We start from the raw sequence: 57671 nt of genomic DNA on the forward strand, positions 1-57671 counted from the left end.
AAGAATCTACTGTGCCTTCTAGTGAAAACAAGCAGGTACGATTAATCGATGTTCTGCCAGAAGAAAATAAAGAAAAAGCGTATCAGCTGGCGAAACAGATCGATCCGACGAATCACCAGACGATGATCACGTACGGGGCACCTGCACAGGCAAAGCTTCATTCCTTTTCGAACACGATGCTTGATCATGTGAAAAAGAAAGACACAGGACAGATTGGTGAGATCATTGGTGATTTGATGAGAAAGCTTCAAGATGTGAATCCTGAAGAATTAAAGTCAAACAAACCAACATTGATCGGCCGCATGTTCGGAAAGATCTCAGGCTCTGTTCAGGAGGTCCTATCAAAATATCAAAAAACAGGAGCTCAGATTGATCGTATTTCGGTAAAGCTAGACGGCAGCAAGAATGTTCTTATGTCCGATATCGTCATGCTTGAAAAATTGTATGAAAACAACAAAGAGTATTTTCAAGCGTTGAACGTATATATAGCGGCGGGAGAACTTAAGCTGGATGAGCTAAACCAGGTTACGATTCCTGAGATGAGAAGAGTAGCTGAACAGACGAACGATCAGATGAAGTTCCAAGAAGTAAATGATATGGTTCAGTTTGCCGATCGTTTAGATAAACGTGTACATGACTTAAAACTAAGTCGTGAGATTACGATTCAAAGTGCACCACAAATTCGCCTTATTCAAAACACGAACCAAGCGCTGGTAGAAAAAATTCAGTCGTCCATCATGACAGCTATTCCATTATGGAAGAACCAAGTCGCTATTGCATTAACGTTAATCAGACAGCGTAATGCGGTAGAAGCTCAAAAACAAGTTTCCAAAACGACGAACGAGCTTTTACTGAAAAATGCTGAGATGCTAAAAACGAATACGATCGAAACTGCAAAAGAAAACGAACGTGGCTTGATTGATATTGAAACGCTAAAGAAAACGCAGGAAAATCTTCTTTCAACATTAGAAGAGACACTCCGTATTCAAGAAGAGGGACGAGTAAAGCGACGTCTTGCAGAAGAAGAGCTGGCTACGATGGAAATCGGTTTAAGGCAGAAGCTGCTTGAGATTAAAGGTGAATAAACAAAAGAAGGTACCTGTTTAAATGCAGGTACCTTTTACTATAAAATCAACCCCATCATTACCGTGTTCTGATAGGTTCCATTAATAAAGTTATCTTGCTTCAGCAAACCTTCCTCGTCAAAACCGAACTTTTTATAAAGGTCGATTGCCTTCGTATTATGCTCGTTTGTTACGAGACTAATCTTTCTAGTGATTCCATTTTGTCTTGCCCACTCTATAAGTTCATTCATCAATTCTTTGCCTAAACCCAACCCCGCATAGTTTTTAGAAACAACAATCCCCAATGTTCCAACATGTTTGGTTCTTTCCTTCTGCGATGAGTTAATGGTTGCAATCGCAATAATCTCTGAACCGATTGTCGCAAGCAGCATGATAGAGTTCGATTCATTTGAGACAGAGACAATGTAATTACTATAATCCTCTATTTCTCGTTTGAATTCACCAGCTCCAAAGGATAAAAAATCACTTTCACCGCCAACCACATTATAAAAATCGATGATGTTCACTGCATCATCACTTACAGCTTCGCGAATTTCCACTCTATGAGTGTTTTTTAACATAACATTTCGCATCATTCCATCTTCTTTCTGTTCATATGTATAAGACAAATATAACCTACCAGTCTATTCATCGTACAAGCTTATTATTCATGTTTTTTTGATTAAATTTTTAACAAAAGTAGTAATGCATCTCCTATACCCTCGCATAGAATATGAGGATTTGTTATTTCAATAAAGAATAGGAGAGAAGGAATGAAAACGAAAAAGATACTAATTGCATTACTGATGTTTGGTTTCATGTTCTTACTCGTTCAACCAGCAAAGGCAGCAGCTTCATCATTTATCGTCATAAATAAATCAACAAACCAGCTAGCGTATTTTGAAAATAATAAATTATCGAAGGTTTTCAAAGTGGCTACAGGTAAACTGCCATCTTACACACCAGAAGGTAAGTTTAAAATTGTAAACAAGATCACGAATCGGCCTTATTATACAGGTAATATCCCAGGTGGAGATCCGCGCAATCCCTTAGGAAACAGATGGTTAGGCTTAAACGCAAACGGAACATGGGGCACAACGTATGCCATCCATGGAAACAATAATGCAAGTTCCATAGGTAAGTATGTAAGTGCAGGCTGTATCCGTATGTACAACAACGAGGTGCAGTGGTTATATGCTAGGATTTCGGTTAATACCCCTGTTGTGATCACAACTTCAGGTAAATCATTCCCTGCTCTAGCAGCAGCGAATGGATACAAGGTAACAAACAGTTCGACGGTGCCTGTCTTCTCAGTCGTTAATCTAAAAAAGGGTAGCCGTGGTGCCGAAGTCATGGAGCTTCAACGTAGGCTTACGAATCTAGGGTACAGCACAAAAGGAATCGACGGTATATTTGGCGCCAACACTGATGCTGCCGTTCGTAAATTTCAAAAAGCTAAGAAGCTCACAGTTGATGGTGTGGTAGGTCCAGCGACTAAAAAAGCGCTCGGAATGTTTTAATAATGGGAGATCAGCCTTGAAAGACAAAGGGCTGATTTTTTTATTAAAATGAAATTCCCGTTGACACACTCCTCGATATCCAATAAAATGAGAACGAGATTGATAATCATTTTCAATTAAGTTCGATGCTTTAAATATATTTCAAATTACTGTTATAGAGGAGGGCGAATAAAGTGTCTAGACTGTATGCTGAGCATTTGCAAATCTCATATGGTGAACGAGACATCGTAAAGAATCTTAACATTTCCATTCCAGACGGTAAGATCACGACAATCATTGGACCTAACGGGTGTGGGAAGTCAACGGTTTTGAAAACGTTATCGCGTATTCTTAGTCCTAAATCCGGTGTGGTTTATCTAGATGGTAAAGCCGTCAGCAAAGAATCTACGAAAAAGATTGCTCAAAAGATGGCGATTCTTCCTCAGTCACCAGATTCACCAGAAGGACTTACGGTCGGTGAACTTGTTTCTTACGGAAGATTTCCTTATCAAAAAGGCTTCGGAAAGCTTACGAAAAAAGATTTTGAAATAATAGATTGGGCATTAGACGTTACAGGTGTCCTTGAGTTCAAAAATCGTTCTGTAGACGCGCTTTCAGGTGGGCAACGCCAGCGGGTATGGATTGCGATGGCTCTAGCTCAAGAAACGGATATTATCTTGTTGGATGAACCGACTACATACTTGGATTTGTCTCATCAATTGGAAGTTCTAGAGTTGTTATACCAGTTGAACCGGGACGAGAAAAGAACGATCGTAATGGTCATTCATGATTTGAACCATGCCGCTCGCTTTGCTCATCATATGGTCGCGATGAAAGACGGATCTATTTTAAAAGAAGGTACGGCTGAAGAGGTAATGACACGTACGGTCCTACGCAATGTATTTCATATTGATGCAGAGATCGGTGTTGACCCGAGGACGAGAAAACCTGTTTGTCTTACGTATGATCTGATTAAGAATGTAAAGTTAGTTGAGAACTTGGCGTAAATTCGCCTTTCTTTTTTACAGTTAATTGAGAATGATTTTTATTGTCAAATATAGGGGGATAACAAAATGAAAAGAACATCAAAACAATTACTCGTTAGCTTTATGACATTACTTTTAGTGTTTGTACTAGCGGCATGCGGAAATAAATCAGAAGAAGGCGCAAGCACTGGTGAGAAGGAATCGTCGAAAAAAGAAACGAGAATCTATAAAGATGAAAAAGGTAAAGAGATTGAAGTGCCAGCTGAACCGAAACGTGTTGCGATGATGGCTGCAACGTATGCAGGTAACTTGCTAGACTTAGGGATCACACCAGTAGCAGTAAATGAATACCCAAAAGCAAACAAGTTTTATGGAAACAAATTAGACAAAGCTGAAGTGGTAACTGCTGATTCATATGAAAAACTACTAGAATTAGATCCAGATCTAATCATTACGTATTCTGATGACAAAAATATTAAGAAATATGAAGAGATTGCTCCAACGGTTACAATGACGTATGACAAGTATGACTATATGGAACAGCACGTAGAGATCGGAAAGATGGTTAACAAAGAAAAAGAAGCAAAATCATGGGTAGAAGAGTGGAAGAAGAAAGCCGCTGATGCTCGTGAAAAAGTAAAATCGGCAATCGGTGAAGACAAGACGTTTATGGTAATGGAAGCATACGGAAAAGACATGTATGTATACGGTGAGAACTGGGGCCGTGGTACAGAAGTTATCTATCAAGCGCTAGAACTTAAAGCTCCTAAGAAGTTAGAAGAAGATGTATTTGGCCCAGGCTGGAAAGCCATTTCAACCGAAGTGATCCCAACATATGCTGGAGATTATATCTTTGTAGGAACAGGAGCAGGAAATCCAGATAACTCATTCATGGAGTCAGATGTGTGGAAAGAATTGCCGGCTGTGAAGAACGGTAACGCAATTAAGTTTGATTCAGAGTCATTCTATTTCAATGACCCGATTTCACTAGAAAAAGAATTAGATATTATCGTTGAAGAGTTAACGAAAAAGAAATAATAAGCACTTTATAAAAAGGGACAAACGCTATGTTCAAAACAAAAACCAAGCTTATAAAAGAGAATAAAGTGTATTCTAGGCCAGCGGTAGGGACAGCGATTTTATTGCTAGGGTTCGCACTTCTTTTGTTGAGTATCGTTCTTGCGATATCTGTGGGAGCCGCTAAGATTCAGTTTCTGACAGTTTGGAACGCTGTGATCAACTATGATCCTACTAGGGAAGCTGACCGTATCATTATGAGTCTACGATTACCGAGAGAGCTTGGTGCAGCAATCGTCGGTGCGGCGTTTGCTGTAAGTGGAGCAATCATGCAAGGGATGACTAGAAACCCGTTAGCAGACCCTGGTCTACTTGGTTTGAACGCGGGAGCAAGCCTTGCTCTCGCTTGTGTGTTCGCTTTTAATACAGGAGCGAACTATCTTACCGTGATGATTCTATCTTTTATAGGTGCAGGAATAGGTGCGATGCTAGTATTCGGGCTTGGCTCTATGAGCCGAGGTGGATTGACTCCAATCCGGATTACGTTAGCAGGTGCAGCGGTTTCTGCACTGCTTTCTTCCTTAGGAGAAGGCAGTGCGTTATATTTTAAGCTTTCTCAGGACCTTGCGTTTTGGACGGCAGGTGGTGTATCAGGCACAAACTGGGCACAGCTGAAAATTATCGTACCTGTCGTATTGGTTGGAATCATTGTAGCTGTCATGTTCTCAAGGCAGTTAACTATATTAAGCTTTGGTGAAGAAGTAGCACGCGGCCTTGGTCAACGAACTCTATTTACGAAAATCGTTCTCATGACGGTGGTGTTGATCTTAGCGGGTGCTGCCGTTTCACTCGTTGGTGCTATTGCATTTGTAGGTCTTATGGTTCCGCATATCGTGCGGTTCTTAGTTGGAACGGACTATCGGTGGATCATTCCATGTTCCGCGATATTCGGGAGTGTGCTCATGGTGCTAGCAGATACGTTTGCCCGAACGGTAAACGCTCCTTATGAAACACCAGTTGGTGCAGTAGTCGCTATGATCGGGGTACCGTTCTTCCTCTACCTTGCAAGAAAGGGAGGGAGAAAACTATCATGATGAATGCACACCAGATGAAGAGAGTAAGAGTAACGACGATTGCGGCGATCTTGTTGCTGATAGCCGTTTTTATTATAAGTGTTGCAACTGGTTTTGCTTCATTAACACCTTCAGAATTATTTCGAACCATAATGGGGCAAGGAACACCGAGAGAGAATCTTATTCTTTTTGAGTTCCGTTTACCACGTATCATCGTTGCTATTCTTGCGGGGATGGGGCTCGCTGTATCTGGTGCCATCCTCCAAAGTATCACGAAGAACCCGCTTTCAGACCCTGGCATTTTAGGAATAAATGCTGGTGCTGGTCTGATGGTTGTGGTGTATATCATGTTTTTTACAGTGGAAACCACAAGCTTTTTATACGTACTGCCGTTATTTGCCCTATTTGGCGGTATGCTAACAGCGTTTGTGATCTACATCATGTCTTACATAAAAGGTGAAGGTGTTGAACCGACCCGGCTCGTCTTAGTCGGTGTAGGTTTAGCAGCCGCCTTATATGGAGCAACATTGACACTATCTACGAGATTAGATATGGAAGATTATTCGTTCATGGCGAACTGGATGGCAGGCAGGATTTGGGGCGATGATTGGACGTTTGTTTTATCATTGCTGCCATGGATCTTGTTGCTTATCCCTTATACGATGTTTAAATCCAATGTATTAAATACGTTGAATTTGCACGAGAACGTATCTGTCGGTGTAGGTGTGAATGTAAGTAGAGAACGAATTTCTTTGATCATGATCTCGGTAGCACTTGCGTCAGCCTCTGTTGCAGTCAGTGGTGGTATTGCTTTTGTAGGATTGATGGCTCCACATATCGCACGCTCACTAGTCGGCCCGAGACACCAAGTCTTCCTTCCCGTTGCAGCATTAATCGGAGGCATCTTACTCCTGGCAGCTGACACGATCGGAAGAGTAGTATTAGATCCAAGTGGGATACCAGCAGGAATCATTGTGACCATCATTGGTGCTCCGTACTTTATGTACCTGCTTGCAAAAAAATAGATCATGAAATCAGTCTTTGTTAAAAAGGCTGATTTTTTTATTTTTTATAAAACTTTTTTTACTTTCCACGGTCTAATATATAGGTAAGGGTCAGGAGGCTAGAAATTGGAGACAGAACAGCTAGTGAAGGAAGCGATAAAAGGAAACGACGAGGCGTTTTTGAAATTGATTCAAACGTATAAAGTCGATTTATATAAGACTGCTCTATCTTTTTTGCGTAATGAAGAAGAAGCACTCGAGGCGATTCAAGAAGTTACGTATCGTGCTTACAAAAACATAAAAAAGTTAAAGAACGAGTTCTATTTCAAAACGTGGCTGATTCGAATTATGATCAACTATTGTAATGATCAGTTGAAACTAAAAAAGCGAGTCGTCGTGAATGATGAAATGTTGAATTCGTTAGGTGTTTCAGAGAACCATACACAATTAGAGCTGAAGGACGCGATGTTAGATTTAGACGACAGGTCACGCGAAATCCTTACCTTGAAATATTTTAATGACGTAAAGATTAAAGATATAGCGATCATGATGCAGTGTCCAGAAGGTACAGTTAAAACGTGGCTGAATAAGGCATTACGAGCATTAAGAGAAAAGCTAGATGAGAAAGGAGGTAATCTACATGTTTGAAAGAGAGAAAGCACAACTAAACAATTTGAAGAAAGAATATGAAAATATACCGATTTCACTAGATTCTATTGATCAGGCGATATCAACTGGATTTCAGAAGGCAAAAACAGAAGAACGAAAATCTAGAATTAAGAAGAAGAGAAGTGCTTTTGGTTTTATAGCGGCAGCTCTTTTACTCATTGGATTATTTTCTTCTATTAAGATGTCACCGGCTTTAGCTAATTACATTTCTGAGTTACCAGGCATGGAAAAAATAGTGAGTATGATCCGTGATGATAAAGGAAGAATAGCAGCTGTTGAAAAAAAATATTATCAAAAACAAGGCGTATCAGATGAAAAAGATGGGTTAAAAGTTACCATTGATGGAACGATTGCTGATGAGATGGGCATGGTGCTTTTTTATTCGATTGAATCCAAAGAAAAATTAAAAGAGGTTATGTTTGATGATGTAAAGATCAGAGCAAAAGACGGAACCGCACTGGATGAAGCATATAATTCGTTCGGAGATGTCCATTCATCAGAAAAAGGCGAGACCAAGTTTAGCGGCGAAATTGAATATTTCTTTGAAGAGCCTATTGAAGCAAAAGAATATATTGTAGATCTTAAGCTAAAAAACAAAGATTACTCTATTCCGTTGGTGCTTAATAAATTTAAAGAAAAAAGGGAATATGCTGTAGGCAAATCGATGGAACTCCAAGGGCAAAAAATCGATATTGAAAAAGTAACCATCTATCCCTTAAGAGCAGCTGTAAAGCTAAGAATGAATGCTGAGAATGAAATGCAAATTCTTCAACTTGATGATCTTCGAATTGTAGATGAAAACAATGAAGTGTGGGGCAAAATTGCTGATGGAATTACTAGCACAGGTGATAAAAACTCTGTTCAAGAAATTTATCTTCAAAGCAATTACTTTAAAGAACCGAAAGAATTGTATCTAGCTTTAAATAGTGCTCAAGCTATCGATAAAGAAAATGCAGTCATTGTGGTGGATACAGAAAAAATGAAGATTCTAAAACAGCCTAATGGAAACAAGTTAAGAAATCTAAGGAAAGAAGATGGGCAGCTCGTCTTTGATCTGCATACAAAAAAACCTTTCCGTTCGGCGATTTTTAGTACAATAACTGATGCACAAGGTAAAGAAATTGAACTGAGCTCACAGTCCATGGGTACTGAAGAAGAAAAAGGCACAACTCGACTAGGAATAGAGCTGCCCCCAATAGATCGCTCTCAAAATCCTTTAACCATTGACTTAAGCTACTATCCTCAGTGGATTAAGGGTAACGAAAAAATTAGAATTAAATAATCTATGAAGGTGGTCCTTTCAATAAAGGGCTATCTTTTTGCTTAAATCCCTACTACCCTCTATAATGCTAGTTAAATGAGGTGAACGTGATGAGACTAGACCATACCGGAATTGCCGTGAGACGAATAGATGAAGCCATTGAATTTTATACGAATGTACTAGGCGGAAAGCTAACTGAACGATATACAAGTGAAAAGCCTGGAGTAGAGACTCACATTGCCGTGATTGAGCTTGAAAATCAGGTAATTGAACTTCTTGAACCTACGAGTAAGACATCTCCAATCGAGCGGTTCATCCGACAGAAGGGAAAGGGTGTGCATCACCTGGCTTATGAAGTGGACGATCTTCTTCAAACGATTGATGACTTTGAAGCTAGAGGGTATACCTTTTTAAAAGATACGTATCGGACAAATCCTTTTGGCAGAAGGTTAATTTATATGAACCCCGCACATTCACAAGGGCAGATTATTGAGCTGTGTGATTATCCGGACAAGAAGAAGGAGAGCTGACTTGTTAAAAGTCGGTTCTCTTTTTTGTCTTTCCAAAACAATAGATTTTCTTTACAATTAATTATAAGAATATTCTGTAAAGGGTGAAGGTATGAAATGGACAGGTGATCTTGCACATTTTCCTTATCCGTTTAAAGGTTCAACGTATCGTTATTCCAACAATTCAATCCCCATGAAACAGCCTTTTTGCATAGAAGTTACCCCGAGCTACAAAAAAGAGATGCTATTAAAGCGGAAATTATTAAGTGATCACCCCGAGCGTTGTTATCAATCGCTGCCACATTCTATTACAGGGCAGTGGGAGATTGTAGAGCTCTTGATCGATCACTTAGTTTCACAATACCCACAACATTTTTCAGTAGAGAAAGAGAATAATAGTTGGATTTTTTTCAATAAGATATTGGACGAAAAAGTAGAATTTATCTTTGGTGATGAAAACTCTCTTTCATGTGAACCGTTATTCTTTATTAGTCATCATGTGCAAGAAGATCTTATTTATATGAGACAGCGTGACGATGATCTGTATTTGGATGCAGGACAGCTTTGTTTTCCTGCTAACTGGTCTCTCGCTTTTAACATAGGAATGAAATTTAAAAACATTCATCATCCTATCCCTGGGTTTAAGGAAGAGGGGCTAGATCAACGAATTCTACAATTTCTAATGAGGCTTGAAGCCGGAACACCTTGGGAACGTTTGAATTGGTCGCTTATGGCAGGTGATCGACTTGATACATCTCTTGAAACCTTTGATCAGTGGGGTAAGCTGCGCAAACACGTAACGAGGGAGAACGCAGGTGAGCTTGTTCATATACGAGTAGAGGTGCAGAAGTTATTCAGACTGCCAAGAACGAATAGCATCCTCTTTTCCATTCACACACATTTGCTGTCCCTTGAACAACTATCAACAAACAGAGAATGGCTGCAGCAATTTAACAAAATCCTGTCCGAACTTCCCACACATATTGTTGAATACAAAGGAATCTCTCATTATAAAGCTTCACTGATGCATTACTTGGAGGAACAGCTGGAACGAGTGAAGGCCACATGAAAAAGGAAGCTGTCTTTATAAATGGGAAAAGAAAGTATATTTTTTGTGGAGATGAGCAAGGTTTAAAACTGTTAAGCAATGTGTTGAAAAAGGGAAAAGAAGAAGGGCTTACTTATGACCGGTATCTACTGTCAGATCTTAAAATGACCTTGTTGGAAGATTTCTTGAAGTCTCAAAAGATGGGCACCTTTGTTTATTTGGCTATCCCGTTCTTAGTACTTCAACAATTTCGTAAAGCTCTAGAGGATATCGGTTATTTAGAGGAAGACGTCCAATACATTGGATATGGAGAAAGAAAAATTCCTGTCTTTTGCTGTCGTTGTCATGAAATCAATATGTCCAATCAGGAGCAAAACAGACTGTTTTGTGATCGCTGTTCTTTAGAACTTGAAGTATCAGACCATTATTCTGCTATGCACAATGCATTCCTAGGTTATGTTGCAAAACTATAGGAGGTGGACTTAATTGTATAAAGAATCTACATTATCAGTTCAAATCTCCTCTATTGTTCAAGAGACGGAGCATGTTAAGAGATTTACCCTAGAGATAGCAAAGGGAAAACAACTTCCGCGGTTTAGTGGAGGTTCGCATATCTCAACTTACCTTGAAACGCCAAAAGGGTTACTCGTTAGGCAATACTCTTTAACCAGTCATCCTGACGACTGTTCACACTATGAGATTGCTGTACGGTTAAGTGAAGCTTCTAAAGGCGGTTCGCGAATCTGGCATCAATCAATGAAAGTAGGAGATCATCTACAGATTAGTTATCCGAAAAACCATTTCCCATTAAGCTTTAAAGCGCGGCATCACGTATTTTACGCTGCTGGAATCGGAATTACGCCCTTTATTTCCATGATGCAAGAGCTAAGGGATAAAGGGCAAACGTTTGAACTTCATTACGCTTCCAAATCAAAACAATATTGTTCTTTTTATGAGTTTATAACCCAGCATTATTCTGAGCAAAGTCATTTTTATTTTTCAGAAGATAACCACCGAATTCCTACTTTATTTTTAGAAAACCACCTCGTCGGTACGCATGTGTATTTTTGTGGCCCTGAAACTTTTATAGAGCATTTTGTAAAGGCGGCACAAGATTTAGGCTATCCTAAAAAGTCTGTACACCAAGAACGTTTTTCACCACCTCAACTAAAACGTGTAAAACCCTTTAAGGTCTCACTCAAAAGCGGGAATGAAATATGGGTAGATGAAAAGCAATCCATGTTAGATGCTTTACTGCAGCATGGCTTAAATGTTCCATATTCATGCAAAGTAGGACGATGCGGAACATGTGAGCTATCGGTCATAGCAGGTAATATTGATCATTTTGATTTCTTTCTTAGTGAGGATCAACAGAATGCACAAAATTGTATTTTGCCCTGTGTTTCACGAGCAAAGTCAGATAAACTAGTGATGGAGATAAAATAAGTTAGCGTTGGAGAGGTTGCTATGTACGGAAACAATGGTAAGTATACGGATAGACCAAAATGGTATTCATATTTGATTATGATTGCTTTCATTCTTTTTCTTTCTAGTGTTTTGTATTATTTAGTAAAAGCTTTTGTTGATTCAAATGACAGGGACTTTGGGCTGACTCTCCTAACCGCTTTTTCAATTTTACTAATCACACCTTTAGTGATATATCTAACATACCATTTATTCTTTGGATTTCGTAAAGTAACAGACTGGGAACTAACCGAAAAGGGCTATAAGACCACACAAACTGATCTAAAGACAAAGGAGACAACCAGTTCGGAGTTTCTATTTTCACAAGCCGTACAATGTCTGATCTCTCCTTTATCCGTCAGCGTTTACAGAGCAAACTCCACTGCGAAGACACGCTATAATAAATATATCTTGCTAAACATTGTTTATCGGAAAAATGATGGAGTACTTGATGTATTCCAATTTTCTCATTATGACGAAGCGGAACTTTATCCATGGTTAGTAAAGTTAAGGCAACACAATGTTCCACTAGAAATTACAGATTATGAATTGTCAAAGGTATCAGCAGTTGACCTTTTACCAGTTGTTCAACATGAGGTTGAGCGCATACCTTATACTTTAGGGGATACATTAAAAGATTTTGGGTTAATGACTGTAACAACAAATAAACCAAACGATTACACGCTGCATATGACCAAAAGATTGTTAGATGCTAATAAGTTCGTAAAAAATAAATTAGCAAACAAAAAGATTTTCACGGTGCAATTTTTAGCAATGATTGTTTTTCTAAGTCTCTTTTACAAAGAATATAACAGTGATGAAACATTAAAGTTACCAGCGCAAATCATATTTTACATTTCATTTTCTATTTTTTTCATACTTTATTTATACGGAGTACCAAAAATAAAATTTTTGGCTTTTCTAAAATTCGCAGGCATTTTTGTTCTTCAATGGATTATAGCTCTACTTTTAGTAGATTTAATCATACAAAGCTTAGTTGAACCATTTATCGCTAGTATATTTTTTGATATCTTTCGTTTTGTATTTTATTCTCCTATTATAAGTATAGTTGCTATCTTGGCTAGAGCGATAAGACCAGCACTCTACCACGAAAAATATCGCAATGATCTTGAAAAGTTAAATCGAGGGAAAGATACCGCTGCAAGCTAAATCTTATTAAAAGTGCTTCACAAGGTGTATAATTTAAAAAGTTAATGTAAGGGAAGTCTGACTGAATTTTTTCAGCAGACTTTTTTATTTTATAAATGTTAGGAGTTTTTATTTGTGAAGCACCGCAGATTGTTAGTCTACCTTGTTGCACTTGCTGCGTTTCTCGGTCCTTTTTCTCAAACGATCTACGTACCTCTTATTCCTGAGGTGACGAAAGAACTTCATACAACATCTTTCTTGGTTAATTTTTCGATCTCGATCTATACGATTTTCCTGGCTTTGATGCAGATGGTCTATGGACCACTTACGGATTCGATCGGACGGCGTAAAGTGATGCTAACAGGTATCCTGATTTACTTAGCGGCTACGATCGGATGTTATTTTTCTTCATCCATTGAATTTCTTTTAGTGTTTCGCTCTATGCAAGCCATCGGAATTGCTGCGGGTTCTGTTGTAGCAGTAACTGTTATTGGGGATCTGTTCGAAGGGAAAGATCGGATTCAGCCGATGGGAACATTTCAGATGATGGTTTCGCTTGGCCCTGTTTTAGGTCCTGTAGTTGGTGGCTTTTTAAGTGCTTCGTTCGATTTTCATATGATTTTTATTGCGTTAATGTGTGTTGGATTTATTATCTTTGCAGGAAATTTTATCTTTTTGCACGAAACAAAACCAAGTACGTCAAAGAAGCAGAACTTTAGGTTTTCAGATTTCCTTACTATTTTGCAAAACCGTATCGGTTACACTGTGATCGGCTTAGGATTCATTCAGTATTACGCTCTGTATAACTTCCTAGTGTTCCTACCTGCTATTATGAGTGAAAGGTACGAATTGTCTGTAGAACAAAAAGGTCTAGTATTTCTACCATTATCTCTCGGCATCGTAGTGGGCAGCTTTATTGGCGGCAAAATGAGAAAATACAATGAACGAAAAGTGATCGTATACTCTGCCTTTTTAAACGTCATTTCTTTATTGTTGTTTATCCTAGTCTCAAACGTCTCGCTCATCTTATTGATCATTTCGATCTCATTCTTTGGTCTATTCTTAGGTATGTCATTACCCGTACAGACAGCTCTCCTTACACAAGAGTTCCAAGCCAATCGTGCTACAGCAATTGGTGCTTATAACTTTTTCAGATACATGGGGATGTCGATCGGACCCCTGTTAGGCAGCTTTCTCTATCATCTTGGTAGTTACGGTTTGGTATATGGATTTGTAGATGTACTCCTACTCCTTTTTGTCATTTTAATGAGAAAACATTTAATACAAAATAAAAAATCCTTCAATTAGATTTTAGAAGCTATTATTTAGGGTATATTGAATCCATACCGTACTTGCTGTAAGCTAAGATTAAACAAAAGTTAGACAGGATGTATGAGTATGTATCTTACAATAAAAGAAACGGCTGAATATTTATCGATGCCTGAAGCGGCAGTTGAAAGCTTAGTTCAGCAGAATAAAATCCGTACCATTTTTGACGGTAACCAGCATCTTATTAACAAAGAACAGTTCAATACTCATTTTGAACAGTTAGAAAAATATAAGAAAATGGTTGAGGAGTACTTGAGTGAACCCATTCCAGAAGATTGGGATGCAAAAGACGAAGATTAGAGCAATGATAAATTAGGGTAGATGGGGAGAGTGGAAAAGAGATGCATAGAGATAAGGCACTGCATTCTTTTTTAATTGAAAAAACATGGCAGTTGACGGAAGATTGGTACCAATCAATTGATAAATCAAAGGCCACGGGGGTATACGCTTCCACAAATCCCAAGACGATCGAAACGCTTAAACAGCAAAATCATGAATTTCATGAACATTTTTGTGAGGTTTTTGTTACAGAAGAAAGTAAATTTCTAAAAGACTTTGAAAGATGGGTGCTTATGATTGCTCAAGATGATGAGCATTTAAACACACCTGTTACAGTGATCATGAAAGAATTCTTCAATGTACAAAAACAGTATTTAAATCTGGTTCAAGAATTTGTTAATATTCATCAAGGTGAATATCCTCAAACCATCATCGATGCTTGGAACGAGATTATTATTGAAACATTTAATAAAATTGTGACATGGTTTGTTGAAGAAAACCAAAAGTATAGTGAAGAGAAATTAATCGCGCAGCAAGAGATGATCAACGAGCTAAGTTCACCAGTCATCGCACTGAATAATCATATGGGCCTGTTGCCATTAATCGGTGTGATCGATACACAAAGAGCAAAGTACATTGTTGAAAATACGCTCGAGCAGTGTACCGAAAAAGAGATCACACATCTTTTTATCGATCTCTCTGGTGTACTAATTATTGATACGATGGTCGCTCAGCAGATTTTCTCTCTTATTGAAACGCTTGGTCTGATCGGAGTAAAGTCAACCTTGTCTGGCATCCGACCTGAAATTGCAATGACCGCTATTCAATTAGGTTTATCCTTTGAGAAAGTTTCCATTAAATCGAACCTCGCTCAAGCAATCGGTTCACAACAATAACGAATAAATGAGTGAATGAAGACCAGGGGAACCTGGTCTTTATTATTTTTGTATATCAGAATTGGGCCATGCCACCTTCTCATAAACTTTAAAATGTAATTCATTTTCTTAAAAGGGTGTTGAGGATGGATATCTTTCAAGGTTTAACGGGGGAAATAATTTTACCAAATGATCCGCAATATGACGCTGCACGTCAAGAATGGAACAGAGCCATTCAAAAATTCCCTAGTGTTATTGTCTATTGTTCTGAATATGGAGATGTAAGCCGAGCTATTTTGTGGGCGCAAAAGTATGGTAAGGATATACGAATTCGATCAGGGGGTCATCACTATGAAGGTTATTCGACGGGTAATGGTGTTTTGGTCATAGATATCAGTCGATTAAATGGTGCGGCTTTTAATGAAGAGGAAGGAATTGTTACCGTTCAAGGAGGGATTCAGAACAAAGATCTCTATCAAGCGGTAGGTTCTAGAGAATACCCTTTTCCAGGAGGAACGTGTCCGACTGTAGGCGTAAGTGGTTTTGTACTTGGTGCAGGATGGGGTTTTTCTAGTCGATTATTCGGTTTAGGTTGTGACAGCTTGGTGGAACTAGAGTTAATCAACTATAAAGGTATGTTATTAAAAGTGAATGAAACAGAAAATAGTGATCTGTTTTGGGCATGCAAAGGTGCAGGCGGAGGTAACTTTGGAGTTGTCGTTTCTATGACGTTCAAACTGCCACCTAAAATTGAACAAGTGACATTGTTTGAGCTATATAAGCCTGATGCCACAACAAAAGAGCTAGGTAAGTTTTTGCGAATTTGGCAGAAGTGGCTTGTAAATTTAGATGAACGAATGTGTTTGAATGCTAGCATGTATAACGCTGTGTCTGAGGGGCTTGCTATCTTTGGTAGAGGATTTTTTTATGGAACGAAGGAAGAAGCGTTGAAACTGTTAGATGTATATAGAAAAATAGATGGATTTCAAATCAATGCTAAATCTTTAACATTTTTAGAAGCTGTTACGGAAGTTCAATCTACCTATCCGCCATATGAAAAGTTTAAATCGACCGGACGCTTCGTATACAAAGAATACGACCGAGAAGAAGTGGAAGCAATCGTGAATCTTGTGAAAAAGCGTGCGGAAGGTTCCGTGTTTGCAGCACTCACCGTGTATGCGATGGGAGGTCAGATTCGAAATGTTGGTAAAACAGAGTCTGCTTTTTATTACCGAAAAGCACGTTATATCTTAGGCATTCAATCTGTATGGGAAGATCCGGCCGTCGCAGAAGAAAATAGAAGATGGGTGGAAAAAAGGTTCAGATATTTGAAGACCATCACGAAAGGGTCATTTGTTAATTTTCCATACAGCGAACTGAATGACTATGAAAAAGAGTATTTTGGCAGAAATGTGGAGAGACTTCAGCGAATCAATCAAAAATACGATCCTAAAAGAGTGTTTGCTTTTCCGCAATCCATCCGTTGATATAAAATGTAGGTAGAGTGCTGCATGACAAAAGGAGTTTGTTTCATTGAAAATATTCAAAAGTATACTGTTTCTCGCGATCCTTGCATCTATCTTTTATCTGATCACATTGGAATGGAAAAAGAGGAACACACCACTGCCTACTGAATTGCATCCGATCGTGGCAGAAAACCGTGATCTTTTAATACAAAAAGCGTCCGAAAAAGGAATTAATATTGTAATAACCGATGATTTTCGATCCGCAGCAGAACAGGATCGGCTGTATGAACAAGGCCGTTCAAGAGAAGGAACCATTGTGACTCATGTAGAAGGTGGCGAATCTTATCATAACTACGGTCTAGCGATTGATTTTGCTCTTAAACTGGATGATGATTCTGTCGTCTGGGATCTTGAACGAGATGACAATGGGAATGGGCAGTCGGATTGGATGGAAGTAGTTGCGATTGCCAAAGATTTAGGTTTCGAGTGGGGTGGAGATTGGGCTGGTTTTAAGGATTACCCACACCTTGAGATGGACTTTGGGTTGAGTATTCGGGAGTTGCGGTATGGGGAAAGACCTCCAACGAATATTAGGAATTAGGGGAAACCTTAGTTCCTTTTTTGTTGGAGATTAAAGAAGGTGAAAAAAGAACTATTTTTATTGGTTTATTTTAGGAGAAAAGGGGTATATTTTACGTGGAAAAAAATAACTGTTAATGATATTTTTATATAATGATAGGGAATTTGACCTGATGAATAAGTAACTGGACGTTATGGGAGGTAAAGGTGTGGGATTTTCAGATGATTTAAGTGCTATCTATAGTAGTCTTTCAAGTCGCACCGCGGCCATAGATGAAAAAATCTCTAGGCTGCAGCGAGCTAAAGGTGAGATTAATCAAGAACAAAACACGAGTATGCAAGAAATTCGAAAGATACTAGAACCAGAGCTTGGTAGTTTGTGGATGGGAAATCGAGCGAATGCCTTTGATCAATCGAGAGAAGAAGCATACAAGATTATGCAAGATATTGTAAACGATGACTATGAGGATTATCAACAAAAGATAGGTGTTGTAATCGGCTTATTAAAAATAGAAAGAGAATCTTTAAGTGTTATTGGAGGCTTAGCCAATGAAGCTAGTCAATTGCTAGACAAGGGTGAAGATGCTCTTGAGGAACTAGGAAGCAGAATTGATGATCTGAAAAGGAGGATCTTTTAATGCAGACCATAAAGCTACAATTTCATGATGTTACTCAACAACTGGGTGAAACACAGAAAGCGCTTGACGCTCTAACTCTTCCAAGCCCTTCAGCTGGAGCACTTGGAAAGAACGAACTTCAGTTTACGAAAGAATTTCTAGAGCGTGAAGAAAATCTTCATAAGATGATACTTGAGTACATGAATGTAGTAACAAAAAATATTGAGGATACAAAAGCGAATATTGAGATACTAAAGAATCAGGACGAAGCGATTTTTAGAAATAAATAGAAAGAGGGCATCTGGAAAATGAGAAGTCATGTACTTGAAGCTTCAACTTTAAATGCTGCAACTGAAGAAAGAGCCCATCAATATGAAAGATTAAGAGAGCAGGTTCAGAAAATAATATACTAAATCAGGTACAATGCTTAAAGGAGATGAAGATCAAGTTTTATTACTTTTAAATTATCCTCTAGATTGGATCAAGGAAATGATATTGGTTAAAGAACAAATTAAAAAAGTAATTGACATAGTAATTGAAAAAAACACAATAAGAGAGCATGAATTTCTTGATACATTATTGGAGAAATTAGAAAAGTTATTAGGTTTAATTGGTAAAGAGGGCATTGAAGATACAAGTGTGAATTCGGGGATAAATGGAGTGTTGCGTGCTTATTTTGATACGGATCTCGTTGAAAGTTACGATGAGCCACTTGTTATTGAGCTTGATAAATTAGAATTGATGTTACGAGATAAAAAATAGCAAGGGCATCATGTCGATATATTTCTGTTAACCTTGTTGTTTCAGATTCTGCTTTAAACGTTTAGGATTACATGACCAAAGCAGATCAACATGGTGAGTGGTTATGTAAACAAATTAGATATCATCAAGGACTGTTAGATGAAAACTATTTTAGTTTGGGAAAATATCATTCAATGGGAAGATTTCAGGTCTCGCCAGACACAAATTAATATACTCTATAATAATTAGGTTTAAGACTTTTTTGTTAGAGTTGCTTAGATAATTATAGTAAGTTTAAACGCACAAATGAAAATTGGTCAGCATTGCTATTAAAAGAAGAGTTTTACATGGATGCTAAAGCATATGGATATCATATTGGAAGATGGTAAGGTATGAATAAAAATGATCTAAAAGATAAACTTGAAAGTTTGGGAATTGAGAATAATGATTATAATCTAGCAGAAAAACCGTTTCGTGAATTAGAAATGGGTTTAATAAAAGATACTAACCAGTGGAAGGTATATCAATCCTTGGAAAAAGCGGAAATAAATATTATAGAAACTTTTGAAAATGAAAGTGATGCATGTGAATTATTACTAAAATACTTAGTGATGAGAAAAAACAGAAAAGAAAGAAATAGGTAATATTTTTACTTGAAAAGTTCCAAATATAGAAGATGTTAAATAAGACCACGGGAGTATCAATGAAAAAAGCGGAAGTAAACGATGTCAAAAAAATGATTCTGATTTTACAGAGTAATCTTGGACTAGAGTATACAGTTCTACAACAACAAGATGAGGATAATAGTATTCATGTTTATAAAAAAATAAAAGATGAACTTTCACAAGAAGTGTATCTAGAACTTAAAATGAACGATGTAAAAAATGAATATAGATTATTTCTTGTACAAAAAGGAAAAAAATTCGAAAAGGCTACTTTTGAAAATAAATTGGATAGTATATGCGGTTTAGGTATTTATGCTGAATCTGTATTAGGTGATTATACACGAGATCACAAAACACAAAATGAAATATTAAATTTGGAAAAAAATCAATTAGATTTGTTAAATCAGATATTGAAGTTAAAAGTTGGTGAAAAGTATTACTCCATTTCTATAGAAAAAAAAGGATTAATTAATTTAGAAAAGTTAAACAACGGGAGCTTTAACGTATACTATTTGTCCATCGATGAAAATAAAATCATTTTAGTTGAGAACAGAGAAGCACCAAGTGCTTTCTTAGTTATATATAATTTTTCATTAAAGTTAAAACGTTTTCATGATTTGTGTGCAAAGTGGAAAAATGATGTTAACTTAAATTTAATAACAGAAGAAAAAATTAAAAGGTTATATCTAGGAAAATAGGAGATGGTATTGAACAACAATTATGGTGAGACACGTGCTATTTAGCTAGATAAATTATGATTAATCTTACTGCAGAAAAAAATAACAAGAGCATCTATTGTATATTGAACAGAAATTTTACAGATAAAATTTGCAATTTGAAAGAATGATTAAGATGAATCAGTTTCAGTTTATTGCAGCTACAAATCTATTAGGTTTAAAGATTAACATTACAAATGGAAATATAGTAGAGGTTAAACAGCCTTATGAAAACTATCTTCAGGTATTGAAGGATGGTCTTTCTTGGGAGTATTCTGAAGTTAATTTTGAAAGAAAACCAGGTCCTCAAAAAGAAAATATCGCTAATTTCAATGATGAAGAGCAGGCTTTACAATATTTCTTTATACACTTATTAAAGAAATCCTATTTCAAAGAGATATTTCCTCCTAATAATCCAGCACATCAAATTAATGATTTAAATGCATTAACACAATACTTATATGGATTAGGCGTTACAGATGAATATTTTAGTTTTGACCATGTTAAACCAATTGAAATTTATGGTGATGTGGATAGCAATCATCACATAAAGATAAGTTTTATTAACAGTTTGAATCAAAAGAGTTTTACTACAATGCCATTGCCGACAAAAAGGGGTATTTTTGCAATGTATAGATTTACATATTCTCTATTTTTGCTTAAGCAAGTAGAGAAGAGGTTACTAGAGGAAAACATTATAAATAAATCATTTAGTGATTGGGAAATTGAATTATTTATTAAATAATTTTTTTTTAAAAAAAATTCCAGGTATTTTTAAAGGTTGAGATTTATGTTTCGTAAAGGAACTTACGCAAGTTATAAAGGGAAAGAATATAAGTTTACTGAAGCAGAAGAACAAGAGAAAATTGAATTAATTAGTTATGACCCTAATGAAACAGAAAAGGGCTTTGTGTTATATTCTCCGGGAGTATTTATTAAACAAGTGGAAGTAAACGATGTAGATGAAATGTATTATATTGATCCACTCATTAATTATCAAGGTGAGCAGTTTAAAGGTATGAAATTAGGTAATGGACAGTTAAAATTATCTACACCAGATGCCAAGATAGCAGAAAAATTTGGTTTTGAAAGATCAGATAAATATCTATATACAAAGAATGTTGAGTGGGACGAAGTAGATATTATTGAGGGTAAAACACCCTTTGAATTGAGCTAAATTAACCCAGAATGCTTTAATAAGGTGAATAACTTGACTACTAATAATTTTAATATAAATGTTCATGGAGAACTTCTTGATAACAAGATTTCAAAAGAGAAATTTTTCAATATATTTTCGAGTTTTTTATTGGTTAATAATGTTGAATCTAGCACATTCATGTTTAAGAAACCGATCCTTATGAATGAGATGAACTTTTGGATAATTGTACATTTTAAAAAAGACTTTGTTTCAAGGATTGAATTGGAAAATGCTGAAGAGTCGTTAATAAATAATTACAACGACTGGTCTAATTCTAATATAGAAAAAAAGAAAGACAGTCATGATCATTGGTTGAAAAGGAATCTTGGAGAACCTTCTTATATAAAAGAAATGTCTACAATTTATTCGTTTCCTTTTGGTCAAATTACTTCATACATCGATCAGAAGAGCGGAGAAGTGGGAATTGCAATTGAGTACAAATAATGTGTACTAAATAGTAAGATAATCGGTTGAGAATGACTAGGTCCTGTATATATGAATAATAATATGAAAATAGAGGAGTGTCTCATGAAGGGTAGTTTGAAAGATGGAATTATTATTATCGAAGGCTTCATGGTAACTCCTAATACAAAGATGATTGATTTTATTACATATTTTCCTAGTGAAAAAATTAAAATTATAAAAAATGAAGCAGTTAGGTTCAAACAAGCTGTTTTACTGGACAGTAAATATTTTATAGTTAGTTTGAGATTCAAAGAAGAAATATCGTCTGTTAACCTTGTTGTTTCAGATTTTACTTTAGACGATTGGGATTACGTGGCTAAAGCAGATCAACATGGTGAGTGGTTATGTAAACAGATTGGATATCCTCAAGGATTGTTAGATGAAAACTCTTTTAGTTGGGGAAAAATCATTCAATGGGAAGATTTCAGATCCCATCAATCACAAATTAATATACTATATAATAATCGAGTCTAAATATTTTTTGTACTACTAAACCAATTACAACAGACTAGATTGATTCTTTTTTTCGATATGCAATTATCTATATCCTAGGTCTTAATAAAGTGTATTTACTAACAGGGAGCTTATTAATGATTATTGATGATTTAAATTGGAATTCTTCATTAGTCGGATGGACTTTCAAAGGTGAAAGTAAAACTTTTTGCATCTCCAATATTATGCATGCAAATGTAGAGGAAAACTATATTAATGTGGTATGTGGAGAGAAAAACTCAGAGGATGAAGTGTTCAATATATCATTTGAAGGAATTGTTCAATTTTATTATAACAAAAACACTGGTAAAACATTTTGGTTACATAATGGTTTGAAAGTAGATCTTGTCCTTAATTCTATAAACAATGCGAAAATTTATAAAGGTGAAAACCTTGTGCTGTGTATTACAAGTAATACTAATGGTGTAACAAAGTTATTAGGGTATTCAACAGATGGAAAGCTAATTTTTGAAAAGGATGAACCGGTAGATCTGAAGTTTTTATATTTATCAGTAGCAAATAATCATCCGTCTATAGTATGTGAAGGTGATGCGAAACACACTGATAAATTTGGGAGAAGTACCCATCATGTTTTAGTAAATAAAAATAATGGATATTTAACCTGGGCTAATTTAGCATACTAGTATGTTTACGTTAAAAATCCTTATAAAATGAACACAAGAATACAAAACTTTTGTTTCGACTTTAATAGTAATTGCGCTTGTTTCTATCTAAGGGATTCTTTTTAGCTCGAAAAAGAGATAAAGTTAAAAAGAACTAATATACATACACAAAAAGAAGGATCCAGCCGGATCCTTCTTTTATTGTCTATAATTTAAACGAACTCTTCAGTGAAACGATCTCATTAAACACAATCTTTTCTTCTGTTGTATGCTTCGGATCAACATTGAAGTAGCCATGACGGAAGAACTGGAACTTATCTTGAGGTTTCGCGTCCTTCATGTTTGCTTCAATAAATCCTTGTTTTACGATAAGTGAATCTTTGTTCACGTAATCCAAGAATGTCTTGCCTTCGCTATCTTCTTCCTTTTCCATATCTTCATCAGAGATGAGTGGCTCATAAATACGGAATTCTGCAGGTACGGCTTGTGTCGCTTCAACCCAGTGAAGTGTACCTTTTACTTTACGGCCTGTAAAACCTGAGCCGGATTTCGTCTCCACATCATACGTACAATGTAGTTCAACGACATGACCGTTTTCATCTTTTATGAAATCTTCGCATTTAATGAAGTAAGCATGCTTTAAGCGTACTTCGTTACCAGGGAAGAGACGGAAATACTTTTTCGGAGGATCTTCCATAAAGTCTTCACGCTCGATATAGATTTCACGCGAGAACGGAATCTGACGTGATCCCATTTCAGGATTCTCTGGGTTGATCTCAGCATCTAACATTTCAACCTGTCCTTCAGGGTAGTTTGTGATGACCACTTTTAATGGATCAACAATACCCATCGTACGAGGTGCTTTTACCTTAAGATCTTCACGGATGAAGTGCTCAAGCATCGCTGTGTCGGTTACACCAGACCCTTTAGAAACACCAGCTGCTTTTACAAACTCAACAATTGACTCAGGCGTGTAGCCTTTACGGCGTAATCCAGAGATTGTCGGCATACGTGGATCATCCCATCCATCTACATAGCCTTCGTCTACTAGCTGCTTAAGCTTACGTTTACTCATTACCGTATTCGTCAATCCTAGGCGGCCGAATTCGATCTGCTGTGGCTGGCTATTCATCTCACACTCTTCCACAACCCAGTTGTAAAGAGGGCGTTGATCTTCAAATTCTGTTGTACAAAGCGAATGTGTAACGCCTTCGATCGCATCCTCAATCGGATGAGCAAATGCATACATTGGATAGATGCACCACGTATCACCTGTATTGTGATGAGTTGCGTGAGAGACACGATAAATGACTGGGTCACGTAAGTTAATATTAGGTGAACTCATGTCGATCTTCGCACGAAGTACTTTTTGACCGTTCTCGAACTCGCCTTTACGCATGCGATCGAATAGATCTAAGTTCTCTTCTACAGAACGGTTGCGATAAGGGCTTTCTTTACCTGGCTCTGTCAACGTTCCGCGGTACTCACGAATCTCATCAGCAGTAAGGTCATCAACATATGCTTTTCCTTTTTTAATTAAAAGCACAGCACGCGCATACATTTCTTCAAAGTAATCGGAAGCAAAACGAAGGTTCTCCCATTCAAACCCAAGCCACTCGACGTCGTTCTTAATCGCATCAACGTATTCTTGGTCTTCTTTTAATGGGTTCGTATCATCAAAGCGCAGATTTGTTTCTCCGCCAAACTCATCTGCAAGTCCGAAGTTGATTACGATTGATTTTGCATGTCCAATATGAAGATATCCGTTAGGTTCTGGAGGGAAACGAGTAACGATTTTCTTATGCTTTCCTGATTCCAGATCGTTTTGGATGATTGTTTTAATAAAATTAGAAGAACTATTCTCCATCCCGTATCAAGCCTTTCCTTATATGTAAACTAAGATATACTTTACATTATAACAAAAATAAATTTCAACTAAACGTATTCTTTTAGGGATATGGAGATTATTTATCAAAGAAATGGTGGGATCAACATGAATGTCATTGACTTGCATTGCGATGCATTATTAAAACTATGGGAAACGGACGGCAGGCTGAATTATGCAGATGCGCCACAGCTTGCTACAAATAAGAAACGACTGCAAAAAGGAAAGGTGAACGTACAGTTCTTTGCGATTTTTATTGAACCCTTTATTCCGAGTGATCAGAAATTCCAATCTGCTCTTCAACAAGTGGATTATTTTTATAAAGAGGTTCTTGGTAAAAATCCAGAGATGAAGCATTTGAAGAACTGGAATGACTTTCAAGCATTGAAGGATGGAGAAATTGGAGCAGTGCTTACGCTTGAAGGAGTGGACGCGATTGGGGACGATCTTACGAAGTTAAGCATCCTGCATCAACTCGGTGTTCTTTTGATCGGTCTAACATGGAATCACGCAAATCTTGCAGCTGATGGTGCACAAGAACCGCGTGGAGCTGGTTTGACGGTGTTTGGAAAAGAAATTGTAGCGTTCAATAATAAAAATAAAATTTTAACCGATGTATCTCATTTATGTGATCGCGCCTTTTGGGATGTGATGGAAATTGCCGATTATCCGCTTGCCAGCCATTCTAATTCACGCGTACTTTGTGACCATCCACGTAACCTGACGGATGAGATGGCAAAAGAGATGTTTGGTAAAGGTGGAGTGGTGCACGTTGTGTATAACCCGCCATTTACGAAGAATGAAGGATCAGCAAGTATTGGTGACTTAATTAAGCACATCGACCATTTTTGTGGACTTGGCGGGGTAAGACAAATTGGGTTCGGCTCTGATTTTGACGGCATCTCGCAACTTATTACAGGTTTAGAAGATGCATCTATGACTCAAAACTTAATCAATGAGCTATTAAAACATTATTCAGAAGAAGAAGTCCGTGGATTTGCGTCTCAAAACTTCATGAATTTTATATCTAAAATATAATTTCGATGTAAAGGCTGGCATTCTCCCGGGATGTCAGCTTTTTTCTATGGAGAAGGATAGGAGTGCTAGCTGCGAACGATCGTAATTGCCGCGAACGATCTATAAGCGAGCATAAATCTTCGGGAACGATCATAAAAGTCCGTCGCCGAGCATAAATCTCATAAAACCACACGACCGAGCATAAGTCATCTTTACCTAGCAAAACTTCCACAAAAGCCCACTTCATATGCTCTTCTTTTCTCCTATAAACTCTCATAGCTTATATAGAACAAGTAAACGAAAGGAGTCTGTATATGTATTACAACCATCCAGGTTTTCAAAATACAGGAATGAGGCACCAAGACGACCTCACAATGATGAATCGCCTAATTGTATCGGGTGAAGGCTCTGTTTCTGCTGTGCCAGATCGAGCTCTGCTTACAATAGGAGTCATTACAGAAAACCAAAATTTAAGTGTGGCTCAAAAGGATAACGCTGATAAAACGGCTTCTGTTATTCGAACACTGATATCACTAGGTATTTCTCAAAGTGATATTCAAACCTCTAGTTTTCGAATTGAACCTCAATATAACTATGAAAATGGACAGCAACAATTTAGAGGATATCGTGTAGAGCACCAGCTGCAGGTCACGGTAAAAGATATTCGGCAAACAGGTCAGGCAATCGATCAAGCGGTAGCGAACGGAGCTAACTCTGTATCGTCCATTCAATTCACCGTTTCAAACCCAGATGCCTTTTATAATCAAGCGTTGTCACTAGCAATTCAAAATGCTCAACAAAAAGCTATTTCGATGGCAAGGGCATTACAAGTTACACTTCGGCCGGTACCGCTCAACGTTCAAGAGGTATCTCAATCCTTACCTCCTAGACCTGTTCCGTTTCAAGCCGTAATGTATGCACAAAGTGCGGAAACCCCTATACAGCCAGGCGAGAATAAGATTACAGCCTCTGTAAAAATTCAGTATACGTTTAGTTAGAAAGGACAGGTGCAAATTGACAGTCTGATATGTTGCGCATTATACTTAACCAAATGGTTAAATATAATGCAGAACATTTAAATGATGTATTTTCAGTTCTATCTGATCCGACTAGGCGTACGATCATCGAGCAGCTATCAAAAGGAGAAAGGAGTGTGCAAGAGTTAGCCCAGCCTTTTGATATGTCGCTTCCTGCGATCTCGAAGCATTTGAAAGTTTTAGAGAATGCAGGTCTTGTCACACACCGAAAAGAGGGACGTTTTCGCTATTACGCAATAAAACCGGATTCAATGGATGAAGCATGTGAATGGATTTCTACGCTTAAAGAGCTTTGGACAAAATTTGAAGGTATGTTTTGCTGCAGCAAGCAAAAAAAGCAGTGAAGCATATGCTTGGAGAGTGAACAATGGAAACGCAGGATGAAATAATAAAGGTGCAAAAGATTGTGAAACGATATGGAGATTTCACTGCCGTGGATGGAAGTGAATTCTCTGTACATAATGGAGAGGTGTTTGGTTTGCTGGGACCAAACGGAGCGGGGAAGACGACTACACTTGAGATGTTGGTTGGTCTTCGCAAGCCGGATGAAGGAACTGCCATCGTTGGTGGATTCGATATTACAAAAGAGCTTGATAAAGTAAAAGAAGTAATTGGTGTACAGCTCCAATCTACTACTCTTTTTGAGCTATTGACCGTAGATGAGATCCTTCATCTTTACGGCAGTTTTTACCGCGAACATATTTCGATTCCTGAACTAATTGATGACATGCTTTTAACAGAGAAAAAGAATAGCAGAATAAAAGGTTTGTCTGGTGGTCAAAAGCAGAGACTTGCGATCGCGCTTGCACTCGTGCACGATCCGCAGATTATTTTCTTGGACGAACCTACGACTGGACTCGATCCACAAGCACGCCGTACGTTATGGGACATTATTTTACGATTGAAGGAACGTGGCAAAACCGTTGTACTGACGACTCATTACATGGATGAGGCACACGTGCTATGCGATCGTATCGCCATTATGGACCAAGGAAAGCTAATAGCTCTCGATACGCCTAGTGAACTTGTGAGAAATCTTCAGTCGGATAGCGCAGTTGAATTTAAATTTAACGATGAAGTAGATATAGCTTTATCAGAGATTGACGGAGTGAAACAAGTGGGCAGTCAGAAAGATGTACACGTTCTATATACGGATGATCTACAGAAGACTTTAACGAGTTTAATCGCTATTGCTTCTGAAAAACAGTTGAAGCTTGTAGATCTCCAAACGAGAACGGCAACACTTGAAGATGTGTTTATCCACATGACAGGAAGAAGGTTAAGAGAAGGATGAGATCTTACTACTTACTAACATTCGCGCAGCTTCGCATCTTCCTTAGAAACAGACAAGTACTGTTCTGGACCCTTGCCTTTCCGATCGTACTGATGGTTATGTTAGGTTCATTCTTAGGAAACGGTAATGGGGTTTCCATTACGGCAGCTGTTGTTGATCAGGATAAGAGTGAACAGTCGAAGAACTTAGTAAAAGAAATAGAAAAAAACGAAGCGGTATCTCTTGAAAAAAGCTCAAACGAAAAAGATGTGTTAAGTCAGCTAAAACAAGGTGACCTAACGCTCGTAGTTACTATTCCAAAAGGCTATGGTGAAAATCTTTCTGCTGGAAATAAAGCAGATCCGTTCAAGCTGCCTGTTTACTATAATGAAACGAACATGGCGATGTCCCAAGTTGGTCTTCAGCTTGTCAATAATGCGGTTGACACGATCAGTAAAAAATCTGTGAATTACGAGCCTGTTGTTGTAACAGAGTCAAAAGGTGTAGAAGCACTGAACCTTCGTTACATCGACTTCCTAGTACCGGGAATCGTGGCGATGATGATCATGAGCAACAATATGAATGGTGTGGCAGGCCAGATCTCGTCATGGCGTGAACGAGGAATCTTACGGCGTATGCAAGGAACAACACTAAAAGCATCTACATTTATTGCGGCACAAATTACCGCTCGTTTTATGCTGAACGGTTTGCAAGCGATGATCGTACTAGCTGTCGCTTGGGCGGCGTTCGGCATTGAAGTGAGAGGTTCGTGGTTCACCGTAATTGCGTTTGTAACCCTTGGGACGTTAGCCTTTATGGCAATCGGTTTTATCATCGCAGGTATTGCCAAGACTCCTGAGAGTGCGGGACCGATTGCTGGTTTTCTATCGTTTCCGATGCTGTTTTTAGGAGGAGTATTCTTTCCGATACGAGACATGCCCGAGTTTTTGCAGCCGTTTGTACAAATTCTTCCGATCGCTCACTTAAGCCATGCTCTTCGTGAGACGATGAACGTTGGAGCTTCGTTCTTAGATCTCGGTATGGAAGCGCTGATTCTAGGAGGCTGGTTAATTGGAGCGTTTATCGTAGCAAGTTTCACGTTTAAGTGGGAATAGATAAATAACAGAAAGAGGAGAACGAAATGAATACACAAAATTATAACAATCATGCACGTATGCATCCCATCTATCATTATGTACTTTCATTGCTTGTGCTCGGAGGACTAATTACAAGCATTGTTTATTTGGTTAAAGCAGAAGATAAGTTCCTAGGCGTAATATTAATCGTGATGTCTCTCAGCCTGTTAGTGACGTTTGCTTTACTTCGCATGTACCCATTAAAAGCTCAAGATCGAGCAATCCGTGCAGAAGAGAACTTGCGCTATTATGTTTTAACAGGAAAGTTGTTGGATGGAAGACTTACTGCAGGGCAGATCGTAGCCCTTCGATTCGCACCAGACGAGGAACTTCCACTTCTGGCTGAGAAAGCAGCAGCTGAGAACATGAAACCAAAGGAAATAAAAGAAGCGATTACGAACTGGAAAGCGGATCATTATAGAATCTAAACAAAAGGATGCAGGGGTTAAAGCCTCTGCGTCTTTTTATTTGCAATATGGGGATTTAATCTCATTTAATATTATTTGAGAATACAATTCAACGTTTTAAATTAAAGGTAATTTTGTAGTATAAAAGAGAGGGGGAAATACACGCGATAAAATATTTCGGGACTTTATTCATGGTTACAAGGATTCAAAATTCAACAAAAGATAAGATAGTTATTGAAATATCGTGTAAAAATATGGTAGTAATTGGTTTGGGTAGAAAATATTCCGTTGCTCTAACATCACTCATATCAAGGGTTTTGGTAGTGATAAGTAAATAGTATCAAAAATTTACAAATTTATGGTTTCATAATTTCCATAATAGGGCAAATATAGGTGTATTTATCCATTTCCACTTAGAAGCAACCGATCTTAAAGATCGTTGTTTATAAATTTTAAAAGATAAGGGAGAGAAGAAAATGTCAGGAATTATTCGCGTTACACCAGCAGAACTAGTAGATATGTCAGGTCGTTACTCCAATGAAAGTAGCCAAGTCGGGGAACAAGTTTCACGTCTAAATGCAATGATTAGCCAATTAGAAGGAATGTGGGAAGGGGAAGCTAGTAAAGCTTTCAGCCAACAATACGAGGCTCTAAAGCCATCTTTCCTTCAAATGCAACAGTTGCTTGAAGATATCTCTGCTCAACTTAACAATACATCTAGAGCTCTAGAAGACGCTGATAACCAAATTGCAAGCCAAATTAGAGGGTAAGCTTTTTAACTTTTGGTTTTTTGTTTCATGGGGGCGCCTTCTTTATTAAAGGCGCTCTTCATTTTTTGAGGTGATGATTATGTACATTGAAGTTACCGTAGATTTAAAAAATTATACAGGGGAAGCCTTTGACCTTCGACTTTCAAACTTCCATACTGTAAAAAAAGTGATAGATATCGTTTGGCAAACAAAAGAAATTGACTCTCCGCCTAGAGACGGTTACTGGGTACGTGTGCCAAATAAAAATATTGTACTCTCGGGAAACCAAAAATTAATAGAGAGTGGAATATTGACAGGTGATCGTTTTGAAATTCTTTGAGGGGGTCTAAGCAATGACCGAAAAAAACAAAACATATTTGGAACAAATCTTAGAATCCCAGATTAGTAGAGATGTGGATTCTATTACTTTTGCATTCCAAAAAGAAAAAATTAAGCTGGATGACGTTATTGAAGTAGAACTATTAAAGGAATTGGATACAGATATTCAACGATCCATTATCGTTGATGAAAACGAGCTTAAGATTACCATCCTCCCCCATTCTAATTACCGGTATTTTCCTGAGTTAACAAACCAAAATGATAGAAGTAAATGGATGTTTGCGTTTCAACTCACAAAGAGAGTAAAAGAACATACATTGAATCGTTTACATTTGGTGGTATGTCCTGAAAATATAGTATTTGATCAAAGTCTATCACCAGCTTTCCTACATTATGGAGTGAAAGAAAGTATTCCTCCTTACGAAGCAGATCATGAAAGAGTTTGGAAAGAGCTTAAAGCTACGATTGTTTTCTTAGTGGACGGTAAACATTCCTTTCATGATTACCTAAAGCTTCATGAAACCATTGAATTATCAACCACTGCTAAAGAGGTATTAGAAGTTGACGATTTGAATGGACTGTTACTTTTCATACAAAAAAAATTAAATGACATAGATGAAAAAGATAAATTGATGCTAAATATTCCACAAAAGAAATGGAAGATTACACAATATGCTTCCTTGGGATTATTGATATGTTTCATCCCGGCTATCATATATACGATTTATTCCCTGTTCTTTTTACAGCCTAGACAAGAAGCATTTGTTAGCAGTAACGAACATTTTCTAGGTAAGGAATATAGTGAAGTCGTTGAAGTGATGTCCGATTATGATGTCGAGGATATGCCAAATGTGGTTCAATACCAGTTAGCATCATCTTACATAATCAATGAATCACTTACTGAAGAACAAAAGGAAAATATTCAAAACACCGTTTCCCTACAATCAGAACCTCTCTATTTTCAATATTGGATACATATCGGAAGAGGTAATGCGAAGGAAGCGCTCGATATTGCACGTTCGTTAGAAGACAAGGATCTTATTATGTTCGCACTTATTAAATATCGTGAAGAATTAAAGTCTGATGATAAATTAAGCAGTGAGGAAAAACAGCAAAAAATTAAAGAAGTACAAGCAGAAATAGATGAGTATCTCGAAGAGCAAGAAGCAATTAAAGAAGAAGAAGAGCGACTTAAAGAAGAAGAGAGAAAAGCTGAAGAAGAAAAGCAAAAAGAACAAGAAGCAATGGAGCAAAAGGCTAAGGAAGAAGCAGCAGCTGCTGAAAAGCAAAAGCCAGCATCACCACCGAAACCGGCCAATGCGAATTAAAGGGGGTGAAGTATGAGCACACTATGGGTGTTTTTTAATAACAACTATCAGCAAATCAACCTGGATAACGAGTCTCTTAAATCTATAACGATAGGTCCGAACATTTCAGATTCCGTTACGGTTAGAAACTTTCCATTTAGCAAAGGTATTTTGACGATCAGTCGAGATAAGGAAAAGATAGAGGTTTACCAAGATGATAAAGTCATCGGTCATGTAATGGTAGATAACCTATTCCAGGTATCAGATGGAGATCAAACATTACGAATCTATCTTACAAATGATAGTGAGATTCAACAGTCTTATTATATTGGCTTTGAAAAAGAGTACACTTTTTCTGCAACAGGCTCAGAGGCTGATCTCACTTATCAATCTATAGAGAGCTTTGGTTCTGAAGAAGTTTCATTCGTTCTAATAAAAGCTAGAGAGAGATGGATGATCTCACCGAATAAAGGAGAGCTTTATCTGAACGGCCATAAGATAGCAGGTCCTACAAAATTTGAGGTAGGGGATCTTCTATTTTGGCCATTTATGTCGATTAAGTTATTAGATATAGACTTAATTCAGGTTATCAGTAGAAAAGACTTCATAACCAAACTCCCTGCATCAAAGAAGCCCGTTTCAGAAATGAGCAAGAAATATCCTAATTATCGAAGAACACCACGAATGGTTTTTGATCTACCCAAAGATAAAGTAACGCTGTCATTTCCATCACAAGAGGGTGAAAACCCCAATAGAGGTCTTTGGTTAATTATCATGCCTCCTCTATTAATGATGCTTGTTATGGGTATTGTTGCAATCATACAACCTAGAGGGATTTTTATTATCGTTTCAATGGTGATGTTTGCTACTACACTTGTTACTTCTTCGGTTCAGTATTTTAAAGAACGTGGAAACTTCAAGAAAAGAAAAATTAAACGCCAGAAAGTTTACAACTTGTATCTCGATAACAAGAGAAAAGAACTTGAAGAGTTAGCGGAAAAGCAGAGGAACGTGCTTCAGTATCATTATCCATCGTTTGAACAAATGAAATATTACACAGAAGAAATATCTGATCGAATCTGGGAAAGAACACTTGAAAGCCATGATCTTCTTCAAATAAGAATAGGGTTAGGGAACGTTCCTTCAAGCTATACATTATCTTTAAACAGTGGAGATATGGCGAATAGAGAAATTGATGATCTGCTAGAACAATCACAAAAGATGGAAAAAGTATACCAAGAAGTTAAAAATGTTCCGATAACAGTTAATTTATCAAATGGAGCAATGGGGCTTATTGGCAAAGAATCGGTGATGAAGAATGAACTTCATCAACTCATTGGCCAATTGGCATTTTTCCATAGCTATCATGACGTAAGGTTAATTTTTATTTTTAATGAAAAAGACTACAGCCAATGGGAATGGGTAAAATGGCTACCGCATTTTCAGCTGCCTAACTCTCATGCAAAAGGTCTGATCTATAATGAGCAGACGAGAGATCAGTTACTATCTTCTGTTTACGAGTTGATTCGAGAACGTGATTTAGATACTGGTAGTCAAAAAGAAAAAATGACGTTTTCCCCTCACTTGGTTTTTATCATACTCGATCAACAGTTGCTTTCAGAACATGTTTTGCTTGAATATTTAGAAGGAGAATACTCTCATTTAGGCATTTCGGTAGTATTTGCAGCAGAAACAAAAGAAAGTTTAACTGATAATATTCACACTCTTGTCCGCTATATTAATGAATCAGAAGGCGACATATTAATCGAGGATAAAAAAGCTGTACAAATACCCTTCAAACTCGATGCACATAAGCAAAACGGAAATGAAAGATATGCAAGAACCTTAAGGACCTTGAATCACCTTGTTGGAATGACGAATTCAATACCAAATAGTGTTTCATTCCTCGAGCTATTTGGCGCAAAAGAAGTTGTTGATCTGCCGATTCAGCACAATTGGACAACGAGAGAATCTTCTAAATCACTTGCAGTCCCAATAGGGTTAAAAGGTAAAGAAGATCTTGTTGAACTTAATTTGCACGAAAAAGCACATGGTCCACATGGTCTTTTAGCAGGAACGACAGGTTCTGGTAAAAGTGAATTCTTACAAACTTACATTTTATCTTTAGCTGTTAATTTCCATCCTCATGAAGTTGCCTTTTTATTAATTGATTATAAAGGTGGAGGAATGGCCCAGCCTTTTAAGAATATGCCCCATCTGTTGGGTACGATTACTAATATTGAGGGAAGTCGTAACTTTACTGCAAGGGCACTTGCTTCAATCAAAAGTGAGTTAAAAAGACGACAGAGATTATTTGATAAATACGAAGTTAACCACATTAATGAATATACAAATCTGTATAAACGTGGTGAAACCAACGAGCCTATGCCGCATTTGTTTTTGATTTCTGATGAATTTGCTGAGTTGAAAAGTGAAGAACCAGAATTCATTAAGGAATTAGTTAGTGCGGCGAGGATCGGAAGAAGTTTAGGTGTGCATCTCATACTTGCCACACAAAAACCAGGCGGAGTTATTGATGATCAGATTTGGAGTAACGCACGATTTAAAATAGCTTTAAAGGTTCAAGATGCCGCAGACAGTAGAGAAATTTTAAAAAATGCTGATGCTTCATCCATAACAGTAACGGGCAGAGGGTACCTTCAGGTCGGTAATAATGAAGTATACGAATTATTCCAATCGGCTTGGAGTGGCGCACCATACTTGGAAGAGAACGTTGTAAGTGAAGATGAAGTCGCGCTTGTAACAGATTTAGGTCTGGTACCTTTATCTGGACTATCATCAGATTCTAAAAAGAAAAAGGATGCAGAAGCAGAAATAGATGTCATTGTTGACCGAATTGAAGAGCTGCAGAAAGAAATGGGGATTAAAAAGCTCAACAGTCCTTGGCTGCCTCCATTAAACAATCGTTTAATTCATAAAATAGAGTTTGAGGAAAAAGACTCAGATATTTATTTAGGTTTAGTTGACGAGCCTGAGAAACAGTCACAAACTCCTTATGTATACAAATTAATGGATGATGGAAACATTGGGATTTTTGGTTCTTCGGGGTATGGTAAGTCGCACTCTGTCATGACAATTTTAATGTCTATGGCAACAAAGTTAAGTCCTGAAGAGTTACACTATTATCTGTTTGACTTTGGAAATGGGGCTCTTCTACCTTTAAAACAGCTTCCTCATACAGCAGATTACTTCCTGATGGACGAAGAAAGAAAGATAGAAAAGTTCATGAGATTTTTAAAAGATGAAATAGCAGAGCGTAAGCAGCAATTCCAAAAAAGTGAAGTAAGCAGCATTAAAATGTATAACAAACTTCACGAACAAAAGTTACCAATCATCTTTTTAACGATTGATAACTTTGATTTAGTTAAAGAAGAGATGCCAGACTTAGAAATGCAGATGACTCAGTTTGCACGTGATGGACAAGCACTAGGAATCTATATGATCTTTACTGCTACAAGAATCAATTCAATCAGACAGTCTCTCATGAACAACTTAAAAACAAAAATTGTTCATTATTTAATGGATCATTCAGAATCGTATACTGTTCTCGGCAAGGTGCCTTTTTCATTAGAACCTATCCCAGGAAGAGCGATTATCAAGCGAGAAGAAGCATATTTCTCACAAGTTTATCTGCCTACTCGTGGCGATGACGATTATGAACTATTAGAACATATGAAACAAGATATTATGGGAATTGTTGAAAAGTACAAAGATAGTGCGAGTCCAGAACCAATTCCAATGCTGCCATCTGAACTTACGATGGTGAATTTTACGCAATATACCGAAGGAAAACAAAGACCAGGTATCATACCGATTGGGCTTGATGAGGAATTTGTGCAGCCAGTCTATATGAACTTCCTTAAGAATAAGCATTGTTTAATTGTTGGACAAACACAAAAAGGAAAAACAAATGCGTTAAGGGTTATGCTAAATACCATTTTGCTTCAAGATACAGAAACGATAGGTATGTTCGATTCAGTGGATCGTGGACTTTCGAATTATGTTGGAGAGGAAAAAGTCGTGTATCTCGAAACGAAAGAAAATATTTCTGCGTGGCTAGATCAAACAGAAGAAGTACTTAAGCAAAGAGAGAGGGAATATGTAGAAGCTTTATCCAATGGTACAACATTGAATCAATCTTTCGCACCTTTATATTTTGTTGTTGATGGATATTCAAGATTCCTTCAATCTACTGACAGTCTACTTCAAGATCGGTTATCTAAGTACATGAAGAATTACAGTCATCTTGGGTTCAATGTTATTGTCTCAGGAAATAACAACGAAATCACAAAAGGCTTTGACTTGTTTACGAACGAGATCAAACAAATTCGACAAGCACTCGTTTTGATGAAAAAATCGGAACAAAGCCTGTTTACCTTACCGTATAACAGGAAAGAAGAAGATGTTCATGCAGGGTACGGTTATTACGTAGAAAATGGAAAAGAAACAAAAATTCAAATTCCTCTAAGTGTCATCGAAAGGAAGATATACACATGATGAACTCATGGAAATATAGGATAAAGATGCTTTTGGCTGTGGCTATTATTCTAGTATTCCCCCAACTGTTTATGAACTTTTTGGGAGAGAATCCTATGGAAGTAAAAGCTAACGGTACCCGTTCTATAGCAATTGTAAATGAAGATCTCGGTTCAGAAGAAAAGGAGAATCAATTACAGTTAGGCAGGGAAGTTCCAGCTATTCTAAAAGATGGATCCGACTATAAGTATACAGTTATCAGCAGAAGTGCAGCAGATAGCGGTCTTAAAAACAAGAAGTACGATGCTGTAGTTTATATTCCTTCAAACTTTACATCTAATGTTATGACATATGATGAAAAGCAGCCAACTAAAGCAGATTTTCAATATACGGTTCAATCGCAGTTAACGGCTGTGAATAAAGAAAAAATATTACGTGAATTGGATTATGCAGGTAATCGCTTAAATAAACAGATGACTTCACTTTATTGGAATTATGTTTCTCAGGATATGAAAAAGGTCAGAACAGAGTTTGACCGTATACTTGAGAAAGAGATTGAGTTCCAAACGACGATGATTAGTTTTTATAAGCCTAGTTCCGGTGAACTTGCCGGCGAACTGCAGAGGCAGAAAGATATGCTGGTTCAGCTTCAATCAAGTATGAAGCAAGCGGACGATTCGTCTGCGCAAGGAAGTAATAATTTAAAGCAATTCGAACAAAATTTAACATCCTTTGTTACTTATGTGGAACAATATAAAAACTATCAATCTGAGCAGCAGCTGCTATTAGGAGAAGCTCAGCAAACAAATCTACAATCTATTCAGGCAGGTAAGGAAAGTTTAGTAAATAAACAAGCTGAAACCAACCAGTACTTCCGTGAACAAGGTGATTATTTTGTATCGAGTATGAATTCTATGAACGATTTACTGGAAGGAAATAATCAGTCTATTGCTAGTCTGAACGACGAAAGAATGAAACAAGTTGAACGACAAATAACGGATATGAAGGTCCTCCACAACGATTTATTAGATGCCTTTATCCTTCAGCAGAAACAATCAACGCTAGCTACGTTAGAAGAGAAGATAAAAGCAACTCGTGGTCAAGTAGGTGGAGGTAATCCTGGTGGTGGTGGACAACCTGGAACACCTGGAACTCCTGGTCAGCCAAATCCAACAGATTTTACTGAAGAATTAGGCGAATTACAATCAATTAGCCAAAAAACTTCAGAAATCATTGAGATGTTAAAGCTTGTCCCTGATCCTAAACCAGAAAATGTTAATAAAGCCATAACTGAATTAACGAACTTAAATAACCGGGTTATTGCTGTCAAAGGAAAGATTGAGTCAAAATCCAATCAATCTGGTTGGAAGCAAGAGTATGATAAGTTAAAAGTTGCTTACGATCAACTTCTTTCTAACTATCAGAATGTAATCAACACAACCACTTTGAATGATGAGTTTTTCAATCTATATAATCAAATTCGTAAAAAAGAACAAGAAATATTAGATTTAAACGATAGTCTTACAGGTCTGTTTAGTACCCCTCTTACGATTAACTCTTTCGATGGTACCCTTGCGTATTATGCTTTACTTTCTGAGTATCACACGACCTTAGTGGGGGCTGAGAATGATAATAAGGAAACTGTACTAGCTAATGAAGAATTTAATAAGAGAGTAGAACAGACTCTTGGTGTAAATGGAGAAGAACAAGAGAAATGGGATGCTGTAAATGGTTCATTTCCAGCTACACAAGAGGAGATGAAAGGATTAGGGAATTCGTTTTCTCAGTTTAAAGAGAATTATCAATTTACCCTTGAAGGCCAGCAGGAAGCATTAATGACTGACATAGGTTCTATTGAGGAAAGCGCAAATACTGTTTTAGTAAAGTTACAAGAGATGCAAATGAGTGAACCTGAACAAGCTGGAGAAGGATCACTGTTAGTAACAAATCAGCAAAGTATTAGCCAAGAGGTCAGTATGATCGATACTTTAATGGACTCGTTAAGTGAAAGACAAAATTCAGTCGTGAATTATACGGGTGATATACAAACAAAAGTAAGCAGTGTTCAGAATGATGCAACTGTATTAAATGAAAAATGGACAACGAATGTAGAATCTACAAAGTTGGTAAGAGATGATGTATTTGATGTACTCGGCAATACTTACGTAGATGGGCAAAGTAATGGGTACGTATATGATTACTTAGCTAATCCATTAAAAGTTTCGGGAGATAATCCACAGGTAGATTCACAAGCTGTTAAAGCTGTACCGCCAGTGGCAATTCTTATCGTCATTTTAATTAGTAGTTTACTAATTGGCTATTTTAGTTACTACTTTAGCCCACTTCCGTTTTTAGTGAAAAATTCTGTTTTCGGATTGCTGAACTTGATCGTAGGTCTTGTTATTAGTTTATTTGGATTAGAGATCTATTCATTATCAAATACAAATTCGATTCAGTTTTCTGTATTCACCATATTATTGCTGACAGCTGCATCAACCTTAGTGCGCTCAGCGTTTAATGTTGGCCAATTCATTGGATGGATTGCTAGTGTAGGTTTAATCTTATTCTTTGTTAGTCCTTTACTTGCTCTAGCAGCACCTAACTTCCAATATGAAGATCCAATGTCTGCTGTATATCTGTCCATACAATACGGTGCAGATAATGATTATTTAATAGGCTGCTTTTTCTTAGTTGGATTGACAATTTTATTGTCTTTAATTCCATATGCCGTTCGATTATGGAAAAAACCATCTAAGAAAGCAAATACGGATCAGGCGCATGAAGCTTATTAAAAAGATTTTATCGGGCATGATACTATTTCTCATATGCATTGGACCAGAAACAGTATTTGCAGGTGCAACCATTAGAGATTTAGCGCCAAATCTATATGAAGAAAACCAGATTAAAGAGAGTACGGAATATCTTCAAGAGGAATCACTGTCTGATAAGAAAGAGCGGCTTCCAGAAGAGCAGAAAGATTTAACGTTCACGAAGACGGCGGATAACCAATTGGAAGATTTGCAGGGTGGTTTGTTTGACCAATCTGTTAAGATGGATAATAGTACTGCATCAAAAGCTAAAACGATGGGACTTTTCTCCGCAGGAAGTGAAGATACTCTCTCTAACTCTGTAGATGATGAAGAGCAGAATGTTAATAAATCGGGATTTTCTATTTCGGTGATTTATTCTGCATTAATTATTCTAGGTGTCGCTGTTTTACTAGCACTACTGATACCTGGTATGAGAAAAACCAGATCAGGAGCAAACAGTCATCCTTAACAAAAAAGCTAGTTCTTATGAGGTTATTTACCTTCTAAGAGCTAGCTTTCTTTATTTTTTATTTAAACCGTCTTCCTCTCGATCAATCGTACCTGGATCTCTTCATGCGAAACTTCCTGACCGTTCAATGCTTGCTGAAAAAGTTTTTTGCCGACTTCAACAAAAGGTATTTCAAGTGTTGTAATATGCATTACTTTTGAGATGGGTTGATTATCAAAGCTCATGATTGCGACGTCGTCAGGTACAAACAAACCGTTTTCTCTGCATGCTGTTAAGATTCCTGCAGCTACTTGATCACTCGTGACAAGTAAAGCGGTCGGACGATTTTTCATATCCAATAAATTCTCTACCACACTGACCCCATCTTCTACATCGAAACGGCTTGTGAAAATATAATTTGGTTCATAACGTAAGGAATACCTTGTTAGAAATTCTTTATAAGCAGCATCTCGTTGCTTGCTGTTAGTTCCAGTCTGTCTCCCAATCGTGTAGCCAATATGGTGATGCCCTTTTTTGTACAGATAATCTAGAGCCATTGTAAATGTTTTATAGTGATCAATAAATGTAGTAGAGATCTTATCGTTTCTTGAATCTTCACAAAGGACGATTGGTCCATACTTTCTGTAACTTTCAATGACGTCCCACTCACAGATCCTAGAGCAGATGATCAGTGCATCAATCTGCTTATCTTCAAGCATCCTTAAAGCTTCCATTTCTTTCGCTTCTTCATAATTGGTTTGAATAAGAGCAAGCTTATAGTTGTGGTTCAATGCTGCGTTCGCGATTCCCTCGATCAATAAACCAAAATAAGGGTGGTTAGAGAAAGGGACGACTACACCTATCAAGTGCGTCTTTCCTCTGCTCAGATGAACGGCGTTGATGTTACGGTGATAATTGAACTTTTTCATAGCAGCTTTAACGGCTGATACTTTTTCCTCACTTACATACGGATGATTATTGATCACGCGGGAGACTGTCGTAACAGAAACACCGGCCATCTTTGCTATATCTCTTATGTTGGTCATGCCTTCACCTTTTCTTTTAAAAAAGTTTTTCTTGCTCTGAAACGCGTTTCATACCATACCCTTTGTATATATCCAAAAGGAGGTATGCCGTATGGTGATTTTAACTGGCATTGTTAGTCTTAGTTTTATGTGCTTCTCAGTCCTGTCCCTGTCTTCATTTACAGTTTCACTTCAGGAAAAAAGCGGACTGCCCCAAAAGAAAAGGGATAAAAAGGATCAGTTCAGTTATTTGTTTGATGTGTATGGTGACTAACCTATTAAATTTATTGTAGTAACATCTGTAAACTTGTTCAACTCCATTGCCGAAATTAGTCACAATCAGTTAAACTGTAAAAATATTAACGCTCTACTTTTGGGTAGAATGAAGGTAAGTAATTAATTGGAGAGTATGCTAAATGGAAATGGAGAAACAAGAAACCTACGACATAATGGCAGTTTGTCTACTAGCAGGCAAAATTATGCTGCAAAGCGGAGCTGAAACGTACCGTGTGGAGGATACGATGATGCGTATCGCTTCTTCTTTTGGTGCTTATCAGTCGCACCCTTACGTAACACCAACAGGAATTCTTTTTTCTGTAGAAGGTGATGAGCCTACAAAGACGAAGCTGATTCGAATTGTCGAACGAACAACAGATCTAGAGAAGGTCGCACAAGTGAATGGTATATCGCGTAGAATCAGCGCTGGTGAATTTACGATCGAAGAAGCATATAAAGAGCTAAAAATGATTAGTGCATCAGGTTCTCCTTATTCTTTGTGGATTCACGTATTAGCAGCAGCTGTCTCTTCAGGCTGTTTTCTAATCATGTTTCAAGGGGAATGGAGAGACTTTTTGCCCGCTTTTATCACAGGTGGACTAGGGTTCTTGTCCCTGCTTTATTTTCACCAGCTAGTTCCTATAAAATTTTTCTCGGAGTTTTCTGCTTCCCTTTTAATTGGATTACAAGCTCTCTTCTTTGTTTCGACAGGAATTGGTGGTGAGTTGGACAAAATTATTATTGGGTCCGTTATGCCTTTGGTACCGGGTTTGCTGATTACGAATGCTGTTCGTGATTTAATGGCAGGACACCTTATCTCGGGCCTGGCTAAAGGCGCAGATGCTTTTTTAACAGCTTTTGCAATAGGTGCAGGAATCGCTGTTATCTTTTCATTTTTTTAAGAAGGAGCGTTCACGATGACAATTGTTGAACAGATCATTACAAGTTTTATAGCGTCAGCAGCGTTTGTTATCATTTTTAACGGTCCGAAGCGCTCCCTGTTTCACTGTGGATTAGTAGGAATGATCGGATGGATTTTCTATTTTTTATTAGAAACAAATGGTGTAGATATGGTATTAGCAACGGTTATCGCATCGTTTACGATCGCTATCGCTTCACAATACTTTGCCAAAAAGTACAAGACACCCGTTATCATATATAGCGTAGCTGGCATCATTCCTTTAGTACCAGGCGGTATTGCATACAATGCAATGAGAAGCTTCGTGGAGAATGATTATAATCTTGCAATTAATCTAGCTGCTAAAGCCTTTATGATTTCAGGTTCTATTGCGATCGGTCTTGTTTTCTCTGAAGTCATCAACCAGATTATTCGGAAATCAAAGCTTAAGACGATTGTAAACAAAACACACTAACCCTAATAATAGTTATGTAAAACCATCTGATGATCAGGTGGTTTTTTTTATTGCACATTTATTCATGCTTATATTCTACTATTTTTTTCTGAATATTTGAGATTCAACTAGGAACTGTACACGACAAAAGATACAAATGTCCATACTGGAAAGAATTTTATCTTGTTTTCTTACCATGACTAACTTCATAATAGGTAAAAAACCGTAAATAATTTTGGCGTTTCTGGTCACAATTTGTAATCATATATGATTTATCATATAATTACAAATAGAGAAAATTTTCAGTCAAATACAAGGGGGTAAAGTTTTTGAACAGCTTTGAAACGTTTGTAGGAGATGCAGTGGCGATTCTGTGGAGTCAGCCGATGATTTATTTTTGTTTAGGCGTAGGGCTATTATTCTCAATTTTAACGAGATTTTTGCAAGTTCGTCATTTTAAAGAAATGATCAAACTCATGTTAGAAGGAAAAAGTTCGAAAGCGGGAGTTTCCTCTTTCCAAGCTTTGGCGATTGCGTTATCAGGCCGAGTAGGAACGGGTAACATCGCAGGAACAGCAACTGCGATCGGATTTGGTGGCCCTGGTGCGGTTTTCTGGATGTGGATGATCGCATTTATCGGTGCTTCTAGTGCTTTTGTTGAATCAGCACTTGCTCAAGTGTATAAAGTGAAACAGGACGGGGAATATCGTGGTGGCCCTGCGTATTATATTGAAAAGGGTATAGGTTGGAAATGGTACGGGATTATTTTCGCCATATCAGCTTTAGCTGCTATGGCACTACTGATGCCGGGTATCCAGTCTAACTCGATTGCTGCTGGACTTGATAATGCTTTTAACATCAATCCGTCCGTAACGGGTATTTTCTTAATTGTTATTTTAGCCGCTATCATTTTTGGTGGTGTTAAAAGGATTGCCAATGTAGCGCAATATGTGGTTCCATTTATGGCAATTGGCTATGTGCTTGTTTCATTAATCATTGTTGCTTTCCATATCCCTCAGATTCCTGAAGTACTTTCTTTAATTTTTAGGAGTGCGTTCTCTTTTGATTCTGCATTTGGTGGAATTGTAGGTTCTGCGATCATGTGGGGCGTTAAGCGAGGAATCTATTCAAACGAAGCGGGGCAAGGTACAGGGCCTCATCCAGCTGCAGCAGCTGAAGTATCTCATCCTGCTAAACAAGGACTTGTACAAGCGTTCTCTGTATATATTGATACATGGCTTGTATGTACAGCAACAGCTTTCATGATTCTTTTTACAGGAATGTACAATGTTCAAAATGAAGCAGACAAGTCGTTTATTGTTGAGAACCTTCCTAACGTAGAAGCGGGAACTGCTTTTACTCAAGAGGCGATTGAATCTGTTCTTCCTGGGTTCGGTTCTGGATTTGTTGCTATATCATTATTCTTCTTTGCATTCACAACGATTATGGCGTACTACTATATTGCAGAAACGAATATCGCATACCTTATGAGAGGCCGTAACAACAAAATTCCTATGTTCTTGCTTAAGATTGTAATGTTAGGAACGACGTATTACGGAGCAGTGAAAACAGCAGACTTAGCTTGGGCACTAGGAGACCTCGGCCTAGGTATCATGGTTTGGCTGAACTTGATCGCTATCCTGATTTTAGCTAAGCCAGCACTTCGTGTATTAAAAGATTACGAGGAGCAAAAGAAAGCTGGGCTTGATCCAGTTTTTGATTCAACCAAACTGGGCATTAAGAATGCTGAGTATTGGGAAGGCGGATATAAAGAGTCACAAGGTAATAACGAAGAGAAAGTATCATAGTGAACAATTATGAACAGGCTGTTTGTAGCAGCCTGTTTTTTTATTGTGGTTTAAATAAGAAGCATTACAGGAATTCTTATTAAAAAGATGTTTTCATATCCTTTGTTGTTTTTGGAAGTATTGTTCCCGTATCCAGATACTTGCTTTCTAAGGAGAGGCAAAAGCTTCCTAACCCAATTAGCTATTGATGTGGACACGCAATACGTTTCGCTCACGTAGTCAATAAGGATAAATGAAATACCTGACTATTTTTTTATGTTAAAAACAAAACAAGAGTGGAGGCAGACCTTTGATTGAACTACTTAAAAAAGGAAATAAGTCGTCTGGCATTGCCGCATTAGGAAACACAGTACTTGCTATTGCAAAAGGGATTGCTGCCGCAGTCAGTGGAAGTGGTGCTATGTTCGCAACAACTCTGCACTCGGCTGCAGATGCATTAAACCAGGCGTTTGTATTTTTCGGAAGTGCTCTTTCTGAAAAAGAACCGACTAAACGCTTTCCGGCAGGTTTTGGCCGCGTGGTGAATCTGTTCGTTCTAGTGGCTGTAATCGTAGTTTCGATCATGGCTTACGAAACGATATTAAAAGGGTGGAAGCTTATACAGAATCCACAATCTTCAACGAATCTATTATTGAATATATCAATTATGATACTAGCGATCTTAGTTGATGGCTTTATCCTCATAAAGGCGATGAAGGAGATTGTTCACGAGACAAGAAGTGATGCAAAAGGATTCGGGATCGTAAAGGAGTCTTTTAAGAATGTTGCTTTAGCTGCACCACCAACACGCTTAGTCTTTTACGAAGACTTAATCGCGACTTCTGGGGCTTTGTTAGCTCTCATATCTATCGTATTAGCCGACCTAACCGGGGCGTACATATTAGATGGTATCGGTACGTTATTGATCGGAATCCTTTTGGTCGTTGTAGCTTTTAAGTTAGGGATTGAAAACACACGAGGGCTGATTGGTGTTGCTGCACCAAAAGTAGTTGAAGATCGAATTGCGAATGTGATTCTTTCAGACCAAGATGTCGTGGACATAAAAGAGCTAAGAATCCTACAAGAAGGTAGAAGGTATCACGTAGAAAGCTATATTGAATTAAAAGAAGGATTTACTCTGGCTGATGCTGATGATATTAAGTATCGGGTGAGAGATAAGCTTTTAGAAGATACCGACATTGGTGATGTTACGATGGGGATCTTAGAAACTGACCATGTAAAAACATGGCCAAAGAAAGCAGAAATTGAAGTGAACGGAAAAGAAGATAAGGTGGAGAAGACTCGCTAAGCATATTGGCGGGTTTTTCATTTAGAAAAAAATAGGATAAGAAGTCGAAATAGTTAAATATTTTTAAGAAAAAGGATAATATAATGATAGATGGTTAAGTTTGTTAAACATCGGTAATGTTCGGGGGATAAATTATGTGGAAAGTATTTTCGTATTTAAAAGCGTACCGTGTCGCGATAGGTGTTGCTCTTTTTTTAACGTTAACTGAACTTGGAGTTGAACTTCTGCAGCCGTTAATTATGGCGAAAATTATTGATGATGGTATCTTAAAAAGTGATTTAAGCGTTGTTAAGTATTGGGGAGCTGTCATGTTTGGGCTTGCTCTAGTCGCATTTGCAGCTGGTATTGCGAATTCGTTCTTCTCAGCACATGTTAGTCAGAACTATGGTTTTGATATTAGACGGCGTGTTTTTGAGAAGGTGCAGTCTTTTTCTTTTGTGAATTTCAATAAGTTCCCTGCCTCATCGTTAATAACACGAATGACAAATGATGTGACACAACTTCAGAATACAGTATTTATGAGTTTGCGGATCATGCTTAGAGCACCTCTGTTACTAGCAGGTGGCGTGATCATGTCTTTAATTGTGAACTGGAAACTTGCTCTAGTGCTAGTCGTTTTATTACCGTTCTTGTTATTTTTCTTAAAATGGGTTCTCCAGACTGCGGGCAGTATGTTTAGGGATGTTCAAGACAAGCTAGATGGCGTGAATCGTGTGATGCGTGAAAATCTGATGGGAATGCGTCTGATTAAAGCCTTTTTACGAAGAGATTTCGAGAAAAATCGCTTTGAACAAGCGAGCGGAGGATTGAAGGAAAAGACAGTCTCATCTCTTCGCTTAATTGAGGTATCAATTCCTGTCTTATTGTTTGTCATGAATATTGGAATTTTGTTCATCCTTTGGTTCGGCAGCAGACAAGTAAGCATGGGATCTATAGAGGTTGGAGAAGTGGTAGCGATCGTAAACTACTCATTCCGTATTTCCTCCGTACTTACGATTATCTCATTTATTATTATGGCTTTCTCCCGTGCGAAAGCATCTGCACAGCGAATAGGAGAAGTGCTTGATACAGAGATTGACCTTGTTGAATCTCAAGATACAGATCACTCTCTGAAGATAGGTAACGGATTAGTCGAATTTAAGAATGTTTCTTTCCACTATCCAGAAAGCGATATACCTGTTCTTCGAAATCTCACTTTTTCTGTAAATCCAGGACAGACGTTAGCGATTCTTGGTTCTACAGGTTCTGGTAAGACTTCACTCTTTCAACTCGTACCTAGGCTTTATGATGTAACAGAAGGTGAAGTACTTGTTGATGGGATAAATGTAAAGAACTATCCGATTGAAACGCTTCGAAAAGCAATCGGTGTTGTCCCTCAAGAAGCGGTTCTTTTTACTGGGTCTATCTCAGAGAATATTGGCTGGGGAAAAGAGGGAGCTACTTCTGATGAAGTTGTATCAGCGGCAGTCGACGCACAAATTCATGAGACTGTAGAAAAATTGCCGAATCAGTATGATACCCGAGTGGGTCAGCGTGGTGTCAACCTCTCTGGCGGACAGAAACAGCGTTTGTCTATCGCAAGAGCACTACTTCGCAAACCTAAGATACTTATGCTGGATGATAGTACGAGTGCATTGGATTTGAAAACGGAAGCAAAGCTGTTAAGAGCGCTAAAAACGTATTCTTGCACAACGTTTATTATTACGCAAAAAATCAGTACTGCGATGGAAGCGGATCATATTCTGCTCTTAGACGATGGAGCAGTTGAGGCATGGGGAACACATACAGAATTGATGAATACCTCACCATTGTATGTAAAAATCGTTCAATCACAGTTTGGGGAGGAGGACTTTCAGCATGTCAAAGGATTCAAACAGACCTCATCCACATAATCATTTATTTGGAAAAAAAGTAAAACCTAAAAATTGGGCAAGTACGATCAAACGGATCGGAAGTTATTTTTCTGATCAAAAATTCCTTCTGAGTCTAGTGTTGCTCATGGTCATCATAAGCTCGGCTTTAAGCTTACTCGGTCCTTTTTTGATCGGTATGGCTATAGATTCGTATATCGTAAAAGAAAATATAGATGGATTAAACAAACTTTTATTCGGTCTTATCTTTGTATTTGTAGGTCAATCTCTTTCGACTTGGCTGCAAAACTATTGGATGATCGGCATCGCACAAGATACCGTATTAAGAATGAGAAACGATCTGTTTAACCAGTTTCACCGATTATCGATTTCCTTTTTTGATAAACGGCAACATGGTGAACTGATGAGCCGGGTGACGAATGATATAGAAAATGTCAGTTCCACGCTGAACAGTTCGTTTATTCAAGTATTCTCAAGCATACTCACCCTTGTTGGAACAGTCGGTGTCATGATCTATTTAAGTCCCATACTAACGCTGATCTCTTTATCTATCGTTCCACTCATGTTCTTTGGTCTAAAGTGGATTACAAAAAGAACAGGTGCGCGGTTTAAAGAGCAACAAAGAAATCTGGGTGAGATCAATGGATATATCGAAGAGATCACTTCTGGTCAGCGTATCGTAAAATCCTTTTCGCAGGAAAAAAGAGTGATGGAAGAATTTATGGTTAAGAATGAGCGGTTGAGAGAATCTGGATATTGGGCTCAAACCTTCTCCGGTTTTATACCGAAATTGATGAACGTGCTCAACAATGGAAGCTTTGCATTAATTGCTGGAATCGGTGGCATGCTTGCTCTAGAGGGAAAAGTTTCAATCGGTGTAATCGTTATATTTGTTGAGTATTCGAGACAATTTACGAGACCACTCAACGATTTAGCCAACCAATTTAATACGCTACTATCTGCGGTTGCTGGAGCAGAGAGAGTCTTTGAAATCCTTGATGAATCACAAGAAGAGAAGGATGAGACCGGGGCTGCTGAACTGCCTTCTGTAAAAGGAAAAGTAGAATTTAAAGATGTTTCCTTCTCTTATGAAAAGGATGAAAAAACCGTGAGTGGATTGAGTTTTTCTGTGAAAGAGGGAGAGACGGTTGCCTTGGTGGGGCCGACTGGTGCAGGAAAAACTACCATCGTAAATCTGCTTTCTAGGTTTTATGAAAGCGATAGTGGTCAGATCTTAATCGATGGACATGACATTAAAAAAGTGAAAAGAAGCTCGCTCCGTAGTCATATGGGGTTTGTTCTTCAAGATTCTTTTTTGTTTGAGGGAACAATCCTTGAGAATATTCGGTATGGACGGTTGAATGCGACGGATGAAGAAGTGATGAATGCTGCAAAACTAGCGAATGCTCATTCTTTCGTTCAGAAGCTGCCTAGAGGATATCAAACGATACTGAACCAAGAAGGCAGCGGCATTAGTCAGGGCCAAAAGCAGCTTTTATCTATCGCAAGAGCGATATTGGCAGATCCGTCTTTACTGATTTTAGATGAAGCGACTAGCTCCATTGATACGATTACTGAGATGAAGATACAAGAAGCTCTGCAGCGTCTTATGCAGGGTAGAACGAGCTTTGTGATTGCACATCGATTGAACACGATTCAACAGGCTGATCAAATTTTAGTCCTTCACGATGGTGGTATCCTAGAAAAAGGGACACACGGAGAGCTGTTAAAAAACAAGAAATTCTATTATTCTCTCTATCACAGTCAATTAAAACAAGATGCATGATAAGTGAATATGATTGGTGAATGAGACTTTAGTCATAACAAAAGGGCGATTCTTGAAGGAATTGCCCTTTTTTTGTCGTATTGATAAAACATAAGACACTCGGACTAAGGAGTATAGAATGATCGTTGAGAAGCTGCTTTTACATGTTTTAATTGTTCTTGCGCCCGTATTAAGCTATAGCTTTTTGTTCGAACATCGGAAAATAGGCAGGTCACCATATTTCTTAGGCTTATTATATGGTTCGGCCGCATCGCTTTGTATGTATTTTGCGTATTATGATTCTTCACTGTACTGGGATCTAAGGTATGTTCCGGTCGTTCTGTCTATTTTTTATGGTGGTCCGATTTCTGGAATCATAACGATAGCTGCTCTTATGCTGACTAGAACAGCTATGGGTGGCGAAACCCTGTTCTTAGCGTATATCGTAGCAGTAATTGCTTGCTCAGTCCCTTTTTTCATCTATAAATACTTCTGGAAATCCACCCCGAAGAAGAGGGTTCATCTCTCAATTATAATAGGGTCATGGCCAGCGCTTGTCCAGTTGATCATCTTGTTGATCTATTTGTCTTTTAATCAGGATTTTTTAGTGTTTGATCAAAAATTAGTACTATACATAGGTGTGTTTGGCACCATTCAGATCTTAGCAGTTGTTTTCGCAGCTGTTCTTAATGAATCTGTCATTGAAAGAAACTTGATGAAGGATGAGATCCGTCGTTCTGAGAAGCAGCATACGCTTGGAGAGCTCGCTGCATCCATCGCACATGAAGTTCGTAATCCGCTAACTGTTGTAAAAGGGTTTCTTCAGTTGATGGAAGGGGAAGACGAGAGACATAAGCATTACTATCCACTCATCCTTAGTGAACTAGGAAGAGCTGAAAATATTATTAGCGATTACTTGAATTTTGCAAAACCTGAATTTAAAAAGATTGAGACATTCCCTCTTCCCTTATTAGTAATGGAATTAAGCATTCTATTAAACCCTTATGCGTTAAAGGAAGGAATTTCGCTCACACACACTATTGAATCAGACGCTGTCATAACTACGGACCGCAATCAGTTAAAACAAGCACTTATAAATATTTTGAAAAATGCTGTAGAGGCAACACCGAAAGAAGGACGCGTGACTATAAAATTAATAGAAGAGGATGACAGCGTAAAGATTATTGTGAGGGATACAGGTAAAGGAATGACGAAAGAACAGCTTGCACGGGTGGGTTCACTTTTCTTTTCCACGAAAGAGCAAGGAACCGGTTTAGGAACGATGGTATCTACTCGAATCATTGAATCAATGGGTGGAAGAGTAGATTATACGAGTAAGTTAGGTAAAGGTACGAAAGTCAGTATAACACTGCCTCTCACTCACCTTCTTAGTAGAGAAACGGTTTAAAAACCGTAAAAAAGGGGAAAATGCTGAGAAGAGGTGAAGCAGCATGGATAACTTTATGTCTGAACTCTTTAAGTTTTTTGGAGGCTTCTTAAATGTCAGCTTATTGTTAGTTGTCATTATTGTTATATTAATCGTGCGCCAAGCTAGAAAGAAAAAACCAAAAAATGAAGAAGAAGACTATCTTAATCACAAAGAAAAACATTCAAAAGAATGATGTTCAGAAAGCCTGTAGAACCTACAGGCTTTTTTGGTAATTTGACATATTTTTATGTTTTATGTTTAAAGTTTATTTTATTTAAAATTTTGGGAAGGTTTTCTATTTCTTACGTCGAAGTTACATACACATCATATGTGAAGAAGCACACATCAACGAAACTTTTTTGAGTGTGCTTTTTTATATCTTTTAAATTTGCCAATCATAGAACACGCGTCGTATAATTTTTGTATAATATTTTGTATAAAGTTTGTAAAAGTAGAAGGTAGGTATGTATGTATGAAATCTGTAGCTGTAATTGGTGCGGGTCCTGGTGGTCTAACAGCGGGCATGCTATTAGCCAGTAAGGGATATCAAGTGACAGTATACGAAAAACAACCGTTTATCGGCGGGCGTACTTCTGCTTTTCATCAAGATGGTTATACGTTTGATCGGGGTCCGACCTTTTTAAATATGCCTCACATCTTGGAAGAAATGTTTCAGCTTGCGGATCGACGCTTAGAAGATTATATCGAGTTAAAAAAACTTGAACCAATGTATCAACTGAAATTTAAAGATGCAACGATTGATTCAACAACAGATCAATCCGAGATGTATAAGAATATTGAGACAGTCTTTCCTGGAAACGGCGAAGGCTATAGACGTTTTATGAAGAAAGAAAAAGAAAAATTTGAAGCGCTCATGCCCATTCTACAAAATAAGCATGACTCTCTGTTGGATTATTTGCAGTTTAAGTTTATTAAAGCACTGCCAAAGTTAACGATAACCGATTCATTGCACGATCAGCTCTCAACGTATTTTTCTGATGAAAGGCTGCGACTCGCGTTTACGTTCCAAGCAAAATACTTAGGAATGTCTCCTTGGGAATGCCCTGGTGCGTTTACGATTCTTTCTTATATGGAACATGCTTACGGGGTGTACCATCCTGTAGGTGGTGTTAACAAAATTACAGAAGCAATGGTTAAAGTGATTAAAGAATATGGTGGTGAAGTAGCAACCTCATCAGGAGTAAAGGAACTTATTATCGAAAAAGGAAAAGTGAAGGGCCTTCAACTGGATTCAGGCGAAAAGGTACTTGCGGATGAAGTAGTGATTAATGCGGACTTCGCTCATGCGATGGAAAAGTTGATGCCTAAAGGATCTACTAAAAAGTATACGAGCGATAAATTGCTGAAGAAGAGCTATTCTTGTTCTGCTTTTATGCTATACGTGGGTGTGGATAAGAAATACGACCTTCCGCATCATACGATCGTTTTTTCTGAAGATTATCGTAAGAATGTTGAAGAGATTACGAAGAAGAAGATTTTGTCTCAAGACCCTTCTATCTATATTCATAATCCTTCTGTAACTGATCCGACCCTTGCACCTGAAGGAAAGTCTGCTCTTTACATCTTAGCTCCTGTTCCTAACAATTTTAGTTTGATCGACTGGGAACATCATAAGCATGCTTTTAAAAAGCTTGTTCTAGAGCAGCTTCAAGAACGGACTGATTTTAAAGACTTGGAACAGCATATCGAAACAGAATATATGTTTACACCGCTTGATTGGGAAAACGAACTCTCTGTATACAAAGGTGCAACGTTTAACCTTGGGCATCAATTAACCCAGATGATGTACTTTAGACCACATAATAAGCAAAAAGAGATTGAAGGGTTGTGGCTCGTAGGCGGAGGTACCCATCCAGGAAGCGGCCTTCCTACGATTATGGAATCTGCCCGTATCACAACTACGATGATGGCAGAGAAACATAGCTCGATGGAGGTTCGATCCGTATGAATGCTGGAATTGTTGGCGGAGGTATAGGTGGCTTAATTACAGCACTCTACTTAAGAAAACAAGGTAAAGAGGTTACAATCTACGAGAAAAGTTCCAGACTTGGCGGCAGGCTGAACTTTTTTGAAAAAGAAGGATACAAAATTGATAGCGGACCTACAATCGTGCTGCTGCCTGAAATGATCTATGAAATTTTAAGTGAGGTTGGCATTGAGCGCGATGAGCTAGAGCTGATCTTATGCAGTCCAATGTATAAGCTGAATTATCCAGACGGATCTCATTTTTATAAAACGAGTGACCTGCCTGGACAGTTGAACGAGATCACGAGAATGTTTCCAGGTGAAGAGCAAGGATTCTTACGGTACGTTACGGATATGTACGAGCGTTTTCACCAGGGGAAAACAGCATTCTTAGATCGTTCTTTCGTAAACCGAAGGGATTTCTGGACACCGAAAAATCTGCACACACTTACAAAACTAAAAGCTTATCAATCTGTAAAAAGATTAGCAGAAGCATATTTCAGCCATCCTAGAATGCAGGAAGCTTTTTCGTTTCAAACCTTATATATCGGAGGATCACCCGAAAACTCCCCAGCCATGTATTCGCTAGTGCCATTTAGTGAACATGCTCACGGGATTTGGTATGTAAAAGGCGGGTATGGAAGTGTTGTAGACTTGCTGCAAAGAAAGTTAGTCGAGCAAGGGGTGGAGATTCGATTGAGTACCCCAGTAGAAGCATTATCGTTACAAGGCAATTTCTGTAACGGGGTGGTGACAGAAGAAGGCACTCACCTGCATGACATGGTCATTTATAATGGTGACTTTCCTGGTATTCACCATCTCATTCCAGGACCAAAGCCGGTCAAGAAAAACTACGAATCTTCTTCTGGCTGTTTCCTTTTATATCTTGGTCTAGACAGAATGTTTGATGAGGCAGATGTTCATCAGTTCTTTATGACTGATCACTTCGATGAACATATGCGAGAAGTGTTTTTACAAAAGAAGTTGCCTCAGGATCCAGCTATTTATACGTTCTATCCTTCAAAAATAGATCAGACACTCGCACCAGAAGGGAAAAGCGTTTTGTACGTACTTGTTCCAGTTCCATCAGGAGACACAGTAGATTGGGAGTCTGAAAAACAAGCTTATGCTGATTTTATTATTGATTCTTTGGAAAAAAGAGGATATCCAGGTCTGAAGCAGTCTATCGTGTGGAGCGAAATCCGCACACCTAATGATGCACTCACTGATGGGTTGTACCAAGGTGGCAGTTTTGGTATCGCGCCGACTCTCAAACAATCTGGCGTCTTCCGGCCTCAGATCAAACCTCTTCCATACGAAAATCTGTACGCGGTGGGTGCATCCATCCATCCAGGTGGTGGCGTTCCCATCGTTATGCAGAGTGCAAAACATCTAGCCAAATATCTTGAAAGGGCGTGAAACAGTTGGTAACGGTTCAGGAATCTTATTCTTATTGTGAAAGTATCATTAAAGTTCATTCTAAAACCTTTTATAAAGCATTTTCATTTTTACCGGAAGACAAGCGACGTGCCGTTTGGGCCGTGTACTCATTTTGCAGAACGGTAGATGACATTGTAGATGAGGGAGATAGCCCAAAGGAAGAGCTAGCTGTCTTTAAGGCAGAGTTCAACCAGTTTCTTAACGGCGTGATTCCTGCAGCCGAGCCAATGTGGATCGCACTGCAGGATGTTTTTCAAAACTTTGAGATGGATCATCAAGCCTTTTTAGATATGATTAAAGGTCAGGAAATGGATCTATATAAGACCCATTATGATACGGTGGAAGAGCTAGAATACTACTCGTATCATGTTGCTAGTACAGTTGGCTTGATGTTGTTGCCGATATTAGCTCCTGAACAAAAAGATCTGCTTCGCGAAGGAGCGATTTCACTAGGCATCGGTATGCAGTTTACGAATGTACTGCGGGATATCGCAGAAGACTTAGATCGTGACAGAGTATATGTTCCAGCGAAAGTGATGGCTGAACACAGCTATACAGAAGAAGATCTGAAAAAGGAAATCGTTGATGATCGCTTTATTGCGGCATGGGAGAGTATAGCGATTCGTGCGGAAGTCTTTTATGCAAAATTTAATGAAACACTAGAACACTATCCGATCGAATCAAGAATGCCTGTGCAGCTAGCAGCGATCTATTATCGCGAGATTCTAAACAAGGTTCGTAAGCAGAATTATAAAGTGTTTAGCGGAAGAGTGTTTGTATCAAGTGCTGAAAAAGGGGATCTGTTGAAGCAGATTGCTGTGAAATAAATACCCGTTATTAGGAAAAGAGCTGAAAACCAGGTTATGCCTGTGTTATCAGCTTTTTTGTATATTTATCAGATTTTAATCAAACCGTCAAACCAACGTAGCGAGTGCTTGTTAAGTACTAAACAGAGAGAAAAATAACAGAAAAAAATCTTTACCAATGATTATAAAAACAATACCATGTGCTCCTCATCGTGAAAATGACCATCTACTTTAAGTGCTTTTTCTTCATAACCGTATGTTTTAAAGCCGAGTGAAGTGTAAAGGTTCTTTGCTTTTTCATTGTTAGCTTCTACTGTTAAGTTCAGTTTCTCGAGAACAGATATATTTTTTGCGTGTTGGATAACTGCTTCCATGAGGGAGCGGCCAACGCCGGCTTTTCTGTTCTCGGTGCTCACATACATGGCATAAATGTTTCCGCGGTGCTGCATCTTTAAAGCTTTTTCTTGAACTAACGTAACATTGCCGATCAGCCGATCTTCATCGAACATACCGAACGTATAACTGCTTTCTTCTTGTAATCTGCTCGCTACTTCTTTTATTGGATCTTTTCTTTGAATTGCTTCTTCATAGCTTGAAGCAAACGCTTCTGGATTTGATTTTAATGCTTCAAGTCGAAGCTCCCAATATGCCTTTGCATCTTCGGGTTTTAAGAGACGGACTTCCATACGATATCCCCCAATGTTTTTAAAAATTAGTGTACCACAAAATGGAAAGAGTATGAAATATGAATGTGAAAATGAGCAAACATTTAGGGGCGTTTGCTCGTTTTTATGAATTTATGATAATTGTTTGGGGACTGACCCCTTCAGCAGTTCACGGGCGACATTGCGACCACTCATGACGACCATCGGGGAGCCGCCACCAGGATGGGTTGTACCTCCAGCGAAATACAAATTGCTGATGTCTTTAGAGCGGTTAGAAGGGCGTAAAAACGTGTTCTTACGTTCATTCGCTGAAATACCATATAATGCCCCTTTAAAAGCTCCAAACTTAGCTTGTATGTCGTGAGGGGTTATCATCTTCTCATGCATGATATGCGGCCTTAAATGTAGACCGAACGACTCTAGACGGTCGTATACTAAATGTTTGTATTGCTCATACGCATCAAGACTTTTAGAAGCAGTAGCTTTTATAGGTGGTGCGTTAACCAATATAAAAAGGTTATCTCCATCAGGGGAGACGGATGGATCGGTTACAGATGAATTTGAAATATAGATGGTTGGGTCATCAGGGTATTCTCCGTTGAATAACATTTCGAACTCTCGTTTATAATCATTTGAGAAATACACTTGATGATGCAATAGGTTATCTAACCGTTTGTTTAAGCCGACTAAGAGAACAAATGCAGAAATTGAAGGAGAATAGCTCTCGACCTTATTATTTTTCATAGAAGGTCTGTAGCGTTCTTCTACGAGCTTAGGATACGCTTCGAGCAGATCTCCGTTCATTACGACAGCATCGAACGTAGCTTCTTCTCCGTTTGAAAGGATCAGAGATTTTGCTTCAGCATCCATAACGCTTATTTTTGTAACTTCTACCCCTGCATGTAAATGAACCCCAAGCTTTTTTGCTAGGCGGACCATACTTTCAGCAATCTTCACGTTGCCGCCTTTTACGTAAAAAACGCCTTGAACCATCTCTAGATAAGCGATCAAAGAGAATGTAGCAGGTGCCTGAAAGGGGGATGAACCTATGTAAGTGGCATACCGGTTAAAGGTTTGCAGCAATAGCGGATGATTAAAATATTTACGATGAAAGCTGTCCATAGATTGCAGTGGTCTCACTTTTGTAAAAGCATTAAAAAGTGAGGGAGAAAGATAATCTTTCATACTCGTAAAAGTCCTAGGGAAAAATTCTTTCTCTGCTAGATGATACAAACGAGTCACTTCTGCAAGGTAATCTGAATATCGTTGTGCCGCATAGGGATCGAGTTCTTTTAATTGATTCATCACATGATCCACATCAGTCGACATCTCAAAAATTTCACCGTGGCTGCTAATATTTCGAGTATGCGTATCTAATTTAATCCACTCAAAATAGTTTCTAGGATCTTCACCGGCATCCTGAAACACTTCGTCAAATATTTGAGGCATCGTGATGGTGTTCGGTCCGAAATCAAACGTGTGAGTACCTAATGCTACAGGCATCAGCTTCCCGCCAAAATGCTCGTTTTTTTCATAGACATGAACCTCACAACCTTTACTAGCAAGTGAGATGCTTGTAGACAATCCGCCAAGGCCGCCGCCGATAATTGCAACTTTTCTCATTGATAAGAACGTCCTTTCCATTCGTAGCCTTGCTTTTTCAGTGCTTTCCACATCGATGCATTCACTAGTACGACCAAACCGATTGCAGATAACGGCATAGTGAAGGCAAGGTAAGCTTTTTGTCCCGTGAAGAGGTCGACATAAGCTTTTTGGATGACCGTGATCAAATAAGGCAGCAGCCATAAAAATTGCTCAGTGAGTATGCCATATATGAAGAAAAACAAAGGTGCTATGTAAAATACGGTATAAAAAACAGATAAAAAAACTACAAGAAAGATGGAACGTCCGAGTCCAGGAAACAGATTCTTCGTAAATCCATTCCAAACTTCTTTGTTTGTCGTGTACATATAACAAGAAACATAGTTCGTTACGTTGGCGAGAACAACCTTATAACGTGCTCGTTTCATGGTTTTGGCTAAGTCTACATCATCAACTAAAGAATCCTTAATGCTAGCATGACCACCTATAGCATGATAATCCTTACTCTTAAACAACATGAACGCACCATGTGCAGCTGTTGCGGGTGGCCATTTTGTAAAGTTCGCAAAAAGAAGCGGAAGATGAAAAAGGATAACAAAATGCTGTAGAGGAACAATCAGCTTCTCAAAAAACAAAGTTACAGGAAACTTTGGAAATCCAGACAA

General features: G+C 38.1%; 58 protein-coding genes (2 of these 58 cut by a window edge). 52 read left to right on the forward strand and 6 right to left on the reverse strand.

Annotated elements, in window-relative coordinates; translation table 11 throughout:
* On the forward strand, window positions 1–1085 hold the 3' portion of the coding sequence (locus IHV10_RS17420) for a toxic anion resistance protein (RefSeq protein WP_197132441.1). The gene continues 88 nt to the left of window position 1, outside the view; only the last 1085 of its 1173 coding nucleotides appear in the window; the start codon falls outside the window, past its left edge; the stop codon is at window positions 1083–1085.
* 38 nt (window positions 1086–1123) lie between these two features.
* Here IHV10_RS17420 and IHV10_RS17425 read toward each other — a convergent pair whose 3' ends face one another.
* Window positions 1124–1693 carry a GNAT family N-acetyltransferase gene (locus IHV10_RS17425; protein WP_231619603.1) on the reverse strand — a complete coding sequence of 190 codons (570 nt, stop codon included), beginning with the start codon at window positions 1691–1693 and terminating at the stop codon, window positions 1124–1126.
* A gap of 144 nt (window positions 1694–1837) precedes the next feature.
* Between IHV10_RS17425 and IHV10_RS17430 the strand changes: the two genes are divergently transcribed.
* From IHV10_RS17430 to IHV10_RS17560, 27 genes are all read left to right on the forward strand, one after another.
* Window positions 1838–2584, forward strand: a complete 747-nt coding sequence (locus tag IHV10_RS17430) for a L,D-transpeptidase family protein (protein WP_197132443.1) — start codon at window positions 1838–1840, stop codon at window positions 2582–2584.
* A gap of 173 nt (window positions 2585–2757) precedes the next feature.
* The gene (locus IHV10_RS17435) at window positions 2758–3570 is read left to right on the forward strand and encodes an ABC transporter ATP-binding protein (protein WP_197132445.1); all 813 of its coding nucleotides are present in this window, start codon (window positions 2758–2760) and stop codon (window positions 3568–3570) included.
* Window positions 3571–3636: 66 nt separating this feature from the next.
* Window positions 3637–4587, forward strand: coding sequence for an iron-hydroxamate ABC transporter substrate-binding protein (locus IHV10_RS17440; RefSeq protein WP_197132447.1), 951 nt, complete (start codon window positions 3637–3639; stop codon window positions 4585–4587).
* 29 nt (window positions 4588–4616) lie between these two features.
* Entirely contained in the window at window positions 4617–5660 is a 1044-nt protein-coding gene (locus IHV10_RS17445) for a FecCD family ABC transporter permease (protein ID WP_197132449.1), read from the forward strand.
* Entirely contained in the window at window positions 5657–6664 is a 1008-nt protein-coding gene (locus IHV10_RS17450; protein WP_197132451.1) for a FecCD family ABC transporter permease, read from the forward strand. Before IHV10_RS17445 ends, IHV10_RS17450 begins: the two co-directional genes overlap by 4 nt.
* A 105-nt stretch (window positions 6665–6769) precedes the next feature.
* Complete coding sequence (locus tag IHV10_RS17455) at window positions 6770–7291, forward strand: sigma-70 family RNA polymerase sigma factor (protein ID WP_197132453.1); 522 nt, start codon at window positions 6770–6772, stop codon at window positions 7289–7291.
* On the forward strand, window positions 7284–8594 hold the full coding sequence (locus IHV10_RS17460; RefSeq protein ID WP_197132456.1) for a DUF4179 domain-containing protein: 1311 nt from the start codon (window positions 7284–7286) through the stop codon (window positions 8592–8594). The genes IHV10_RS17455 and IHV10_RS17460 overlap by 8 nt, the downstream gene beginning before the upstream one ends.
* A gap of 89 nt (window positions 8595–8683) precedes the next feature.
* Window positions 8684–9103, forward strand: coding sequence for a VOC family protein (locus IHV10_RS17465; protein ID WP_153238175.1), 420 nt, complete (start codon window positions 8684–8686; stop codon window positions 9101–9103).
* A gap of 91 nt (window positions 9104–9194) precedes the next feature.
* Window positions 9195–10151, forward strand: coding sequence for a heme-dependent oxidative N-demethylase family protein (locus IHV10_RS17470; protein ID WP_197132459.1), 957 nt, complete (start codon window positions 9195–9197; stop codon window positions 10149–10151).
* Window positions 10148–10603, forward strand: coding sequence for a dimethylamine monooxygenase subunit DmmA family protein (locus tag IHV10_RS17475; RefSeq protein WP_197132462.1), 456 nt, complete (start codon window positions 10148–10150; stop codon window positions 10601–10603). Before IHV10_RS17470 ends, IHV10_RS17475 begins: the two co-directional genes overlap by 4 nt.
* Window positions 10604–10616: 13 nt before the next feature.
* On the forward strand, window positions 10617–11576 hold the full coding sequence (locus IHV10_RS17480) for a PDR/VanB family oxidoreductase (protein WP_197132465.1): 960 nt from the start codon (window positions 10617–10619) through the stop codon (window positions 11574–11576).
* A gap of 21 nt (window positions 11577–11597) precedes the next feature.
* Window positions 11598–12764, forward strand: coding sequence for a hypothetical protein (locus IHV10_RS17485; RefSeq protein ID WP_197132468.1), 1167 nt, complete (start codon window positions 11598–11600; stop codon window positions 12762–12764).
* A 114-nt stretch (window positions 12765–12878) separates the two neighbouring features.
* Window positions 12879–14051 carry an MFS transporter gene (locus IHV10_RS17490; RefSeq protein ID WP_197132471.1) on the forward strand — a complete coding sequence of 391 codons (1173 nt, stop codon included), beginning with the start codon at window positions 12879–12881 and terminating at the stop codon, window positions 14049–14051.
* A 90-nt stretch (window positions 14052–14141) separates the two neighbouring features.
* On the forward strand, window positions 14142–14372 hold the full coding sequence (locus IHV10_RS17495) for an excisionase family DNA-binding protein (protein WP_197132473.1): 231 nt from the start codon (window positions 14142–14144) through the stop codon (window positions 14370–14372).
* A 41-nt stretch (window positions 14373–14413) separates the two neighbouring features.
* Entirely contained in the window at window positions 14414–15247 is an 834-nt protein-coding gene (locus IHV10_RS17500; RefSeq protein WP_197132476.1) for an STAS domain-containing protein, read from the forward strand.
* Window positions 15248–15372: 125 nt separating this feature from the next.
* The gene (locus tag IHV10_RS17505) at window positions 15373–16713 is read left to right on the forward strand and encodes an FAD-binding oxidoreductase (RefSeq protein ID WP_197132479.1); all 1341 of its coding nucleotides are present in this window, start codon (window positions 15373–15375) and stop codon (window positions 16711–16713) included.
* Window positions 16714–16759: 46 nt separating this feature from the next.
* Window positions 16760–17293 (forward strand): M15 family metallopeptidase, encoded by a 534-nt coding sequence (locus IHV10_RS17510; protein WP_197132482.1) that lies wholly within the window; start codon window positions 16760–16762, stop codon window positions 17291–17293.
* A gap of 187 nt (window positions 17294–17480) precedes the next feature.
* Window positions 17481–17909, forward strand: coding sequence for a YwqH-like family protein (locus IHV10_RS17515; protein ID WP_191754486.1), 429 nt, complete (start codon window positions 17481–17483; stop codon window positions 17907–17909).
* The gene (locus IHV10_RS17520) at window positions 17909–18178 is read left to right on the forward strand and encodes a DUF5344 family protein (protein WP_197132484.1); all 270 of its coding nucleotides are present in this window, start codon (window positions 17909–17911) and stop codon (window positions 18176–18178) included. Before IHV10_RS17515 ends, IHV10_RS17520 begins: the two co-directional genes overlap by 1 nt.
* A 133-nt stretch (window positions 18179–18311) precedes the next feature.
* A complete protein-coding gene (locus tag IHV10_RS17525) occupies window positions 18312–18650 on the forward strand; it encodes a hypothetical protein (RefSeq protein WP_197132485.1) in 339 nt (112 codons plus the stop codon).
* A 371-nt stretch (window positions 18651–19021) separates the two neighbouring features.
* Window positions 19022–19273 (forward strand): hypothetical protein, encoded by a 252-nt coding sequence (locus tag IHV10_RS17530; RefSeq protein WP_197132487.1) that lies wholly within the window; start codon window positions 19022–19024, stop codon window positions 19271–19273.
* Window positions 19274–19332: 59 nt separating this feature from the next.
* Complete coding sequence (locus IHV10_RS17535; protein ID WP_197132489.1) at window positions 19333–19992, forward strand: hypothetical protein; 660 nt, start codon at window positions 19333–19335, stop codon at window positions 19990–19992.
* Between the two features lie 154 nt (window positions 19993–20146).
* The gene (locus IHV10_RS17540) at window positions 20147–20755 is read left to right on the forward strand and encodes a hypothetical protein (RefSeq protein WP_197132491.1); all 609 of its coding nucleotides are present in this window, start codon (window positions 20147–20149) and stop codon (window positions 20753–20755) included.
* Between the two features lie 45 nt (window positions 20756–20800).
* Window positions 20801–21187, forward strand: coding sequence for a hypothetical protein (locus IHV10_RS17545; RefSeq protein WP_197132493.1), 387 nt, complete (start codon window positions 20801–20803; stop codon window positions 21185–21187).
* 33 nt (window positions 21188–21220) lie between these two features.
* A complete protein-coding gene (locus tag IHV10_RS17550) occupies window positions 21221–21652 on the forward strand; it encodes a hypothetical protein (RefSeq protein WP_197132495.1) in 432 nt (143 codons plus the stop codon).
* Window positions 21653–21736: 84 nt separating this feature from the next.
* Complete coding sequence (locus tag IHV10_RS17555; RefSeq protein WP_197132497.1) at window positions 21737–22147, forward strand: hypothetical protein; 411 nt, start codon at window positions 21737–21739, stop codon at window positions 22145–22147.
* 116 nt (window positions 22148–22263) lie between these two features.
* On the forward strand, window positions 22264–22809 hold the full coding sequence (locus IHV10_RS17560) for a hypothetical protein (protein WP_197132499.1): 546 nt from the start codon (window positions 22264–22266) through the stop codon (window positions 22807–22809).
* A 184-nt stretch (window positions 22810–22993) separates the two neighbouring features.
* Here the strand turns inward: IHV10_RS17560 and IHV10_RS17565 are convergent, their stop codons facing one another.
* On the reverse strand, window positions 22994–24655 hold the full coding sequence (locus tag IHV10_RS17565) for a glutamine--tRNA ligase/YqeY domain fusion protein (RefSeq protein WP_197132502.1): 1662 nt from the start codon (window positions 24653–24655) through the stop codon (window positions 22994–22996).
* 126 nt (window positions 24656–24781) lie between these two features.
* On the opposite strand from IHV10_RS17565, the gene IHV10_RS17570 reads away from it, so the two are divergent.
* The 12 genes from IHV10_RS17570 to essA all read left to right on the forward strand — a co-directional run bounded on the left by IHV10_RS17570 (window position 24782) and on the right by essA (window position 39714).
* A complete protein-coding gene (locus IHV10_RS17570; RefSeq protein WP_197132505.1) occupies window positions 24782–25711 on the forward strand; it encodes a dipeptidase in 930 nt (309 codons plus the stop codon).
* 293 nt (window positions 25712–26004) lie between these two features.
* Window positions 26005–26688: an SIMPL domain-containing protein gene (locus IHV10_RS17575; RefSeq protein WP_197132508.1), complete on the forward strand. Its 684-nt coding sequence runs from the start codon at window positions 26005–26007 to the stop codon at window positions 26686–26688.
* 53 nt (window positions 26689–26741) lie between these two features.
* The gene (locus tag IHV10_RS17580; RefSeq protein WP_137791594.1) at window positions 26742–27071 is read left to right on the forward strand and encodes an ArsR/SmtB family transcription factor; all 330 of its coding nucleotides are present in this window, start codon (window positions 26742–26744) and stop codon (window positions 27069–27071) included.
* 23 nt (window positions 27072–27094) lie between these two features.
* The gene (locus IHV10_RS17585; protein WP_137791487.1) at window positions 27095–28021 is read left to right on the forward strand and encodes an ABC transporter ATP-binding protein; all 927 of its coding nucleotides are present in this window, start codon (window positions 27095–27097) and stop codon (window positions 28019–28021) included.
* Window positions 28018–29115 (forward strand): ABC transporter permease, encoded by a 1098-nt coding sequence (locus IHV10_RS17590; protein ID WP_197132511.1) that lies wholly within the window; start codon window positions 28018–28020, stop codon window positions 29113–29115. The genes IHV10_RS17585 and IHV10_RS17590 overlap by 4 nt, the downstream gene beginning before the upstream one ends.
* Window positions 29116–29141: 26 nt before the next feature.
* The gene (locus tag IHV10_RS17595; RefSeq protein WP_197132514.1) at window positions 29142–29564 is read left to right on the forward strand and encodes a DUF6526 family protein; all 423 of its coding nucleotides are present in this window, start codon (window positions 29142–29144) and stop codon (window positions 29562–29564) included.
* A gap of 455 nt (window positions 29565–30019) precedes the next feature.
* Entirely contained in the window at window positions 30020–30313 is a 294-nt protein-coding gene (locus IHV10_RS17600; RefSeq protein WP_137791490.1) for a WXG100 family type VII secretion target, read from the forward strand.
* Between the two features lie 79 nt (window positions 30314–30392).
* A complete protein-coding gene (locus tag IHV10_RS17605; protein ID WP_144704142.1) occupies window positions 30393–30632 on the forward strand; it encodes an EsaB/YukD family protein in 240 nt (79 codons plus the stop codon).
* 13 nt (window positions 30633–30645) lie between these two features.
* Window positions 30646–31959: a type VII secretion protein EssB gene (gene essB, locus IHV10_RS17610; protein WP_197132517.1), complete on the forward strand. Its 1314-nt coding sequence runs from the start codon at window positions 30646–30648 to the stop codon at window positions 31957–31959.
* Between the two features lie 12 nt (window positions 31960–31971).
* Window positions 31972–36456 (forward strand): type VII secretion protein EssC, encoded by a 4485-nt coding sequence (essC, locus tag IHV10_RS17615; RefSeq protein WP_197132520.1) that lies wholly within the window; start codon window positions 31972–31974, stop codon window positions 36454–36456.
* Between the two features lie 26 nt (window positions 36457–36482).
* Window positions 36483–39227: a type VII secretion protein EsaA gene (gene esaA, locus IHV10_RS17620; protein ID WP_255552066.1), complete on the forward strand. Its 2745-nt coding sequence runs from the start codon at window positions 36483–36485 to the stop codon at window positions 39225–39227.
* A complete protein-coding gene (essA, locus tag IHV10_RS17625) occupies window positions 39214–39714 on the forward strand; it encodes a type VII secretion protein EssA (RefSeq protein WP_197132526.1) in 501 nt (166 codons plus the stop codon). Before esaA ends, essA begins: the two co-directional genes overlap by 14 nt.
* 62 nt (window positions 39715–39776) lie before the next feature.
* Here essA and IHV10_RS17630 read toward each other — a convergent pair whose 3' ends face one another.
* On the reverse strand, window positions 39777–40739 hold the full coding sequence (locus IHV10_RS17630) for a LacI family DNA-binding transcriptional regulator (RefSeq protein ID WP_197132529.1): 963 nt from the start codon (window positions 40737–40739) through the stop codon (window positions 39777–39779).
* 91 nt (window positions 40740–40830) lie between these two features.
* On the opposite strand from IHV10_RS17630, the gene IHV10_RS17635 reads away from it, so the two are divergent.
* The 12 genes from IHV10_RS17635 (at window position 40831) to IHV10_RS17690 (ending at window position 54760) form a co-directional block, all read left to right on the forward strand.
* A complete protein-coding gene (locus IHV10_RS17635; RefSeq protein WP_197132532.1) occupies window positions 40831–40992 on the forward strand; it encodes a hypothetical protein in 162 nt (53 codons plus the stop codon).
* 142 nt (window positions 40993–41134) lie between these two features.
* Window positions 41135–41896, forward strand: a complete 762-nt coding sequence (locus tag IHV10_RS17640) for a threonine/serine exporter family protein (RefSeq protein WP_191754508.1) — start codon at window positions 41135–41137, stop codon at window positions 41894–41896.
* 15 nt (window positions 41897–41911) lie between these two features.
* The gene (locus IHV10_RS17645; protein ID WP_137791495.1) at window positions 41912–42367 is read left to right on the forward strand and encodes a threonine/serine exporter family protein; all 456 of its coding nucleotides are present in this window, start codon (window positions 41912–41914) and stop codon (window positions 42365–42367) included.
* Window positions 42368–42732: 365 nt separating this feature from the next.
* Window positions 42733–44154, forward strand: coding sequence for an alanine/glycine:cation symporter family protein (locus IHV10_RS17650; RefSeq protein ID WP_197132714.1), 1422 nt, complete (start codon window positions 42733–42735; stop codon window positions 44152–44154).
* Window positions 44155–44443: 289 nt separating this feature from the next.
* A complete protein-coding gene (locus IHV10_RS17655; RefSeq protein ID WP_197132535.1) occupies window positions 44444–45442 on the forward strand; it encodes a cation diffusion facilitator family transporter in 999 nt (332 codons plus the stop codon).
* A 134-nt stretch (window positions 45443–45576) separates the two neighbouring features.
* On the forward strand, window positions 45577–47334 hold the full coding sequence (locus IHV10_RS17660; RefSeq protein ID WP_197132538.1) for an ABC transporter ATP-binding protein: 1758 nt from the start codon (window positions 45577–45579) through the stop codon (window positions 47332–47334).
* Window positions 47300–49099: an ABC transporter ATP-binding protein gene (locus IHV10_RS17665; RefSeq protein WP_197132541.1), complete on the forward strand. Its 1800-nt coding sequence runs from the start codon at window positions 47300–47302 to the stop codon at window positions 49097–49099. Before IHV10_RS17660 ends, IHV10_RS17665 begins: the two co-directional genes overlap by 35 nt.
* A gap of 118 nt (window positions 49100–49217) precedes the next feature.
* Window positions 49218–50486, forward strand: coding sequence for an ATP-binding protein (locus IHV10_RS17670; protein ID WP_197132544.1), 1269 nt, complete (start codon window positions 49218–49220; stop codon window positions 50484–50486).
* A 43-nt stretch (window positions 50487–50529) separates the two neighbouring features.
* Window positions 50530–50700, forward strand: coding sequence for a hypothetical protein (locus IHV10_RS17675; RefSeq protein WP_186320649.1), 171 nt, complete (start codon window positions 50530–50532; stop codon window positions 50698–50700).
* A gap of 279 nt (window positions 50701–50979) precedes the next feature.
* A complete protein-coding gene (locus tag IHV10_RS17680) occupies window positions 50980–52476 on the forward strand; it encodes a phytoene desaturase family protein (protein WP_197132547.1) in 1497 nt (498 codons plus the stop codon).
* On the forward strand, window positions 52473–53912 hold the full coding sequence (locus IHV10_RS17685) for a phytoene desaturase family protein (RefSeq protein ID WP_197132550.1): 1440 nt from the start codon (window positions 52473–52475) through the stop codon (window positions 53910–53912). Before IHV10_RS17680 ends, IHV10_RS17685 begins: the two co-directional genes overlap by 4 nt.
* A 5-nt stretch (window positions 53913–53917) precedes the next feature.
* Window positions 53918–54760 (forward strand): phytoene/squalene synthase family protein, encoded by an 843-nt coding sequence (locus tag IHV10_RS17690; RefSeq protein ID WP_197132553.1) that lies wholly within the window; start codon window positions 53918–53920, stop codon window positions 54758–54760.
* Between the two features lie 161 nt (window positions 54761–54921).
* On the opposite strand, the gene IHV10_RS17695 is transcribed toward IHV10_RS17690, so the two are convergent.
* From IHV10_RS17695 to IHV10_RS17705, 3 genes are all read right to left on the reverse strand, one after another.
* On the reverse strand, window positions 54922–55425 hold the full coding sequence (locus IHV10_RS17695; RefSeq protein WP_197132556.1) for a GNAT family N-acetyltransferase: 504 nt from the start codon (window positions 55423–55425) through the stop codon (window positions 54922–54924).
* A 111-nt stretch (window positions 55426–55536) separates the two neighbouring features.
* Window positions 55537–57027 carry a phytoene desaturase family protein gene (locus IHV10_RS17700; protein ID WP_197132559.1) on the reverse strand — a complete coding sequence of 497 codons (1491 nt, stop codon included), beginning with the start codon at window positions 57025–57027 and terminating at the stop codon, window positions 55537–55539.
* A protein-coding gene (locus tag IHV10_RS17705) for a glycosyltransferase (RefSeq protein WP_370629675.1) crosses the window boundary here: on the reverse strand, window positions 57024–57671 show its 3' portion. It continues 462 nt past the right edge of the window; 648 of the gene's 1110 nt are visible here — the last part of the coding sequence; its start codon lies beyond the right edge, outside the window; its stop codon occupies window positions 57024–57026. Before IHV10_RS17705 ends, IHV10_RS17700 begins: the two co-directional genes overlap by 4 nt.

Origin of the sequence: Fictibacillus sp. 5RED26 (assembly GCF_015903895.1) — a bacterium.
GTDB classification, from domain to species: Bacteria; Bacillota; Bacilli; order Bacillales; family Fictibacillaceae; genus Fictibacillus; species Fictibacillus phosphorivorans.

Coding starts and splice junctions, on each gene's coding strand:
- IHV10_RS17430 (WP_197132443.1), top strand. CDS start 1,838: ATGAAAACGAAAAAGATACTAATTGCATTACTGATGTTTGGTTTCATG.
- IHV10_RS17440 (WP_197132447.1), top strand. CDS start 3,637: ATGAAAAGAACATCAAAACAATTACTCGTTAGCTTTATGACATTACTT.
- IHV10_RS17445 (WP_197132449.1), top strand. CDS start 4,617: ATGTTCAAAACAAAAACCAAGCTTATAAAAGAGAATAAAGTGTATTCT.
- IHV10_RS17450 (WP_197132451.1), top strand. CDS start 5,657: ATGATGAATGCACACCAGATGAAGAGAGTAAGAGTAACGACGATTGCG.
- IHV10_RS17460 (WP_197132456.1), top strand. CDS start 7,284: ATGTTTGAAAGAGAGAAAGCACAACTAAACAATTTGAAGAAAGAATAT.
- IHV10_RS17465 (WP_153238175.1), top strand. CDS start 8,684: ATGAGACTAGACCATACCGGAATTGCCGTGAGACGAATAGATGAAGCC.
- IHV10_RS17470 (WP_197132459.1), top strand. CDS start 9,195: ATGAAATGGACAGGTGATCTTGCACATTTTCCTTATCCGTTTAAAGGT.
- IHV10_RS17475 (WP_197132462.1), top strand. CDS start 10,148: ATGAAAAAGGAAGCTGTCTTTATAAATGGGAAAAGAAAGTATATTTTT.
- IHV10_RS17485 (WP_197132468.1), top strand. CDS start 11,598: ATGTACGGAAACAATGGTAAGTATACGGATAGACCAAAATGGTATTCA.
- IHV10_RS17495 (WP_197132473.1), top strand. CDS start 14,142: ATGTATCTTACAATAAAAGAAACGGCTGAATATTTATCGATGCCTGAA.
- IHV10_RS17500 (WP_197132476.1), top strand. CDS start 14,414: ATGCATAGAGATAAGGCACTGCATTCTTTTTTAATTGAAAAAACATGG.
- IHV10_RS17505 (WP_197132479.1), top strand. CDS start 15,373: ATGGATATCTTTCAAGGTTTAACGGGGGAAATAATTTTACCAAATGAT.
- IHV10_RS17520 (WP_197132484.1), top strand. CDS start 17,909: ATGCAGACCATAAAGCTACAATTTCATGATGTTACTCAACAACTGGGT.
- IHV10_RS17525 (WP_197132485.1), top strand. CDS start 18,312: ATGCTTAAAGGAGATGAAGATCAAGTTTTATTACTTTTAAATTATCCT.
- IHV10_RS17530 (WP_197132487.1), top strand. CDS start 19,022: ATGAATAAAAATGATCTAAAAGATAAACTTGAAAGTTTGGGAATTGAG.
- IHV10_RS17535 (WP_197132489.1), top strand. CDS start 19,333: ATGAAAAAAGCGGAAGTAAACGATGTCAAAAAAATGATTCTGATTTTA.
- IHV10_RS17540 (WP_197132491.1), top strand. CDS start 20,147: ATGAATCAGTTTCAGTTTATTGCAGCTACAAATCTATTAGGTTTAAAG.
- IHV10_RS17545 (WP_197132493.1), top strand. CDS start 20,801: ATGTTTCGTAAAGGAACTTACGCAAGTTATAAAGGGAAAGAATATAAG.
- IHV10_RS17555 (WP_197132497.1), top strand. CDS start 21,737: ATGAAGGGTAGTTTGAAAGATGGAATTATTATTATCGAAGGCTTCATG.
- IHV10_RS17560 (WP_197132499.1), top strand. CDS start 22,264: ATGATTATTGATGATTTAAATTGGAATTCTTCATTAGTCGGATGGACT.
- IHV10_RS17565 (WP_197132502.1), bottom strand. CDS start 24,655: ATGGAGAATAGTTCTTCTAATTTTATTAAAACAATCATCCAAAACGAT.
- IHV10_RS17570 (WP_197132505.1), top strand. CDS start 24,782: ATGAATGTCATTGACTTGCATTGCGATGCATTATTAAAACTATGGGAA.
- IHV10_RS17575 (WP_197132508.1), top strand. CDS start 26,005: ATGTATTACAACCATCCAGGTTTTCAAAATACAGGAATGAGGCACCAA.
- IHV10_RS17580 (WP_137791594.1), top strand. CDS start 26,742: ATGGTTAAATATAATGCAGAACATTTAAATGATGTATTTTCAGTTCTA.
- IHV10_RS17585 (WP_137791487.1), top strand. CDS start 27,095: ATGGAAACGCAGGATGAAATAATAAAGGTGCAAAAGATTGTGAAACGA.
- IHV10_RS17590 (WP_197132511.1), top strand. CDS start 28,018: ATGAGATCTTACTACTTACTAACATTCGCGCAGCTTCGCATCTTCCTT.
- IHV10_RS17595 (WP_197132514.1), top strand. CDS start 29,142: ATGAATACACAAAATTATAACAATCATGCACGTATGCATCCCATCTAT.
- IHV10_RS17600 (WP_137791490.1), top strand. CDS start 30,020: ATGTCAGGAATTATTCGCGTTACACCAGCAGAACTAGTAGATATGTCA.
- IHV10_RS17605 (WP_144704142.1), top strand. CDS start 30,393: ATGTACATTGAAGTTACCGTAGATTTAAAAAATTATACAGGGGAAGCC.
- essB (WP_197132517.1), top strand. CDS start 30,646: ATGACCGAAAAAAACAAAACATATTTGGAACAAATCTTAGAATCCCAG.
- essC (WP_197132520.1), top strand. CDS start 31,972: ATGAGCACACTATGGGTGTTTTTTAATAACAACTATCAGCAAATCAAC.
- esaA (WP_255552066.1), top strand. CDS start 36,483: ATGCTTTTGGCTGTGGCTATTATTCTAGTATTCCCCCAACTGTTTATG.
- essA (WP_197132526.1), top strand. CDS start 39,214: ATGAAGCTTATTAAAAAGATTTTATCGGGCATGATACTATTTCTCATA.
- IHV10_RS17630 (WP_197132529.1), bottom strand. CDS start 40,739: ATGACCAACATAAGAGATATAGCAAAGATGGCCGGTGTTTCTGTTACG.
- IHV10_RS17635 (WP_197132532.1), top strand. CDS start 40,831: ATGGTGATTTTAACTGGCATTGTTAGTCTTAGTTTTATGTGCTTCTCA.
- IHV10_RS17640 (WP_191754508.1), top strand. CDS start 41,135: ATGGAAATGGAGAAACAAGAAACCTACGACATAATGGCAGTTTGTCTA.
- IHV10_RS17645 (WP_137791495.1), top strand. CDS start 41,912: ATGACAATTGTTGAACAGATCATTACAAGTTTTATAGCGTCAGCAGCG.
- IHV10_RS17650 (WP_197132714.1), top strand. CDS start 42,733: ATGATTTATTTTTGTTTAGGCGTAGGGCTATTATTCTCAATTTTAACG.
- IHV10_RS17660 (WP_197132538.1), top strand. CDS start 45,577: ATGTGGAAAGTATTTTCGTATTTAAAAGCGTACCGTGTCGCGATAGGT.
- IHV10_RS17665 (WP_197132541.1), top strand. CDS start 47,300: ATGTCAAAGGATTCAAACAGACCTCATCCACATAATCATTTATTTGGA.
- IHV10_RS17670 (WP_197132544.1), top strand. CDS start 49,218: ATGATCGTTGAGAAGCTGCTTTTACATGTTTTAATTGTTCTTGCGCCC.
- IHV10_RS17675 (WP_186320649.1), top strand. CDS start 50,530: ATGGATAACTTTATGTCTGAACTCTTTAAGTTTTTTGGAGGCTTCTTA.
- IHV10_RS17680 (WP_197132547.1), top strand. CDS start 50,980: ATGAAATCTGTAGCTGTAATTGGTGCGGGTCCTGGTGGTCTAACAGCG.
- IHV10_RS17685 (WP_197132550.1), top strand. CDS start 52,473: ATGAATGCTGGAATTGTTGGCGGAGGTATAGGTGGCTTAATTACAGCA.
- IHV10_RS17695 (WP_197132556.1), bottom strand. CDS start 55,425: ATGGAAGTCCGTCTCTTAAAACCCGAAGATGCAAAGGCATATTGGGAG.
- IHV10_RS17700 (WP_197132559.1), bottom strand. CDS start 57,027: ATGAGAAAAGTTGCAATTATCGGCGGCGGCCTTGGCGGATTGTCTACA.